Annotated in this window: 42 protein-coding genes and 1 riboswitch (1 of these 43 cut by a window edge); of the genes, 24 read left to right on the top strand and 18 right to left on the bottom strand. The window is 51.6% G+C overall.

The window, feature by feature from the left end; genetic code table 11:
* Window positions 1–172: 172 nt before the first annotated feature.
* From mtfA to A6301_RS17720, 3 genes are all read right to left on the bottom strand, one after another.
* On the bottom strand, window positions 173–970 hold the full coding sequence (mtfA, locus tag A6301_RS17730) for a DgsA anti-repressor MtfA (protein ID WP_234258385.1): 798 nt from the start codon (window positions 968–970) through the stop codon (window positions 173–175).
* A 253-nt stretch (window positions 971–1,223) separates the two neighbouring features.
* The gene (locus tag A6301_RS17725; protein ID WP_234258384.1) at window positions 1,224–1,589 is read right to left on the bottom strand and encodes a lysozyme inhibitor LprI family protein; all 366 of its coding nucleotides are present in this window, start codon (window positions 1,587–1,589) and stop codon (window positions 1,224–1,226) included.
* Window positions 1,590–1,991: 402 nt separating this feature from the next.
* Window positions 1,992–3,413, bottom strand: a complete 1,422-nt coding sequence (locus A6301_RS17720) for a hypothetical protein (RefSeq protein WP_234258383.1) — start codon at window positions 3,411–3,413, stop codon at window positions 1,992–1,994.
* 358 nt (window positions 3,414–3,771) lie between these two features.
* Between A6301_RS17720 and A6301_RS17715 the strand changes: the two genes are divergently transcribed.
* The 4 genes from A6301_RS17715 to A6301_RS17700 all read left to right on the top strand — a co-directional run bounded on the left by A6301_RS17715 (window position 3,772) and on the right by A6301_RS17700 (window position 7,313).
* Complete coding sequence (locus tag A6301_RS17715) at window positions 3,772–4,251, top strand: hypothetical protein (protein ID WP_205541931.1); 480 nt, start codon at window positions 3,772–3,774, stop codon at window positions 4,249–4,251.
* A gap of 135 nt (window positions 4,252–4,386) precedes the next feature.
* Window positions 4,387–4,833 (top strand): DUF2946 domain-containing protein, encoded by a 447-nt coding sequence (locus tag A6301_RS17710; protein ID WP_205543312.1) that lies wholly within the window; start codon window positions 4,387–4,389, stop codon window positions 4,831–4,833.
* A 108-nt stretch (window positions 4,834–4,941) separates the two neighbouring features.
* A complete protein-coding gene (locus tag A6301_RS17705) occupies window positions 4,942–6,951 on the top strand; it encodes a TonB-dependent copper receptor (RefSeq protein ID WP_234258382.1) in 2,010 nt (669 codons plus the stop codon).
* Window positions 6,952–7,145: 194 nt separating this feature from the next.
* Complete coding sequence (locus A6301_RS17700) at window positions 7,146–7,313, top strand: YqaE/Pmp3 family membrane protein (protein WP_010280855.1); 168 nt, start codon at window positions 7,146–7,148, stop codon at window positions 7,311–7,313.
* A gap of 97 nt (window positions 7,314–7,410) precedes the next feature.
* Here A6301_RS17700 and A6301_RS17695 read toward each other — a convergent pair whose 3' ends face one another.
* The 4 genes from A6301_RS17695 to moeA all read right to left on the bottom strand — a co-directional run bounded on the left by A6301_RS17695 (window position 7,411) and on the right by moeA (window position 11,891).
* Window positions 7,411–8,883 (bottom strand): sensor domain-containing diguanylate cyclase, encoded by a 1,473-nt coding sequence (locus tag A6301_RS17695; protein ID WP_234258381.1) that lies wholly within the window; start codon window positions 8,881–8,883, stop codon window positions 7,411–7,413.
* A gap of 311 nt (window positions 8,884–9,194) precedes the next feature.
* Window positions 9,195–9,794 (bottom strand): nitroreductase family protein, encoded by a 600-nt coding sequence (locus A6301_RS17690; RefSeq protein WP_107167893.1) that lies wholly within the window; start codon window positions 9,792–9,794, stop codon window positions 9,195–9,197.
* 106 nt (window positions 9,795–9,900) lie between these two features.
* Window positions 9,901–10,653: a molybdopterin-synthase adenylyltransferase MoeB gene (gene moeB / locus A6301_RS17685; protein WP_234258380.1), complete on the bottom strand. Its 753-nt coding sequence runs from the start codon at window positions 10,651–10,653 to the stop codon at window positions 9,901–9,903.
* A gap of 2 nt (window positions 10,654–10,655) precedes the next feature.
* A complete protein-coding gene (moeA, locus tag A6301_RS17680; protein WP_234258379.1) occupies window positions 10,656–11,891 on the bottom strand; it encodes a molybdopterin molybdotransferase MoeA in 1,236 nt (411 codons plus the stop codon).
* A 473-nt stretch (window positions 11,892–12,364) separates the two neighbouring features.
* On the opposite strand from moeA, the gene A6301_RS17675 reads away from it, so the two are divergent.
* From A6301_RS17675 to gsiD, 4 genes are all read left to right on the top strand, one after another.
* Window positions 12,365–14,266, top strand: coding sequence for a dipeptide ABC transporter ATP-binding protein (locus A6301_RS17675; RefSeq protein ID WP_234258378.1), 1,902 nt, complete (start codon window positions 12,365–12,367; stop codon window positions 14,264–14,266).
* A 25-nt stretch (window positions 14,267–14,291) separates the two neighbouring features.
* Window positions 14,292–15,836, top strand: a complete 1,545-nt coding sequence (gene gsiB / locus A6301_RS17670) for a glutathione ABC transporter substrate-binding protein GsiB (protein ID WP_234258377.1) — start codon at window positions 14,292–14,294, stop codon at window positions 15,834–15,836.
* A 109-nt stretch (window positions 15,837–15,945) separates the two neighbouring features.
* The gene (gene gsiC / locus A6301_RS17665) at window positions 15,946–16,866 is read left to right on the top strand and encodes a glutathione ABC transporter permease GsiC (protein ID WP_234258376.1); all 921 of its coding nucleotides are present in this window, start codon (window positions 15,946–15,948) and stop codon (window positions 16,864–16,866) included.
* Between the two features lie 9 nt (window positions 16,867–16,875).
* The gene (gsiD, locus tag A6301_RS17660; RefSeq protein ID WP_234258375.1) at window positions 16,876–17,781 is read left to right on the top strand and encodes a glutathione ABC transporter permease GsiD; all 906 of its coding nucleotides are present in this window, start codon (window positions 16,876–16,878) and stop codon (window positions 17,779–17,781) included.
* Window positions 17,782–17,836: 55 nt separating this feature from the next.
* On the opposite strand, the gene A6301_RS17655 is transcribed toward gsiD, so the two are convergent.
* The 6 genes from A6301_RS17655 to bioA all read right to left on the bottom strand — a co-directional run bounded on the left by A6301_RS17655 (window position 17,837) and on the right by bioA (window position 24,842).
* Complete coding sequence (locus tag A6301_RS17655) at window positions 17,837–19,534, bottom strand: NAD-dependent malic enzyme (RefSeq protein WP_107167899.1); 1,698 nt, start codon at window positions 19,532–19,534, stop codon at window positions 17,837–17,839.
* A gap of 209 nt (window positions 19,535–19,743) precedes the next feature.
* Window positions 19,744–20,634 (bottom strand): cytidine deaminase, encoded by an 891-nt coding sequence (gene cdd, locus A6301_RS17650; protein ID WP_234258374.1) that lies wholly within the window; start codon window positions 20,632–20,634, stop codon window positions 19,744–19,746.
* A 173-nt stretch (window positions 20,635–20,807) separates the two neighbouring features.
* A complete protein-coding gene (locus A6301_RS17645) occupies window positions 20,808–21,503 on the bottom strand; it encodes a CidB/LrgB family autolysis modulator (RefSeq protein WP_107167901.1) in 696 nt (231 codons plus the stop codon).
* Window positions 21,503–21,910: a CidA/LrgA family protein gene (locus A6301_RS17640; protein WP_107167902.1), complete on the bottom strand. Its 408-nt coding sequence runs from the start codon at window positions 21,908–21,910 to the stop codon at window positions 21,503–21,505. The genes A6301_RS17645 and A6301_RS17640 overlap by 1 nt, the downstream gene beginning before the upstream one ends.
* Before the next feature lie 223 nt (window positions 21,911–22,133).
* Complete coding sequence (locus tag A6301_RS17635) at window positions 22,134–22,928, bottom strand: glycoside hydrolase (protein WP_205541959.1); 795 nt, start codon at window positions 22,926–22,928, stop codon at window positions 22,134–22,136.
* Window positions 22,929–23,537: 609 nt separating this feature from the next.
* On the bottom strand, window positions 23,538–24,842 hold the full coding sequence (gene bioA, locus A6301_RS17630) for an adenosylmethionine--8-amino-7-oxononanoate transaminase (protein ID WP_234258373.1): 1,305 nt from the start codon (window positions 24,840–24,842) through the stop codon (window positions 23,538–23,540).
* Window positions 24,843–24,937: 95 nt separating this feature from the next.
* Between bioA and bioB the strand changes: the two genes are divergently transcribed.
* From bioB to A6301_RS17595, 7 genes are all read left to right on the top strand, one after another.
* Complete coding sequence (gene bioB / locus A6301_RS17625; RefSeq protein ID WP_205541963.1) at window positions 24,938–25,975, top strand: biotin synthase BioB; 1,038 nt, start codon at window positions 24,938–24,940, stop codon at window positions 25,973–25,975.
* Between the two features lie 39 nt (window positions 25,976–26,014).
* On the top strand, window positions 26,015–27,172 hold the full coding sequence (gene bioF / locus A6301_RS17620; RefSeq protein ID WP_234258372.1) for an 8-amino-7-oxononanoate synthase: 1,158 nt from the start codon (window positions 26,015–26,017) through the stop codon (window positions 27,170–27,172).
* The gene (gene bioC, locus A6301_RS17615; protein ID WP_234258371.1) at window positions 27,153–27,914 is read left to right on the top strand and encodes a malonyl-ACP O-methyltransferase BioC; all 762 of its coding nucleotides are present in this window, start codon (window positions 27,153–27,155) and stop codon (window positions 27,912–27,914) included. Before bioF ends, bioC begins: the two co-directional genes overlap by 20 nt.
* A complete protein-coding gene (gene bioD / locus A6301_RS17610; protein WP_234258370.1) occupies window positions 27,907–28,605 on the top strand; it encodes a dethiobiotin synthase in 699 nt (232 codons plus the stop codon). The genes bioC and bioD overlap by 8 nt, the downstream gene beginning before the upstream one ends.
* A 2,107-nt stretch (window positions 28,606–30,712) precedes the next feature.
* Window positions 30,713–32,725 carry an excinuclease ABC subunit UvrB gene (gene uvrB, locus A6301_RS17605; protein ID WP_107167910.1) on the top strand — a complete coding sequence of 671 codons (2,013 nt, stop codon included), beginning with the start codon at window positions 30,713–30,715 and terminating at the stop codon, window positions 32,723–32,725.
* 62 nt (window positions 32,726–32,787) lie between these two features.
* Window positions 32,788–33,219: a VOC family protein gene (locus A6301_RS17600; protein WP_107167911.1), complete on the top strand. Its 432-nt coding sequence runs from the start codon at window positions 32,788–32,790 to the stop codon at window positions 33,217–33,219.
* Window positions 33,220–33,299: 80 nt separating this feature from the next.
* Window positions 33,300–33,875, top strand: a complete 576-nt coding sequence (locus tag A6301_RS17595) for a hypothetical protein (RefSeq protein ID WP_234258369.1) — start codon at window positions 33,300–33,302, stop codon at window positions 33,873–33,875.
* A gap of 5 nt (window positions 33,876–33,880) precedes the next feature.
* On the opposite strand, the gene yvcK is transcribed toward A6301_RS17595, so the two are convergent.
* A complete protein-coding gene (gene yvcK, locus A6301_RS17590; protein ID WP_215484039.1) occupies window positions 33,881–34,789 on the bottom strand; it encodes a uridine diphosphate-N-acetylglucosamine-binding protein YvcK in 909 nt (302 codons plus the stop codon).
* Window positions 34,790–35,199: 410 nt separating this feature from the next.
* Window positions 35,200–35,348, top strand: a riboswitch (molybdenum cofactor riboswitch).
* Here yvcK and moaA point away from each other — a divergent pair.
* From moaA to A6301_RS17560, 6 genes are all read left to right on the top strand, one after another.
* Window positions 35,336–36,325 carry a GTP 3',8-cyclase MoaA gene (gene moaA / locus A6301_RS17585; RefSeq protein ID WP_234258368.1) on the top strand — a complete coding sequence of 330 codons (990 nt, stop codon included), beginning with the start codon at window positions 35,336–35,338 and terminating at the stop codon, window positions 36,323–36,325. (Overlaps the previous riboswitch by 13 nt.)
* 34 nt (window positions 36,326–36,359) lie before the next feature.
* Window positions 36,360–36,878 carry a molybdenum cofactor biosynthesis protein B gene (gene moaB, locus A6301_RS17580; RefSeq protein WP_107167915.1) on the top strand — a complete coding sequence of 173 codons (519 nt, stop codon included), beginning with the start codon at window positions 36,360–36,362 and terminating at the stop codon, window positions 36,876–36,878.
* A gap of 18 nt (window positions 36,879–36,896) precedes the next feature.
* The gene (moaC, locus tag A6301_RS17575; RefSeq protein WP_215484040.1) at window positions 36,897–37,391 is read left to right on the top strand and encodes a cyclic pyranopterin monophosphate synthase MoaC; all 495 of its coding nucleotides are present in this window, start codon (window positions 36,897–36,899) and stop codon (window positions 37,389–37,391) included.
* On the top strand, window positions 37,388–37,633 hold the full coding sequence (gene moaD / locus A6301_RS17570; RefSeq protein ID WP_095699093.1) for a molybdopterin synthase sulfur carrier subunit: 246 nt from the start codon (window positions 37,388–37,390) through the stop codon (window positions 37,631–37,633). The genes moaC and moaD overlap by 4 nt, the downstream gene beginning before the upstream one ends.
* 2 nt (window positions 37,634–37,635) lie before the next feature.
* Window positions 37,636–38,088: a molybdopterin synthase catalytic subunit MoaE gene (moaE, locus tag A6301_RS17565; protein ID WP_039287286.1), complete on the top strand. Its 453-nt coding sequence runs from the start codon at window positions 37,636–37,638 to the stop codon at window positions 38,086–38,088.
* A gap of 111 nt (window positions 38,089–38,199) precedes the next feature.
* A complete protein-coding gene (locus tag A6301_RS17560) occupies window positions 38,200–38,907 on the top strand; it encodes a Bax inhibitor-1/YccA family protein (RefSeq protein WP_107167916.1) in 708 nt (235 codons plus the stop codon).
* A gap of 67 nt (window positions 38,908–38,974) precedes the next feature.
* On the opposite strand, the gene A6301_RS17555 is transcribed toward A6301_RS17560, so the two are convergent.
* The 4 genes from A6301_RS17555 to hlyD are packed head-to-tail and all read right to left on the bottom strand — an operon-like array spanning window position 38,975 to window position 44,055.
* Complete coding sequence (locus A6301_RS17555) at window positions 38,975–40,111, bottom strand: ABC transporter permease (RefSeq protein WP_234258367.1); 1,137 nt, start codon at window positions 40,109–40,111, stop codon at window positions 38,975–38,977.
* A gap of 9 nt (window positions 40,112–40,120) precedes the next feature.
* Complete coding sequence (locus tag A6301_RS17550; RefSeq protein ID WP_215484041.1) at window positions 40,121–41,299, bottom strand: ABC transporter permease; 1,179 nt, start codon at window positions 41,297–41,299, stop codon at window positions 40,121–40,123.
* The gene (locus A6301_RS17545) at window positions 41,292–43,034 is read right to left on the bottom strand and encodes an ATP-binding cassette domain-containing protein (protein ID WP_234258396.1); all 1,743 of its coding nucleotides are present in this window, start codon (window positions 43,032–43,034) and stop codon (window positions 41,292–41,294) included. Before A6301_RS17545 ends, A6301_RS17550 begins: the two co-directional genes overlap by 8 nt.
* The gene (gene hlyD / locus A6301_RS17540) at window positions 43,027–44,055 is read right to left on the bottom strand and encodes a secretion protein HlyD (RefSeq protein WP_234258366.1); all 1,029 of its coding nucleotides are present in this window, start codon (window positions 44,053–44,055) and stop codon (window positions 43,027–43,029) included. The genes A6301_RS17545 and hlyD overlap by 8 nt, the downstream gene beginning before the upstream one ends.
* Window positions 44,056–44,575: 520 nt before the next feature.
* Between hlyD and A6301_RS17535 the strand changes: the two genes are divergently transcribed.
* The 3 genes in view from A6301_RS17535 to A6301_RS17525 are tightly spaced (at most 10 nt apart) and all read left to right on the top strand, a layout consistent with a single transcriptional unit that may run on beyond the window.
* On the top strand, window positions 44,576–46,699 hold the full coding sequence (locus A6301_RS17535; RefSeq protein ID WP_234258365.1) for a TonB-dependent receptor: 2,124 nt from the start codon (window positions 44,576–44,578) through the stop codon (window positions 46,697–46,699).
* Entirely contained in the window at window positions 46,689–47,699 is a 1,011-nt protein-coding gene (locus tag A6301_RS17530; protein WP_255764688.1) for an ABC transporter substrate-binding protein, read from the top strand. The genes A6301_RS17535 and A6301_RS17530 overlap by 11 nt, the downstream gene beginning before the upstream one ends.
* A gap of 10 nt (window positions 47,700–47,709) precedes the next feature.
* Window positions 47,710–48,231 carry the 5' portion of an iron ABC transporter permease gene (locus A6301_RS17525; protein ID WP_234258364.1) on the top strand. The gene runs 468 nt beyond the window's last position, so only the first 522 of its 990 coding nucleotides appear in the window; its start codon is at window positions 47,710–47,712; its stop codon lies beyond the right edge, outside the window.

The following is a 48,231-nucleotide window of genomic DNA, read 5'->3' as shown; positions in this document are numbered from 1 at the left end:
GGACTCGAACCAGTGACATACGGATTAACAGTCCGCCGTTCTACCGACTGAACTACAGAGGAATCGTGTGAACGGGGCGCATGATATCCGCCACCTGCGGTGCTGTCAACGGCAAAATCAGCTTTATCGTTTGACTGTTTAGGCTATGTACAATTCGCCGTTTTTTTATGAGTTAGTAAATCGATGGGGCATGATAATTGGTGCTGTTTTGCCAGTTTTTTAGCCGAACGAGTGGATCTTGGCGATAGAATTTTTGGAAGCAGCGGTACAGATCCGGGAAGCGTTCTTCAAGAAGTTCGGGAGCGCTGAAGAAATATTCTGATAGTACGGCAAAACACTCTGCCGGATCGTGGACGGCGTAGGGGGCCATGCTGGCGGCGTCTTCCCCAACCAGATCGATTTCTTCCTGTAAGGCATCCATTGCGCCGTGCAGATGTTGTTCCCAGGCAGCAATATCGCGCAGTGGAATCAGGGGAACGCCCGTTGCTTCACCGCTACTGCGAATATCCAGCTTGTGGGCTACTTCATGAATGATGAGATTGAAACCGGAAAGATCGAAAGAGTCTTGTACTTCCTGCCAGTTGAGGACAATCGGTCCCTGATCCCAGCTTTGCCCAGACTGTACCATTTTCCCCGTATGCACGAGTCCGATGTCGTCTTGCCACTCTTCTTCGACAATAAATGGGCCGGGGTAAACCAGAACTTCGTGGAAGCCATCCAACGCATCCATTCCCAGTGACAACACCGGTAGGGAAAATAACAGGGCGATACGCTGCTGCATGATTTCCGTTAACGCCAGTTCCTGCAACGGAATCAAGCGCTTTTGCTTCAGAAACTGCTCGGCAAGAGTAACCAGTTGCTGAAGTTCTTCATCGCTTAAGGGCGCGAGAAGTGGGATGGAAATCGCAGCTTGCCAGTGTTCAAGCGTCTGCACCTGAGGTTGAGTATTTTTCCACGGCCATTTAATCATTGTTATTGCTCGTTAAGTCGTCACTTGAATTTAAAGGCGAGGGCGTGTGTTGTTAAAATAACATGGCTGTAAAATGCCGCAAAAGCGGGCATCATGGCAACTATTTAAACGGAGAGATGCTGGAGCGGCTGAACGAACCCGTCTCGAAAACTGGAGTAGGGCAACGCTACCGGGGAGAATCCCCCTCTCTCCACCACTATTCAAACACTTAGCACGCGTTTAGTCTGTGACGCTTTCCACACTTGGTAGCGACTTAAAGCGGGCAGCTCAAATCCCCTTCTTTACAACGTAGCATGCTTTCGAATTCTTTTACGCGTGCGGCGGTTTTCTGCGTCAGGCACTGGGAATACAGCATGCCATGCACCGATCCCCCTGTTGTCGGGAAAGTCTGAAACTCACAGTCAGCATCGCGATAGGTAATCCATTTTCTCTGGGCTGACTTGAGCAGTGTCTTGTGTTCTTCAATAATTGTCCGTTTTACGACATCTTGATAAAGCTTATTAAGCTCATCATCCACTTTTTTATACGCCCGATCCGCGCATTGATTCATATCGAGCTGCGTGTTGGCGCTATTACAGTCTAAAGCCGCAGCTTGCACCGTGGGCAGTAAAAAAAACATACAATGGCTAATTTTTTCATTATTTATCCTCTGTAAGCAGATGCTGCGTAGTTTTTTTAGACAAACGCGCTTATCGAAAGAGCGCCTCTCTGCTCATGTGTATTCTTTCCGGCATACCGCGTCGTCATTTTTTCTGGGAGCGTACCCTCGTCAGGGCCTTGCAACCTGATCATCGTAGTCCCGTAGCATCACTGAACCACCGAATAACTGTTTCATCCTGTACATCGCTGCGTATTATACGATCCATCTGCTGCCGTAGCGTATAAGCACAAATATCATGGCGATTTTGAAGGAGAACGGTGGCTTAAATTGAGTTTTTTTGATTTGTTAAAGTCAGATTCACATTGTTAAATCTGACTTTAGTCATCCTTATCAGGAGGCAAATACTCTCACTTTTGAGCGTTATTTCACAATAACATCGCGGAAAGTAAAGCGCTGTTTCTTACCTGATTCTTGGTAACCGATACGCACGAATATGCCTAAATCTTCGATATAGGCATAATCACTGCTCATTGGTACGCCATCTCCACGGTTATCTGTACAAATGATTTCAAGATAGCGTCCTGTGAACGCTGAACTAATATCTTTAGCATCGGACCATTTTTTATCAGCTCGACACTGCTGACTAGTGATTTTTTTGTCACTACCCATGCTTTCCCATTGATATTCAGCCCCTTCTTTTGGGGGGATGGAAAATGTATTTTTGAGCGTTTTACTGATAGTCGGTGATGTAGAAATGGAGTCCCATTTTTTAAATTCTACTATATTAAATAAACGCTGATGCTGTGAATAAAATTGAACATCACCAAGCGTTAATTTATCCAGAGTCAATGTTGTCCCATCAGGTTGACGATCGATCACCGTTACTGAATGCATGCTGACACTCATTTCTTTTTCATTGGGTGATTCCTGACTATAAACCAACTGCTGGAAAGTAGGGAGCTGGTGCGTGTTGACTAACGCTTCCTCAACCACATTCGCTACTTCTTTGGTAAGGGGGGAGCTTTGCAGGTATGAAGGGTCATTCTGTTCAAAATTGGGTAAAATTAGCTGATCATCGGCAGGTTTTTTTTCGCGAAGTAGTAAGGTTTCAGAGCTTTTAAATTGATTAATATCGCGAATGGCACAAAGTTTTTTTGCTATTTCAACCTTTTCTGGAACGAGGTCGGTGAAATTAGCATCTGCCGTAGCCGTGTGAGCTGTAATATTTCCTTGGTTATCTATGGAATAACTACTTATCTCTTTACCTTGATTGTTTTTACAGTTCAGAATCATATCCTGAATCTTTATAGAATATGGCGCGGCATATTCTTTGTCTTTATAGGTTAAGGCATAATCGGTTGCCAAACGTACTTTAAGTATTTCACCTTCGCGCTTACTCTTATTAACGTCAAAAAAATATTGATCTTTTTGGTCATTTTTAAGGGGAAGCGCGGCCCATTTCGGGGCTGAAATAGCTTGCTGGCAGGCATCCAATTCGGGCTTTGTCTTGAGCAAACTGTCTTCATCGGGTTCAAAAGGTACGCCTGGAATGTAACGGAGGATTGAGCTTGCGCCATAGACTCGAATATCAGATCTGGTAGATGCTTTAATTGTAGAGAATAACAGCGTCTTTTTATCCGTCGCGCAGTCCACATTTAACCATAATTCGTTCACTTCCCCCGTGTACATTGCCATGCGGTAAAGCACATTAATGCTCTTTCCTACCTGAACAGTGCTATCGGGAATCCAGTCTATGCTTTTGAACATCTCTTGTGGTGAGGGGAGGGAGAAAGCTGAGGAAGATAGCATCAGCCCTACTGAAAATAGGGTTAACTTATTCATTTTCAATTCCTTTTCAATAGTACATAAACGCAAAGATGTTACCTGAAGAGTAAATTTAAAAGCCAGTTATTCATCTACTTCACAGTAATATGTCCAATTTCAGGGGGACATACGTTGAGTAAGGAAGGCACTTTTGCGAAGGCTCGTTTCATTTCCCCAAACAAGTACAATAAAGGTACGAGCAGGGTCCATTTCCTTTTTTTTATCGCTTAAAACTTGAGCAAATTGAGGTTTGCCGCACTATTCCACCAATCGGATAGGGATATCTTTATCGAAAGTCTTATACTGGGCGTGTTGATATACCGTTTGCTCGGATGAATTGAATATTTACAACGACTGAAAGGGAATAAGGAAAAAGATGAAAATTGGAACGGGAGAACACGGCCTTTTGGCTCATCGTGCTTCGAGCGCTAACTTGGCAGCTCAGGCGGGTAATCAAACCTCGTTTGCAGCCATTTTAGCGGGAAAAACGCAGGAAGCGAGTGTAAACCGCACTTCTGGCTCTATTTCTGAGGTTAAGAAATACGATTTTACGAATATGACGCCACAAGAGTTGAATGAAACTGTAAACAGCCTGATTCAAAACGGGCAAATGGACCTCGATGAATCGTCATCACTGTTGGGTTTCATGGCTCCTACCGCGTTGTCTAAAGTCGTTTATGACGGCACCGCACCCGCTTCACCACGTCAGCCTATGAACGTGTTCTCCAAAATTCAGGAAGGTATTGATGGGGCATTATCGCGTAATGAAAAGGCGAGTGCAGAAGGTTTGCAACGAGCTGCCGATGCCTTGCTTCGTTTTCAGGATAAAGTTGTAAAGGTGACTAGCTTCGCGTAATGAAAAGGCCAAGCGTATCCTGTTGATTCTGTTTGCTATACGGAATGCCGTGTTGCTGCGTGAACGGCCTCGCGCAATTTTCAGCCACATGTAACAATTCGGCGGTGAGTGCGATACACTTCGACCATCTTATCAATGGGGTACGGTAGCGAATTGTCTGGCGTGAGCGTTAAACGAGTTACAGCCTGGCTGGCCATTTTTTCTATGATGATGCTATTTATTGCCCCTTTGATTTCAAAATCACGGGTGCAGTTATCAGCCTGTCAGGCACCAACTCACGCTATGCCTACGTCGCAGCATCATCACGGCGCGCATGAACATGCGGGATGCCATCACGGCAGTACGCCGCATAATCTGATGATGTCTAGCGTCGGACTTTCGCCGATGGAGGATATTGCCTGCGGATACTGTCAGTTGTTGGTGCATTTACCGCTTATTCTATCGATCGTATTGCCGTTGCTCTGGCTGTTATTGTCCGCTCACAGACCGACATATTTCCTTGATTTTGTTTGTCCTACGTTATTCCGATCTTATTCTCCGCGGCGCGCTCGAGCACCTCCTGAACCGGTTTCTTCGTTTTGAATCTTTTTAATTAACGACATTCGTCGGCGTACTCCCTATGGTTGAGTGATCCTTCCATAGGTGTTTTGCCGTGCGTCGTTATGGCATAAGAAACCGTAAGGCAACACGATGAAAAAAATTGAATTGGCATATACGCCCGCCGCTTCTTTGGTGTTGGTGGCGTTATCTTCTTTACCTGTGATGGCTCTGGGCGATCGCGATCATTCCGCTTCTCACGCCACGCTCAATGATGATGCTGTGATGGTGGTGACGGCCCCCGAAATTTCCCCGCTCACGCTGGTGACTTCGCCAAAAACGCCGCGTCAGCCTGTACCAGCCAGCGATGGCTCGGATTATCTGAAAACCATTCCGGGGTTCTCGCAAATACGTAATGGTGGAACAAATGGCGATCCCGTCTTCCGTGGCATGTTTGGATCGAGACTGCGCATTCTTTCCAATAATGGTGAGATGTTGGGCGCTTGTCCGTCACGCATGGATGCACCGAGTTCGTACATCTCCCCCGAAAGTTATGACCTGTTAACTTTTACCAAAGGGCCGCAGACCGTGCTCTGGGGCGCAGGAAATTCAGCAGGAACTGTGCGATTTGAGCGGACACCGCCGCGTTTCGAGAAATCAGGGATACAGGGCAGCGCCAGCGTGTTGGCGGCGTCAAACGATCGTCATGATGAAAATGCTGATGTCAGCTTCGGGAATGAAGGGGGATATGTTCGGCTTATTGGTAACAAATCACAGTCAGGCGATTACAAAGAGGGCGATGGGAAACGTGTGGCATCAAAATGGGATAAATGGAATGCGGATGTGGCGCTCGGTTGGACGCCAGACAGCGACACCTTGTTGGAACTGACCGCTGGCAAAGGCGATGGGGAGGCGCGCTACGCTGGGCGTGGCATGGATGGTTCGCAATTTAAGCGTGAGAGTTTGGGCATACGCGCGGAAAAATCAAATATAGGGAATGTACTCGATAAGATTGAGGCGAGTGCGTACTACAACTATGCCGATCACGTTATGGATAATTACACGCTGCGCTCACCGAGTGGCATGGGGATGATGGGGATGCCGATGGCCAGCCAACTGGATAGAAAAACGGTTGGCGGACGAATGATGGCAACGTGGATATGGGCAGATTATGAGCTGAAAAGCGGCGCGGACATGCAGACAAATACGCATCGTCGCTGGCGAAATGATGGCTGGAAGAAAGATGCGCAATTTAACACCTATGGTGTTTTCAGCGAACTTACCTGGCAGGCCTCTGGGCAGAGTAAAGTCATCGGGGGAACGCGTATTGATCAAACCAAGGTCGAGAATAATGCGGGCACCAGCGCGAGCGAGCGGCATGATACATTGCCAGCAGGTTTTATCCGTGTCGAACATACGCTGGCGGATACTCCAGTAATGCTGTATGCGGGCATTGGTTACACCGAGCGCTTTCCTGACTATTGGGAGCTTTTCTCGCCAACTTACGGGCCGGGCAGAACGCAGAGTGCATTCGATCAGGTTAAAACCGAGAAAACGACTCAGCTCGATATCGGTGCACAGTACAGCGGCCAGCGTCTGAACAGTTGGGTTTCTGCCTATGTGGGACGGGTGAATGATTTTATCCTGTTCCGCTATGATCCGATGAATGCCAGAGTCAGCGAGGCGGATAATGTTAATGCGACCATTATGGGGGGCGAAACGGGATTCAGCTATAAATTAACGGATAGCTGGAAAACGGACGCCAGTCTGGCGTATTCCTGGGCGAAGAATACTGATGACCATAGGCCTCTGCCGCAAATTCCACCGCTGGAAGCACGCCTGGGATTATCGTGGGAAAAAGGGAATTGGAGCAGCGCGGGTTTACTGCGTCTGGTGAGTCAGCAAAATAGGGTAGCGGTTAACGAAGGTAACGTTGTCGGGAAAGATTTTGATAATAGCTCTGGCTTTGCGATCTTCTCAGCCAATGCGGCATATCGCGTTAACCAACACGTCAAACTGAGTACGGGTGTCGATAACGTGTTTAACACGACCTACAGTGAACATCTCAACCTTGCTGGCAATAGCAGTTTCGGTTATTCGGCCAACACGTCCGTAAATGAACCGGGCCGAACCTACTGGGCGAAGGTCAATATTACCTTCTGATGACGTTGTCATGAATAAACGGCACCGTAGCCATTCTTTGATGGATTACGGTGCCGTTTGGGGAGCGATCGTTTGCGTGAAATACGCCCTTTCATTTTCTCTGCGAAGATTAGTCTCAATTATTTCGACAAGTGCTGACAAATCCCAAATGCTGAACTATTTTCATAAGTAATTATCACGTTACGGAGGTTGATATGGGATTTTGGCGCATTGTTCTGACTATTCTTCTACCACCGTTGGGCGTGTTATTGGGGAAAGGGATTGGTGGGGCGTTCATTCTGAATATTATTCTGACGTTGCTGGGCTATTTTCCTGGCTTGGTGCATGCGTTTTGGGTGCAGACAAAAGACGATGGAATTTAATGGCTAAAAAAGCCTAACGACGATCGTAATGAAATAATGGGGAGGCAAGGTGCCTCCCCATTATTTTTTAAAACAGTAAATCGATAATCGAGTCATGTTACTCTGCGCGCACTACCTGATTACGCCCTTGCTGTTTGGCTTGATAAAGCGCGATATCGGCGCGGTTTATCAGCATACTGAGCGTCTCGCCTGCCCGATATTCCGCGACACCGCAGCTGACCGTCACCTGAATGGCTCCTTCACGGTAGGGAAGGTGCGTTATTTCTATATTCTGGCGTAGTGCCTCGGCGCGTTGTTGTGCGGCGTTGATATCGCAATCGTCGAGTAGAATGACGAACTCTTCACCTCCCCAACGGCAGGGCTGATCGCTGGAGCGGGTATTCGCTGACAAGAGTGCAGAAATTTCTTGTAAAACCAGATCCCCAACGTTGTGGCCGTACTTGTCATTGATTTTCTTGAAGTGGTCAATATCAATGAGAAGAATGGAAAGTGATTTGTGTTGTAAGGCATTTTTCGTTCCGAGACGACGGAATAAATAATCAAATGCCTGACGGTTCATGAGGCCCGTTAATTTATCCGTGGTCGCCATTTGTTCCAGACGACGTTGATAGCCACCAATGGTCAGCCACAGCAGAAATAAGAAAAGGACGCTGACGAACGTACTGATACCCAGGTTTTTTAGCAGCGTGGCGAATAGTCGCTTTTCACTGGGGTGGCTAGTTTGTTCTACCATCAAATACCAACCGAATTCAGGGATGAGCCGGGTATTAAGGAAAATATGCTCCCCGTCTGATTGATACTCATAAGCGCCACCGGGAGCCGTTAGGATCGTGGTAGCAATATTGCCTAGCCCCGGCTGCTGCTGAATCTTGAGCGGTCGACTGTAGCTTTCTCCATGTAAGGTAATGTTGCCTTCCTTATCAATGAAATAGATTGTGCGGTTATAGCGTTGCTCATATTTTTCAAGGAGGTGTTTAACGCGTTCAACGGGAATACCTACGCCGGTAATACCGATGAAATTGCCGTCATAGTCCACGACTTTGTGATTAATAAGAATATCCAGACGTGTGTGATTCTCAGGATCGAATGAGATATCGATGGCATAAGGCATCTCGTCCGATAGCGTTCGGTGCTGGAAATACCATTGATCGTCTGGCGAATTCTCTGAAACGGTTTTCAGGATGCGCTGCTGATCGTAGTAACGTTTGGTTTTATCCGAAATGAAGAACGAAAATACGGTATCGAAGCGACGATCGATTTCTCGCAGGTAGCGAAACATGGCCTGCGGATCGCTTTCATCCTTCAGCACCCAGTCGCGTAAAAAGGTATCGTGTGCCATCAGCGACGAAATAAAGATAGGTTTTAGCAAATCTTGTTGGATTTCCGAATAGACGTTATCACTGGTTAGCGGCAGGGTATTTTCTTCGATTTCTTCTTCCAGCGATTCCTTAGCCACTTCATAACTGGTCCAACTGATAACGAGAAAGGCGGCGAGCAGCATGGAGCCGAGTATTATGATTGCGCGTGTTTTGTCCAGCCAGCGTGCATTATTAATGAATCCAGTCTGCAAAATAATCTCCCCAGAGAATCATTTATGAGGTAGGTGAATAAACCTCTATTTTCACCTAAAAATTGTGGTGCAACATTTTACTGGAATGACGGTGTAGCACAATTGGACGAGAGAATCGCTGATGCATAGCGTTCAGTATAGTGGTTACATTATGGAAGTATTAGAGCGGATTGCTGGAACGCAATTTTTTGTATTCAGAACGTGTGAACGTCTTCCTGTCGGCTTACTTATTCTTTTCGCGTTTTCAAAACGCGTAAACAAACAGGACACCATGCGGTGCCCTGTTTGTTTATAAGCGGTGATTCAGCGGATTACTTAAATACGCGAAAACGCTCTTCAAAGGCGATATAGGTTTTCTCACCAGCGGGTTGCTCAACGGAACCGAATGGCATTTGGGCACGTAGCTTCCAACTGGCGGGCAGGCTCCACTGCGCTTTGACGTCATTGTCGATCAACGGGTTGTAGTGTTGGAGTGAGGCACCGATTTTTTCCTGCGCCAGCGTGGACCACACGGCGAACTGAGCGATACCGGTTGAATGTTCAGACCAGACCGGGAAGTTGTCGGCATAAAGCGCAAATTTTTCCTGTAGCGCTTCAATCACTGCGGTGTCTTCAAAGAACAGGACGGTTCCCGCACCGGCAGCAAAGGAAGCTAGTTTGCTTTCTGTTGGGGCAAACGCATCCGCAGGCACAATTTTTTTCAGTTGCTGTTTAACAATATCCCACAGCTTGTGGTGTTGCTCACCAAACAGAATGACAACGCGAGAGCTTTGTGAATTAAAAGAGGAGGGGCTTTCATTAACGGCTTCGGTAATGAGCGCGGTAACCTGATCTTCTGATATCGGTAGTTTATTGCCGATGGCATAGATTGAACGACGGGCCTTGATTGACTGCAAAAAAGCATTACTCATGGTGTGTTCCTCAGTTTACGTGATGACTAACCTTTACACTGTGTCACTGATCTTTCCTGTGTTCAATGGCTTATCGTGCCGGATAGGCATCTTTTCCGGCTTCGCGTTAGCCGCCGCAGACTTCACAGTGTGGGTTTTTCGGCAGTGTTATTTCACGAAATTGCAGCGTCATTGCGTCGAACATCAGCAAACGCCCGGTAGTCAGCTTGCCATAGCCGGTGAGCAACTTAATGGCCTCCAGCGCCTGCAAACTTCCGATAGTGCCCACCAGCGGCGACATCACACCGGCTTCGACACACGTTAGCGCATTGGCACCGAACAGACGACTGAGGCAATGGTAGCAAGGTTCATCGGGCTGGTAGGTAAAGACGCTGATTTGGCCTTCCATCCGAATCGCGGCACCGGAGATCAGCGGTTTTTTGAGCTGAAAGCCAATGCGGTTTAGGCGATCGCGGATGGTGACATTGTCGGTACAGTCCAACACGGCATCATGCTTGTTGATCAGTTCTTTCAAGGCCTCGTCATTGAGATCGCCATCAACGGCATCCAGTGAAAGATGCGGATTCATGTCGGATAACGTCAGACGCGCTGATTCGACTTTTGCCATCCCGATACGGGTATCGCGATGCAGAACCTGACGTTGCAGGTTAGACAGTGAGACGGTATCAAAATCCAGCAGCGTCAAATGACCGACGCCCGCCGCAGCCAGGTACTGCGCGGCGGCACAGCCCAATCCACCCAAACCGACAATCAACAGGCGTGAAGCCTTGAGCTTTTCCTGTCCGTCAAAATCAAAGCCGCGCAGTACAATCTGTCGATTGTAGCGCAGCATTTCTTCATCGCTCAGTTCCGGCAACATACTCAATGCCCCAGCAGGGCGTTGAAGGGCTCGATTTCTACCCATTCGCCAGCAGCGACGTGACCACGATCCTGCTCAAGCACGATGAAACAGTTACCGAGGCTGAACGAGCTGAAAACGTGTGAACCCTGATGCCCGGTGGTTCTCACTTCCAGTTCACCCTGCGCGTTGCGACTAAAAATGCCGCGCTGGAAATCGGTGCGCCCCGGCGTCTTTTTCAGCGCGCTGGTGGTTTTGACGCGCACTCGCGGCGGCTGGTGCCACTGTGTATAGCCAGACAGGCGAGCCAGCAGCGGTTGCACCAACTGATAGAATGTCAGCGCGGCGGACACCGGATTCCCCGGCAGACCGCAGAACCAGGCGTGTTGTAACTTGCCGAAGGCGAAGGGTTTACCGGGTTTGATCGCCAGCTTCCAGAAATGGATATCGCCCAGTTCATCCAGCATTTGCTTGGTATAATCCGCTTCGCCAACGGAAACGCCGCCGCTGCTAATCACCAGATCGGCACGCTGGTCTGCCTCATGGAATGCGGCACGCAGCGCGTCTGGATCATCGCGGATGATGCCCAGATCTTGCACGTCGCAGCCTAGCTGTTCAAGCATCAAACGGACGGCAAAACGGTTGGTGTCATAAATCTGGCCGTCTTCCAGTGGTTTACCGACGGGTTGCAGTTCATCACCGGTTGAAAACACCGCGACTTTCAGGCGACGTACTACGTCAATCTGCGCAATCCCCAACGAAGCCAGCAGCGGCAATTCCGCCACGCCCAGTTTGCAGCCCGCAGGTAGCACGCTGGCACCCGCCTGAATATCTTCTCCTGCCAGACGAATATTTTGACCGGGTTTGACTTCATGTGGGAAACGGATGCCGTCTTCACTCACGTCAGCCTGTTCCTGCATGATCACGGCGTCGGCTCCTGCGGGAATTGGCGCACCGGTCATGATACGAATGCAGGTTCCGGCAGGCCATTCACCGGTGAAAGGCGCGCCAGCGAAGGCTTTTCCTGCCAGCGGCAGCAGTGTGGCAATCGACACATCGGCGCAGCGCACTGCATAGCCATCCATCGCGGAATTAGCAAAAGGCGGGACGTTAATCGGGGAAGCAATGGCACGGGCGGTGATCCGTCCTGCGGCGTCGAACAGGGATACGCGCTCTGTTTCGGTAAGTGAAGGAACCTGAGAAAACATGTTTTCCAGAGCTTGTTCAAGAGTCAGTAAACCTGCGTTAACGCTTTCCATCTTTACTCCACCGTTTTTCATCAATACAGTCTGTTTCATTCATATGGCTTTTTTCAGTAGCACGGAATGTTCCGCCAGCATGCCGTTCATGAGCGAAAACCCGTTTCTTATGCCACTATTAATTATGTCAGAGTTCGTAACGTGGGTGAATGTATGCAGGTCAAGGAATCCGGCTTTTGGCGTGTGAATCCTCGTTAGAGGTTAGGCAACATAGGCAGGATTCAGCGCAGATGTTTTTTCTTCAATTCGCACTATTTCGGGAAAAAATGAGTGCATCTGCCGGAGATATCGTGCTTTATTACGTCGCTTTATGATAATTAACTTAATGTTATAAAAAGAAATTTCTCACTGTCCTGATTTCAGTTTCCGCTTTACATCATACCTTGCGCTAAATATAGTCGAAAACCGCTGATAATTTGTTCCTGACCGCGTTGCGCTGATTCCAGCCGCATTTATAGGGAGATTCGCCGTTCATGTCGCTCACACAGGATCATTATGCCTCGCTGTCTTCCCCTGTTCCAGGGCTGATTTTGCCTGAAAAACGGGTGGTGGACGTGCGCAATCTGAGTGTCTATTTCGAACAACAGGGACAGCGGACGGATGCGGTACGCAATTTGACGTTCTCTGTCGATCGCGGCGAAACGCTGGCTATCGTCGGGGAGTCGGGTTCGGGTAAATCGGTGACGTCTCTGGCGCTGATGCGTTTGGTCGAACACGCAGGTGGGGTGATTCACCAGGGGGATATGCTCTTTCGTCGTCGCGATGGTGATGTGCTGGATCTCCGTGGCGCTCGTCAGCGGGTGATGCGAACGTTACGCGGGGCGGATTTAGCGATGATTTTCCAGGAACCGATGACGTCGCTCAATCCCGTCTTCCCGGTCGGCGAACAGATAGCCGAGTCGATTCGTTTGCATCAAGGTATGAACCGGCAGGCTGCGCGTGCAGAAACCTTGCGCATGCTGGATCTGGTCAGAATACCGGAAGCGCGTAATGTGCTGGATCGCTACCCTCACCAACTCTCTGGCGGAATGCGTCAGCGCGTCATGATTGCGATGGCGCTCTCCTGTAAGCCGTCGCTGCTCATTGCCGATGAACCGACGACCGCGCTGGATGTCACCATTCAGGCGCAAATCCTGCAACTTATCCGTGTGCTACAGCGTGAAATGGACATGGCCGTGATTTTTATCACCCACGACATGGGGGTGGTGGCGGAAGTCGCGGAGCGCGTATTGGTGATGCACCGTGGGGAAAGCGTTGAAGCGGGAAGCGTAGGGCAGATTTTTACCGCGCCGCAGCACCCGTATACGCAGGGATTGTTGGCGGCAGTACCCGCATTAGGGTCAATGCGCGGGCAACCCTTCCCAGCAAAATTTCCGCTACTGGATCGACGCGCGATGCCTATCACAGACAGCGTGCCGCAGGATACGGTTCCTGCGCATGCGGAGCCGATCTTACAGGTGAGCCATCTGGTGACGCGTTTTCCAATTCGCAGCGGGTTATTAAACCGTGTGACGCGTCAGGTGCATGCGGTGGAAAACGTCAGCTTCGATCTCTGGCCGGGGGAAACGCTTTCGCTGGTTGGCGAATCGGGGTGCGGCAAGTCCACAACCGGCCGGGCGTTGCTCCAACTGGTTGAAAGCCAGAAGGGCGAGATTACCTTTAATGGCCAGCGCATCCATCAGTTAAAAGGTGCCGCATTACAGCGTTTGCGGCGTGATATTCAACTGATTTTTCAGGACCCCTATGCGTCTCTGGACCCTCGTCTAACCGTCGGGTTCTCGATTATGGAACCGCTGCTGGTACACAACATTTGCCGTCGGCAGGAGGCGGAGAAACGCGTTGAATGGCTATTGTCGCGCGTAGGGTTGGAGCCGGAACACGCCCGACGCTATCCGCATGAATTTTCCGGTGGTCAGCGTCAGCGCGTTTGTATCGCCAGAGCGTTGGCGCTGAACCCTAAAGTGGTGATTGCGGATGAGGCCGTATCTGCGCTGGACGTGTCGATTCAGGCGCAAATCATCAATCTGATGCTGGAGTTGCAACGTGAGTTTGGCATCGCATTTTTGTTTATTTCACATGATATGGCGGTGGTTGAACGCATTAGCCATCGTGTAGCGGTGATGTACATGGGGCAAATTGTCGAGATCGGTCCACGGCAAGACGTGTTTGAACGTCCTCGGCATCCTTATACCCGCAAACTGATGTCGGCAGTGCCGATTGCCGATCCCTCACGCCGTAAGCGTGAGCAGGTGTTGCTGGTTGATGAAATACCCAGTCCGATCCGAGGGATGGGTGATGAACCGATCACGGCGCCTTTGGTTCAGGTTGGTGAGCGACACTTTGTTGCGCACCATCCGATTGCCGGTGCTTATTAACAGGGATTCACAAGGAGAACGTAGCATGAGCGTAATGACGATAAAACGGCGCTGGTTAGTCGCCGCAGGGGTAACCGCAGCGATGGCAGCCTCACCCGTCTGGGCAGCTAAAGATGCGGTTATCGCCGTGGGTTCCACGTTTACCAGCCTGGACCCCTATGATGCCAACGATTCGCTATCGCAGACGGTGGCGAAGTCATTCTATCAGGGACTTTTTGGCTTCGATAAAGAGATGAAGCTGGTAAACGTCCTGGCGGACAGCTACGACGTCAGCCCGGATGGCCTGGCGTATACCGTCAAGCTGCACCCTGGCGTCAAATTTCACGATGGGTCAGCGTTTAATGCCGCGGCTGTCAAAGTGAATCTGGATCGTGCCAGTAACCCAGAGAGTCGTCTGAAGCGGTATAACCTGTTCAAAATGATCGACAAAACCGAGGTGGTGGACGATCTGACAGTGAAAATTATGCTGAAGACGCCGTTCTCGGCGTTTGTTAACAATCTGGCGCACCCGGCGGCAGTCATGATCTCTCCAGCGGCATTAAAGCAGTACGGCAAGGAGATCGGTTTTCACCCGGTTGGCACCGGCCCATATCGCTTTGTGGCCTGGAATCAGACCGATTTTGTCAAAGTGGAGAAATTCAGCGGCTACTGGAAAGCCGGGTTGCCTAAGCTGGACAGCATTACCTGGCGTCCGGTAGTGGATAACAACACGCGTGCTGCACTGCTGCAAACGGGCGAAGCGCAGTTTGCTTATCCGATACCGTTCGAGCAGGCCAAGGTGTTGGAGAAAAATGACAAGCTGGCGCTGGTGGCGTCACCGTCGATCCTGCATCGCTACATCAGCATGAATGTCACGCAGAAACCGTTTGATAACCCGAAAGTACGACAGGCGCTGAACTACGCAATTAACAAAGAGGCACTGATTAAAGTGGCGTTCTCCGGCTACGCGACGCCAGCCGAAGGGCCACTGCCGGGCAGCATTGATTATTCAGTAAAATATCAGCCGTGGCCTTACGATCCAGCGAAGGCACGCGAGCTACTAAAAGAAGCAGGCTACCCGGACGGTTTTACCACCACGCTATGGTCGTCGCATAACCACAGTACGGCGCAGAAAGTCTTGCAGTTCACGCAACAACAGCTGGCACAGGTTGGCGTGAAAGTGCAGGTGACCGCGATGGATGCGGGGCAACGCGCCGCGGAAGTCGAAGGCAAGGGCGTGAAAGAAACGGGCGTTCGCCTGTTCTATACCGGCTGGTCGGCATCGACGGGAGAAGCGGACTGGGCGCTGTCGCCACTGTTTGCGACCGCTTCCTGGCCACCCGCGCAGTTCAACACGGCTTTTTACAGCAACCCGCAGGTTGACGCAGATCTGGCCAATGCGCTGAAAACGACGGATCGAGCGGAAAAACAGAAACTGTATAAGGATGCGCAGGACAAAATCTGGGCGGATGCACCGTGGATTTTTCTGGCGACAGAGCGCTTAGTGTCGGCTAATAGCAAGAAGCTGACCGGATTCTATGTGATGCCGGATACCTTGTTTAGCTTTGATGATGCCGATCTGACGGAGTAATCCAGCACGAAAATATGACCAGGGAGTCGGGTGGCCATGGAGCTACCCGCAGTGGTCAACACTCGTCCACTCATAGGAGAGTCTGACGCATGTCTGTGGAAAACTGTTCATGCTGAATTATTTTATTAAACGGCTACTAGGGCTGATCCCCACGCTCCTGATTGTGATGGTGCTGGTGTTCCTGTTCGTTCATCTGTTACCCGGCGATCCGGCGCGTTTAGCCGCCGGGCGGGAAGCGGATGCCGTCGTTATCGAGATGGTGCGGCAGGATTTGGGCTTGGATAAACCGCTGCCGCACCAGTTCTGGCACTTCTTCACTAATATCCTGCAAGGGGATCTGGGTACGTCGATCGTGTCGAAGCGGCCTGTGACGGAAGAGATCGCCATGCGCTTTATGCCGACCTTTTGGTTGACGGTGTGTAGCATGGCGTGGGCGGTGATTTTTGGCATGGCGATTGGCATCGTCTCTGCCGTATGGCGCAATGGCTGGCCAGATAGGATTGGCATGACGTTGGCGGTATCAGGTCTCTCTTTCCCTGCGTTTGCACTTGGCATGCTGTTAATGCAGATTTTTTCCGTCGAATTAGGCTGGCTACCAACGGTGGGGGCGGATACCTGGCTGCACTACATCTTGCCTTCCCTGACGTTAGGTGCGGCAGTCGCGGCGGTGATGGCGCGTTTTACCCGAGCGTCATTTGTTGATGTGTTGCAGGAAGATTACATGCGCACGGCGCGGGCAAAAGGCGTGCGAGAATCGCTGGTGGTCGTGAAGCACGGGCTGCGTAATGCGCTGATTCCGGTGGTCACCATGATGGGGTTGCAATTTGGCTTTTTGCTCGGTGGCTCCATAGTCGTCGAAAAAGTGTTCAACTGGCCCGGTTTGGGACGGTTGTTGGTGGATGCGGTGGAGATGCGCGACTATCCGGTGATTCAGGCTGAAGTGTTGCTGTTTTCACTGGAGTTTATTCTGATCAATCTGCTGGTTGACATGCTGTATGCCGCGATTAATCCAGCCATTCGTTATAAATAAGGAAAGGGAATGAGACACTGGCGACGTAAAGCTATGCTGGCGACGCTCCCTGTCATTAGGGATAAACCGGTTCGTACGCCATGGCGTGAATTCTGGCGGCGCTTTCTTCGGCAACGCGTAGCGGTTGCCGCTGGTCTGTTTGTGCTGCTGCTGGTTGTGGGTGCGTTTCTGGCTCCGTATCTGGTGCCCTATGATGCCGAGAACTATTTTGATTATGAACGCCTGAACGAAGGCCCCTCTGCGGCACATTGGTTGGGGGTCGATTCATTAGGGCGTGATATTTTCAGCCGAATCCTGATGGGGACGCGTATTTCGCTGGCGGCGGGTATTCTCTCGGTGTTGGTGGGGATGATTATCGGCACGACACTGGGGCTGTTGGCGGGCTACTACGAAGGATGGACGGACAGAATCATCATGCGCATAGGCGATGTGCTGTTTGCCTTCCCTGGAATATTGCTGGCGATTGCCGTAGTGGCGATTATGGGCAGTGGGATGGCGAATGTGATTGTCGCTGTGGCGATTTTCAGCATTCCAGCCTTCGCCCGTCTGGTGCGAGGCAACACGCTGGTGCTGAAACAGCTCACCTATATCGAATCGGCTCGCAGTATTGGTGCCAGCGACGGGACGATCCTCTTCCGGCATATCTTGCCCGGTTCGGTGTCTTCCATCGTGGTGTTTTTCTCGATGCGGATTGGGATGTCGATCATCACTGCGGCTAGCCTGTCATTTCTGGGGCTTGGTGCCCAGCCGCCGATGCCTGAGTGGGGGGCGATGCTGAATGAAGCGCGGTCGGATATGGTGATTGCACCACATGTCGCCATCTTCCCGAGTCTGGCGATATTTCTGACGGTCTTGGCGTTTAATTTATTAGGCGACGGTCTGCGCGACGCGCTCGACCCGAAATTGAAAAGCTGAATAAAAAAAGCGCGACAATGAGTGCCGCGCTTTTCAGCAGTAAAACCGTCAGCGCTTAGAACGACGTGCGTTTATAGCTGCGGTACTGTGGTTGCCAGAAGTTATGGTCAATCGCTTTCTGTAAGGCATCAGCAGAGGTGACGACGGCCACGCCTTGCAACTGTGCGGCTTTACCCACTTCCAGTGCGATGCGCTTGGACACCTGCTGGATATCGGACAGATCCGGCAGCAGAGCGCCTTCGCCGTTATTCGCCAGCGGCGAGCAGTCAGCTAACGCGCGGCTGGCAGCCATCAACATACCGTCAGTGATACGCTTGGCACCCGATGCCAGTACACCTAATCCGATACCTGGGAAAATATAGGAGTTGTTGCACTGCGCGATAGGGAAGACTTTATCCTGATAGTTAACCGGAGAGAACGGGCTACCGGTTGCGACCAGCGCTGAGCCTTCTGTCCAGCGAATGATATCTTCTGGACGCGCTTCCACGCGAGATGTTGGGTTAGACAGCGGCATCACGATAGGGCGAGCGCAGTGCTTGTACATCTCACGAATGATTTCTTCCGTGAACAGGCCAGGCTGACCGGATACACCGATCAGGATGGTTGGTTTGGCATTGCGTACCACTTCCAGTAGTGAAATCGCGTCGCTGTTGCAATCCCAATCAGCCAGCAGTTCACTTTTCTGCACCAGCTTGCTCTGGAAATCGAGCAGGTTTGGCAGTTTGTCCGTCAGCAGACCGAAGCGGTCAACCATAAAGACGCGTGCACGTGCTTCTTCTTCGCTCAGCCCTTCGGATTTCATCTGTGCGACGATTTGCTCAGCGATACCACAGCCCGCGGAGCCTGCACCCAGGAAGGTGACCGTTTGATCGCGCAACTGCGTACCTGCCGCGCGGCTAGCGGCAATCAGGCTGCCGATAGCGACGGCGGCGGTGCCCTGAATGTCATCGTTAAAGCTACAGATCTCATCACGATAGCGGTTCAGCAACGGTGTGGCATTTTTCTGTGCGAAGTCTTCAAACTGCAACAGCACGTTCGGCCAGCGGCGTTTCACGGCCTGAATGAACTCGTCAACGAAGGCATAGTATTCGTCGTCGGTAATGCGCGGATGGCGCCAGCCCATATACAGCGGATCGTTCAAGCGCTGTGGGTTGTTGGTGCCGACATCCAGAACGACTGGCAGGGTATAGGCTGGGCTGATACCACCACAGGCGGTGTACAGCGACAGCTTACCGATTGGAATCCCCATCCCGCCGATACCCTGATCGCCCAGACCAAGAATACGTTCACCGTCGGTGACAACGATGACTTTTACGTTCTGCTTGGTGGCGTTTTGCAGCATATCGTCGATATGTGCGCGGTTAGGGTAGGAGATAAACAGGCCGCGGGCGCGACGATAGATATCAGAGAAGTGCTCACAGGCTTCACCAACGGTCGGGGTGTAGATGATAGGCATCATCTCACTGAGGTGACCGTCCAACAGACGGTAGAACAGCGTTTCGTTGGTGTCCTGAATGTTGCGCAGGTAAACGTGTTTTTCAATATCGTGTTTAAATTCCTGATACTGGCGCCAGGCGCGTTCTGCCTGTTCTTCGATAGTTTCAACGGCTTCTGGCAATAGACCTGCAAGGTTAAAATCAGCACGCTCTTCTTCGGTAAACGCGCTGCCTTTATTCAGCAAGGGGAATTCAAGCAAGATTGGACCAGCGTAGGGGATATAGAGAGGGCGTTTGCTTTCGTATTCTAATTCCATGGCTTTTTACTCTTCGGATAGCAAAAAAGAAACTCAGGTGGTGTCGATGCGAAACTGCTGCGAATCTTAAATTACCCAGAAAATATGTACAGGAAATGTTAATTAAAATAGTTACAGATGGCTTGCATATTAGTCAAAATACAGGCTTTATCGATTCACCTCTCTTTTTTCACCTTTGCGTCGCTGATTTTTTGCGCTTCTCGCAACCCTTATTCCTCAATAAAGTGGTGCTCAACGTCGGTGCAACCCAGTTCGGCTAGCATGATTTGTGAGATCGCCCAGTGGCTGACAGCAGCATTACGGCGTTCAACGACGGCGGCATGTGCAATGGTGCAAGGCGCTTCGCCTGCCAGATTCATCAGATTTAACGCGGCCTGTAAGGGCGGCAGGCTGGGGTTGAACGCCGCATTTTCTGCATAGCGACCGGTATAGAGGTTGCCATTCGTCGTTTCTAGCGCAATGCCGCTGATCGCTTTGCTGTAAGGTGCGTGGCTACGGTTAGCGGCATCCAGTGCATGACGCGCCAGCGCATTCACATTCTGCAATGTCGCGCCGTGGTTGATGTCATCCATCAGTAGGGTATCGATGTTCAGATCGACGGGGCCAAAGGCATCGGGCAGATAATGGCTAAGCACCGCAGGCTGGCGACCCGGCAGTTGAATACGCAGCGACGCCGCATTGCGCAATTCATTCATAAACTGGCGGCAGTGGCCACATGGCGTGTAGTTCACCGTCACGGCTCGCAATCCACGCTCATTGCGTAGCCAGGCGTGGCTGATGGCACTTTGTTCGGCGTGAACCGTTTGTTGAAGCTGAACGGCGGTGAACTCCATGTTCGCGCCAAAGTAGAAATTCCCGCTGAGTCCTTGTGCAATCGCACCAACCTGAAAATGCGAGATGGAGGCTTGTGCGCAGGCGGCCGCCAGAGGTAATAGCACAAAGGCTAACGCATCGGTGTCTAACTGACTGGCCTTGCAGACCGCCTCTACGTCATCAGCGGTTAGCATCGCGGCGAAATCCGGTTTATCGATCAATGGGCGGATCGCAGCTTGCAGGTTGGCAGGTAATTGCTGGAAGGCGTTTTCGAATCGTGGATGCATATCGGCTTACTCTTTTTACCCGTCAATGACGTCATGTTAGAAAGCAGAGTAGCAATAAATTGTGATCAAAATCTCTTTATTGAATGAAATGACTGCAACTTAATCCTTAAATGCGAGATGTATCTCAATTTTATAGTGAGGACGCTGCGTGATAGGCACCGTCCCCGCTAAATTCAGCCAATGAGGTTCAAGAGTACGGGGAATACCAGCGGTGCAATCAGCGAGGTAATGATCCCACATATAACCAGTGCCAGTGAACTGAATGCCCCTTCCTGATAATCCACTTCGGCGCAGCGCGCCGTACCGAGTGCGTGCGAGGCGGTGCCCATCGACAACCCGCGTGCCGCTTTGGTTTTGATACCCACACGCTCGAACAGGCTGTGGCCTAAGACCGCACCAAGGATGCCGACAAAAATTACGCAGACGGCGCTGATAGCGGGAATGCCACCGATGGAGCTGGCTACCGCCATCGCAATAGGTGTAGTGACGGATTTTGGCAGTATTGAGGCGGCTATTTCCGGCGATGCGCCCATCCACAGCGCCACCAGCGTACCAGAGATAATTGCTGTCAGGCTACCGATGAAGCATACGCTGATGATCGACTTCCAGCGGGCGCGAATTTGGTGCAACTGTTCATAAAGTGGAAACGCCAGCGCGACTACGGCAGGTTGCAGCAAATCGTTAAGCACTTTGCTGCCTTGAAAGTAATGCTCGTAGGGGATCTTCAACACCAGCAGTAGCGGAATAATAATCGCCATTGACACTAACAGCGGGTTTAACAGAGAAAGCTTGGTCAGCACGGCCAGCTTACGTGCGGCGAAAAAAACCAGCAGAGTAAGCGGCAATGACCACCATAAGTAGCTGAACATTATTCGTTATCCTTCGGGGGCGTGCGATCGCTGGCTAGGGCTCGTTCACGCTGCATAATCTGGGTACTAAAACCGACAACCAACATCACTATAAAGGTACTGATCAGACAGGAAACGACGATGGGGCCAAACTGTTGGCTGACCAGATCGTAATAATTCATAACGCCGACCCCAATGGGGACGAATAACAATGCCATATGGCGAATAAGAAGATGGCAGCCCGGTTTCACCCACTGTGCGGGTAGGATCTGCGAACAGAGCAGGGTGAACAAAACCAGCATACCGATGATACTGCCGGGGATAGTGAACGGAAGTAACGCGGATACCGCATTGCCTGCCAACAGGCAGAGATAAATCAATGCGAAAGCGCGTAAATACTGCCAGCAAATGATGAACGTATTACGCATGGGAAATTCCTGATTAGCCGAGGGGATTATCATAACGCTAATGAAATTTACGTGCCACAGCTCACGAATTTTGTTGTGGGGGACGGCGTTCCCAGCCTAAAGAACGAGCAACATCGGTCTGTACTGAAAACGAAAAGCGAACGTTGCTGAGATCGAGCCGGTTCTGTCTTACATTAATGTGATTATTGCAACTGAATTGGGAGGAATAGAAACGCCTGAAGCCTTATTTTACGTCTACGCGCCATTCGGTGATGTCGATCTGCCCATCACCGCCAAAGATCTCAGTGCCAAACTCAACGCTGCTGATATATTTTTCAGCGCTCATCCATTGCTTTGTTTCTACCAAATAGTCGGTGAAGTGACGAATATTGAGTGATGCACTGTTGGTACCGGAAGTATGGACAAAGGAAAAAACATTCCAGCCTCCCCCATTATCCGCGTTGATCCAACCTTTGAATACGTTCCAACTGTTTCCACCGAGGAAAACCGTTTCAATATAATCCCCCGCAGGGCCTGCATTGGTATCATTGAGCCAGATCATCAACTCGTCGGTAGGCGATGAGTCCCAGTTAGCTTTATCGGTAGTATGGAACCAGATGTCGTAAGCGGCGTTGTAAGTACCCGTAGCCTTGAGAGAATAAGTGACGTTGCTGGTGATACTTTTATTGCTGGATAATTGTATCGGTAGTCCACTATCTTCCGTATAGCCTGCCGTCCAGTGCCAACCACTCACCAGTGAAGGGTAGGCTTTAACACTGTGGGTGCTGCTTGGCCAGTGCCAGTTCCAGCCCATGCTGGTTGGGTTGTTATAGAAAATCGTTTGCTGCCATCCTTTTATTTCATCTTTTCCCCATACGTTATTGAATAGGTAATATTTATTATTCTCAAAATAGAGTTTATCCGCATCGTTTGATGAACTGGCGGCACAAACTGCTAATGATGAGAGTAACAGGGAAGAGAAGGCTACGGGCAAGAATACGCGGGAAATAGGACGTGGCTGTGTATTCACAGTCGGCATAATCAATCTCTTCTTATATAGCATTGAGATATTTTAGTCTGAAATGGAACACGTATTTATCTCGTATTTTTGATTAAATATGAGGTGTAGTGAGCTTAACAGTTTATGCTATTTCCACTATGTCGGAATAATCCCGTTTATACTCGTCATACTTCAAGTTGCATGTGCGTTGGCTACGTTACTCGGCACACTGGCGTGAGCCTCGCCCCGTTGGGGCCGCTGCAAGCAGCGTTCAAATCTGCTTTTAGCAGATTTTTCAGTCACCCGAATCACTTACTTGAGTAAGCTCATCGGGATGAAATGAGAGACATCCTGTCTCTCACCGGAGGCCAGCCGTTGGCTGGTCAAATTCGTTCCCGACGAATTTGTCCTTCTCTTGCCGCGTTATTCGGCCTTAGGCCTCATCCCTTCGGGATCGGCGCAAGCGCTGTTCAAAAACGCCTCGTCGTTTTTGTCCTGAAACTCGAATTATTTGGAGTATAGACCCATGAAGGAAATGAATATTTCATTTTTGGGGAAACGATTAACGTTTTAATAAATAGCGATTATATTAAATAAAATCATAATGTTATTTTAAGGCGCACGTCAGTGTGCGCCTTGGTTGGCTGATTACTCAAATAACTGTGCATTATGGACCGCCGCGTAAACGGCATCAGTCAGTTTACGCAGTTCATCAGGCTGAATGATAAACGGCGGCATCAGATAAATGAGTCGACCAAACGGTCGAATCCAGACACCTTGCTCGACGAAGAAGCGCTGTAATCGCGCCATATTGACCGGGCGCTGTGTTTCCACCACGCCGATAGCACCCAGTACGCGAACGTTCGCTACCTGCGGAGATTCCGCACAGGGATGCAGTGCTTCTCGCAGTTGCCGCTCAATATATTGTACCTGACTTTGCCAATGATTTTCCGCCAGCAGCGATAAACTGGCGCTGGCTGCTGCGCAGGCTAGCGGATTGCCCATAAATGTAGGGCCGTGCATAAAACAGCCTGCCGCACCATTGCTGATAGTTTCGGCCACGCTCCGGGTAGTCAGCGTGGCTGAGAGGGTCATGTAGCCGCCAGTCAGCGCTTTTCCCAGACACATAATGTCGGGTGAAATTCCCGCGTGTTCGCAGGCAAACAGTTTGCCGGTACGGCCAAATCCGGTAGCGATTTCATCGGCAATCAGCAGCACGCCGAAACGATCGCATAGCTCCCGAACCCGACGCAGATAGGCCGGGTGGTAAAAACGCATTCCACCTGCGCCCTGCACGATGGGCTCCAGAATGACGGCTGCGATCTCAAGAGCGTGCGTCGACAGCATCGCCTGTAATGGCGCGATATCGGCTTCCTGCCAGTCATCGGCAAAACCGCTTTCGTTGATAGAGGCACAGGGTGGCGCATCAACAAACAGGTGAGCAGGCAAATAGCCCTGATACAGGCTGTGCATCGAGTTCTGTGGATCGCATACGGACATCGCCCCGAAAGTGTCACCGTGATAGCCATGACGCAGGGTGAGGAAGCGTTGGCGAGTTTCACCGCGTGCTTGCCAATACTGTAGCGCCATTTTCATCGCCACTTCGACTGCCACCGAACCGGAGTCCGCCAGAAAAACACATTCCAACGCATCCGGCGTGATGTCCACCAGTTGACGGCACAGCGCCACCGCTGCCGGATGGGTGATCCCGCCAAACATCACATGCGACATCTGACTGAGCTGAGCCTGTACCGCTTGGTTGATTACCGGATGGTTGTAACCGTGAATGGCTGCCCACCACGATGACATGCCATCAATCAGGCGACGTCCGTCATCCAGTTGCAGCTCGACGCCGCTGGCCGATACCACCGGATAGCACGGCAGAGGCGTAGTCATCGACGTGTAGGGATGCCAAATGTGGCGCTGGTCAAAAGCAATGTCGTCCGGGCTCATGATGATCTTTCGTAAACTAAAATGAATTCTATTTGGTTGACAGTATATCGGGTTAATTTACACTGGCGAAACGTTTTTAGTTTGGAGATGCCGAAGTGGCTGACCGCATGTACTGGACGCTTGAGCAAGCGCAAGACTTATTTAATAAACCTTTTCTGGAACTGATGTTTGAAGCGCAGCAGATCCACCGTCAGCATTTTGATCCCCGCCAGGTGCAGGTTAGTACGCTGCTGTCGATCAAAACCGGTTCCTGTCCTGAGGACTGTAAGTATTGTCCGCAAAGTTCCCGCTACCGTACCGGGATTGATACTGAACGCCTGATGCAGGTTGAACAGGTGCTGGAGTCGGCTCGTCAGGCGAAAGCCGCAGGATCGACGCGCTTTTGTATGGGAGCCGCGTGGAAAAATCCGCACGAGCGTGACATGCCGTATCTGGAACAGATGGTGCAAGGCGTGAAAGCGATGGGGATGGAAACCTGCATGACGCTGGGGACACTGCACAACGATCAGGCCGAGCGTTTGGCTTCTGCCGGGCTGGATTTCTATAATCATAACCTTGATACCTCGCCGGAGTTTTACGGCAGCATCATCACGACCCGCACGTATCAGGAACGTCTGGATACGCTGGATAAAGTGCGCGGTGCGGGCATTAAAGTCTGCTCGGGCGGCATTGTTGGGTTGGGGGAAACCGTGCGCGACCGCGCCGGGCTGCTGGTGCAACTGGCTAACCTGCCGACGCCGCCGGAAAGCGTGCCGATCAACATGTTGGTGAAGGTGAAAGGCACGCCGCTGGCGGATAACGAGGATGTCGATCCGTTTGATTTTATTCGGACTATTGCCGTCGCGCGCATCATGATGCCGGCCTCCTATGTGCGCCTGTCTGCCGGACGCGAGCAGATGAGTGAGCAAACGCAGGCAATGTGCTTTATGGCGGGAGCGAACTCCATTTTCTACGGCTGCAAACTGCTTACCACGCCAAACCCGAAAGAAGACAAAGATCTGGCGCTGTTCCTCAAATTAGGTCTGAATCCGCAGCAGACGGGTACCGAGTACGGGGATAACCAACAGCAGCAGCGCTTGACGGAGCAGCTGATTAACGCGGATAGCGAGCAATTTTATAATGCTGCGGTATAACGCGTGGGACGCAAACCGCAGAATAAGGCGTGCTGAATCATGAGCTGGCAGCAACGTATTGAAGCCGCGTTGGTACAGCGTCAGCAGGATGATGCTTACCGCGTGCGGCTGGCTAATCAAGGCGGTAGTGGACGCTGGCTGATGCAGGGCGATCGCTGCTATCTGAATTTTTCCAGCAACGATTATCTGGGGTTGAGCCATCATCCCGAGATTGTGCGTGCCTGGCAGCAGGGCGCAGAGCAATACGGTATTGGCAGCGGCGGCTCCGGGCATGTGACGGGGTATACCGATGCGCATGCCGCGCTGGAAAACCAACTGGCCGACTGGTTGGGTTACCCGCGTGCGCTGCTGTTTATTTCAGGTTATGCCGCGAATCAGGCCGTGGTGGCCGCGCTGGCACAGGCGGAAGATAGGATTTTTGCCGATAAACTTAGCCATGCTTCATTGCTGGAGGCTGCCGCACAGTCACCGGCGACGCTGCGGCGCTTTAAACATAATCAGGCCGATAGCCTGCAAGCGCTGCTGGAAAAGCCTACGGATGGCCAGACGCTGGTGGTGACCGAAGGCGTGTTCAGTATGGATGGCGACACTGCACCGCTGTCGGCATTGCAAACCCAATGCCGGGCGCATCATGCCTGGCTAATGGTGGACGATGCACATGGGATTGGCGTGCTGGGCGATGAAGGTCGCGGGAGCTGCTGGCAGCAAGGCGTTAAACCAGAGCTGCTCATCGTCACGTTCGGTAAGGCATTTGGCGTCAGCGGTGCGGCGGTGCTGTGTGCAGAACCATTGGCTGAGTACTTCCTGCAATTTGCCCGTCATTTGATTTACAGCACGTCGATGCCAGCGGCACAGGCCTGTGCGCTGAGCGCGGCAGTCAATTGTGTCCGGCAGGGCGATGCGCGGCGTGATGCGCTACAGCGTAATATCGCGCAGTTTCGCGCGGGTTTTTCCAACTCGTCATACCAACTGATGGATTCACAGAGTGCGATTCAACCGCTGATTGTCGGTGAGAATGCGCGGGCGCTGGCACTGATGAGCCATCTGCGTGAACAGGGCGTGTGGGTTAGCGCGATGCGGCCGCCGACGGTGCCGCCTGGCAGTGCGCGTCTGCGGATTACGCTGACGGCGGAACACCAGCCGGAAGATATCAGCCGCTTGCTTACGGTATTGCACCATGCTGACAGAAAACTATAACAAACAGGCAATTGCGCTGGCGTTTGGGCGTGCAGCGGGGGGCTATGACCAGTTTGCCGAACTGCAACGCACCAGCGGAGAACGCCTGCTGGCGCTGATGCCGCCGCACAGCGGTTTACAGGTATTGGATGCAGGGTGTGGAACAGGACACTTCAGCCGTTACTGGCGTCAGGCTGGTAAAAATGTGACTGCGCTGGATTTGTCGGCGGCGATGCTCGCACAGGCGCGCGAGCGGCACGCTGCGGATTGTTACCAGGAAGGGGATATCGAAAACTTGCCGCTGGCGGATCGCTGTGTGGATATCAGTTACAGCAATCTGGCTGTGCAGTGGTGCAACTCGTTACCGCGTGCGTTGGCAGAACTGTACCGAGTGACGCGGCCGGGAGGCATTATTGCGTTTGCCACGCTGGTAGACGGTTCCTTAAGCGAGCTGTCGCAGGCGTGGCAGCGGCTGGACGGTACGCGGCGGACGAATCGCTTTCTGCCGCTCTCCACGATTGACGCGGCCTGTCAGCCTTATCGACATTATTTGGTGCAGGAGCGTGAGGTGTGCCTTTTTCCCGATGTGCTAGCGCTGATGAAATCGCTCAAGGGAATTGGTGCAACCTGGCTGCATGAAGGGCGCACGCCGGGGCTATTGAGCCGGGCACGTTTGGCTTCGCTGGCGGCTTGCTATCCGCAAGAACGGGGCGGTTATCCGCTCAGCTATCAACTGGTTTATGGAGTGATTTATCGTGATTGAACGCTGGTTTGTGACGGGCACAGATACTGAAGTGGGGAAAACCGTTGCAAGTACGGCGCTGCTTCAGGCGGCGGGGCGCGCCGGATACCGCACCGCTGGCTATAAGCCTGTGGCGTCCGGCTGTGAGATGACGGCGGATGGTATTCGCAACAGCGACGCGCTGGCGCTTCAGGCCAATAGCCGTATCCATCTTGATTACCCGATGGTGAACCCGCTGGCGTTTATGGAACCGACGTCACCGCATATTATCAGTGCGGCGGAGCAGCGGCCGATTCATCTTTCGGCGTTGTCGGCAGGGTTACGTGCATTAGAAGCTCAGGCTGATTGGGTGCTGGTCGAAGGCGCTGGTGGGTGGTTTACGCCGCTGTCGGAGCAGGACACGTTTGCCGACTGGGTGGTACAGGAACAACTTCCTGTGATTTTGGTCGTTGGTATCAAATTGGGCTGCATTAACCATGCGATGCTTACCGCCCATGCTATTCAACATGCAGGTTTGCACCTTGGTGGCTGGATCGCTAACGACATCATGCCGCCTGGGAAATGGCACCAGCCGTATCTACAAACGTTGCAACAGCGCTTGCCTGCACCGATGCTGGGTGAAATTCCTTATTTATCGACTCTCCATCAACATGATCTGGGGCAGTATATTGATATTGGGTTATTAAAAAATAGACCGGACTTTGGAGAGTGAAAAAACTCGTCATGCTTCGAGCCACCCGAGTTATGTAAATATATACGGTAAATCATTCGGGTGGTGTTATTTATTAGCGATGGCTTTGACAAAAAGATTAAAGGCATTCACTTTAGCGAGCCTGTTATTACAATGTATAGCCTTGATACTTGATAGGTAATGTATTCTTGACATAATCACCAGATCTCCGACGCCTTCATATCCATCATTCAGTAATCGGCTAATAACATTTGCTGTGAGTGACAATATCGACTCATAGTTTTTATGTAGTGAGAGTAATACGTAATTGTCGATAATGTTGATAGGTGTTGAGATGAGTTTGAGTTGAAAACAACAGCAAGGTTTTCATCTATATCATGAATATTCGATATCTTATGTAAGGTATCAGCCAATTTTTTTCTTTCGGCTGACAAACTTATGTAGGGAATGATATTCAATCCGCTGAATTGACTGTCGGGAGTCGCATAGGTGAAACAATAACTAATGTAATATATGTTTTTTTCTTTTACATATTTAGACAGTGAAATGTATAAATGATAGTCCAATACAATGTACTTTGCTGTTGCCATGTGATAAAGACCCATTAAAACTCACTGGGCATATATTACACTAAAATGAGTTGGCGTATTTAAATACATGCCGGAGGCCAATAGCCATAAGTATTACAATAGCCTAAACAATCTGCACATTGACTTGTTCCATATACACGCCCCGGAACTTGTCCTTGACCCTGAATACATTCGACGTATTTGCCTGTGCAATATGGGTTGGCTGCGATATTTTTTATATTCTTATCTGGCCATTTCTTATCCATTAAAAGATTCTGGATATAATTCTTTTTCGTGGTAGGAGATTTTATCTCATCGATGACAGTGTAATGAGTGCTGTTGTTAGCATAAGAATTTGATAGCACTAATAGATTTAAAAAAAATAATCCGATTATGATATGAAGACAACGTCGCATATGTAAATTCTCCTTTGCTTATTTTACGCTTTAATCCTATCCATTTATTTATAGATAAAATAATTAGGTGGTTAAGTAAAGTGCGATATTTTCATATGGTTATTGAGTTTCAGCATAAAAGAATAATCAATCGCTCTAAACGTTTTTAGAAATCCTACTGCCGAAGATTGCTAAAAACAGCGCTCGTTCAGAAATAAAGCGGGTGTTTTTGCGTGGACCGTACTAGGGTGAAACAGGTTTTCCTCTTCATAGTTAATGGTGCTGTGGAAGAGCGGGAAAGCGGAAGTTAAGCAAAAAAGGTTGATGGATTTTCTTGGTTTTAGGAATAACAACGAATTTGGCTGTTTTTTACCTTAACTTATCCTATGAATGTAAATTCTGGGTTTTTATTAAAATCAATAGGTAAAACCTTCATTTTTTGCCTCTCCTTCCCCGCTATGTCTGAATGGTGACATGTGAATCCTCGACTATTTTTAGTCTTTTTCCGTCTAATACTTATGCGATAAATCACAGAAAGAGTGTGAAGAAAATCCATATCAGGAGGGATCGCGAATGAAGCGGGTGTTTCTCTAACTCAGGGCTGATGCGGGGTTGTGGGAGTTATCCACCATTTCTGTGGATAACTATGTGTATTATGGATAGACAACGCGTCCTAAGCGAGAGCTGGCGCGGGTTCTCGCTAGGTTGACGCTATTCTCCACGGTTTTGTTAATCTATTTATTATCATATGGTTAAGTAAAATCAAGCGTCTTGAACATCAACGACGTGTAGTTGCATAAATTAACGTCACTGGTCATCCCAGTATGTTACATCTTTACCTAATCTGGGGATAAATCATGATGATTTTATCTGGTAGATTAAAGATGAATGTGCTAGCAAATTAATTTGTCGATTAATCATCCAATCCAGCGATAATTTTCTTGATGCTGTTTTTATATCCAGTATCATGGCAGTGGCAAATTTCATCATTGGCATTCAGAATAAAGCATCGTGCGTCACAGGTAGTGAGCGTGTCGCTGCACTTCTGACGACATCATTGCCGTGCGTGAAAGCGTCAGTCCGTGTCTTTTACCTGCCTTTGTGCGTCCATCCACGAACATCGTATTTAGCGATGAGCAATAACGATAAGTAGCGTGCTTAACGATGAGTAAAGTATTTACACTGAATTCCGACTTTAAACCGGCAGGCGATCAGCCCGAAGCCATTCGTCGTTTAAAGGAGGGCCTGGAAGACGGCCTGGCGCACCAAACGCTGCTCGGGGTAACGGGTTCAGGTAAGACGTTCACAATAGCGAATGTGATTGCCGACCTTAATCGACCAACGATGATGCTGGCGCCGAATAAAACGCTGGCAGCGCAGCTGTACGGCGAAATGAAAGAATTCTTCCCTGATAATGCCGTCGAGTATTTCGTTTCTTACTATGACTACTATCAGCCCGAGGCCTACGTCCCAAGCTCAGACACCTTTATTGAGAAAGATGCGTCGGTTAACGAACATATCGAACAGATGCGCCTTTCCGCGACAAAAGCGCTGCTGGAACGGCGTGATGTGATCGTCGTAGCCTCGGTCTCCGCGATCTATGGTCTGGGCGATCCTGACTTATATCTGAAAATGATGCTGCATTTGACGCAGGGGATGCTGATTGATCAGCGCGCTATTTTGCGGCGTCTGGCTGAGTTGCAGTATTCCCGCAACGATCAGGCGTTTCAGCGCGGTACGTTTCGCGTACGTGGCGAAGTGATCGATATCTTCCCTGCGGAGTCTGATGAAATCGCGCTGCGCGTTGAATTATTCGATGAAGAGGTGGAACGACTGTCGCTGTTTGATCCGCTGACAGGGCATGTCCTTCAAACGGTGCCGCGCTATACCATCTACCCCAAAACGCACTATGTCACGCCGCGTGAGCGTATTTTGCAGGCGATGGAAGACATCAAAGTTGAACTTGCCGATCGCAGAAAGGTGCTACTGGCGAACGATAAGCTGGTGGAAGAACAGCGACTGAGCCAGCGCACGCAGTTTGATCTGGAGATGATGAACGAACTGGGATACTGCTCCGGTATCGAAAACTACTCACGTTATCTTTCAGGTCGTGGCCCCGGTGAGCCGCCACCGACGCTGTTTGACTACCTTCCTGCGGATGGGTTGCTGGTTATTGATGAATCCCACGTTACCGTACCCCAGATCGGCGGTATGTATCGCGGTGACCGTGCGCGTAAAGAGACGTTGGTCGAATATGGTTTCCGGCTGCCTTCGGCGCTGGATAACCGACCGATGAAGTTTGAAGAATTTGAAGCGCTGGCACCGCAGACGATCTATGTGTCTGCGACGCCGGGTAACTATGAGCTGGAAAAATCGGGCGGTGAAGTGATCGATCAGGTCGTTCGCCCCACAGGATTGCTCGATCCGCTCATCGAGGTACGGCCTGTTGCAACACAGGTGGACGACCTGCTTTCCGAGATTCGCCTGCGCGCGGCGATTAACGAACGCGTGCTGGTGACGACGCTGACCAAGCGGATGGCGGAAGACCTGACGGAATATCTGGAAGAGCACGGCGAGCGGGTGCGTTATCTGCACTCGGATATTGATACCGTCGAACGTGTGGAAATCATCCGTGATTTACGCCTTGGCGAGTTTGACGTACTGGTCGGTATCAACCTGTTGCGTGAAGGGCTAGACATGCCAGAAGTGTCGCTGGTGGCGATTCTGGATGCTGATAAAGAGGGTTTCTTGCGCTCTGAACGCTCTCTGATCCAGACGATTGGCCGCGCGGCGCGTAATCTGCGTGGCAAGGCGATTCTTTACGGCGACAGAATTACAGCGTCAATGGCGAAAGCGATTGGCGAAACGGAGCGGCGGCGTGAGAAGCAGGAAGCGTACAACACAGAACACGGTATTGTACCGCAGGGAATTAATAAGAAAATTTCCGATATTCTGCAACTGGGCCAGTCGGCGAGCAAAGGCAAAGGACGAGGCAATCGTAAAGCCGCAGAACCCGCAGCGCGTTATGAACTCATGACGCCGAAGGCGCTGGAGCTGAAAATCCGCGAGTTGGAAAGTAAGATGTTAACGCACGCGCAGAACCTTGAATTTGAAGAGGCTGCCGCCCTGCGCGATGAAGTGCAGGCATTACGTGCACAATTTATTGCCGTCTCTTAGTGCTCGCTGCCTCCTCGCGATCGCAGCATGATAACGACGTAGCACACTGCTAAGGAATCATGATGACCCCTATTATACCGGGCGTAGAGGTATTGTTTGTGGCAGGTTTCGGGCCGATTGTGAAATCACTATCGGCCAGCCACGCACTCTATGTCGATACGCTGAAGTTACCGCTGAAACCCGTCGCGGAAGGAAGCGACTATCTGGTGAGCGATGTGCTGGATGGCGTGAAGCATTTTGCCCTGTGGCCGCTGTCACAGGCCAGTGAATCCTGTTTCGGGCAGGAGAGTTGGCCTGCAAATCTTCCTGAGCCGCAAAGCTGGCTGGAGTTTGAAGTCGCGGATATGGCGGAGGCGACGGCGGCATTGAAAGTGCAGGGTTATGCGCTGCTGGTAGATAACCGTCTTGAACCTTGGGGACAGCAGGTTACTCGCTTTCTGAGCCCCGAGGGAATGCTGATTGGCGTGACTTATACGCCGTGGTTGCGGGATTGAAGGGGGGCGTGAGAAAACACGGCGGTCGCTAACGACATCTGGGAACGGCTGACTCCTGAAACAAGGCGAGGTTTTAAGGGATGATTGATAGGGAATTAATCAAAAATAACGCCAAAACATTTCTGATTGTTGTTGCGGCGCTGTCTGGTTGGACGATATACAACTATCAGCAAAAAATGCTGTTTGAGGATTATCGCAATGAGCAACTTAATCAAATTCGCGAAAGGGAACTCGCGTTGGTGAAGCAAACCTCGGTTGTGGATTTTCGTGAACAGCAGTTAGCAATGCGCGAAGAGGCGCTTAATGGCCAGATTCGACAACTTGCTGAGCGTGAAGGGCAGCTTGACTTGCGTGAGCAGAACGTCGCACTTTCGGTTAAGTCTCTGGAGCCTGAATTAAGAATCAACAAGGTACGCGATGAGCTTTCTGCTTTGATGAGCAAGTTCTCCGATTTAGGCGTAAACCTTGCCCATCTTCCACCGTGCAATGACGCTGATATGTTGAAACGCTATTTTCAGGCTGAGGCAATTCTGCATGAGATTGGCAGCCGCGCTCAGGCTGCGAAAATATACGAGGAATACCGCCCGTTCATCAGTATGAATACTCCAACGTGGGTGAACATGGAACGCTGTGAAAGCCCCAAAATCCTGAAGTAGTCAGCCTATCCCAGTCTTTGCAGCACGACATCTATGGCTTGACGCAGCAGCTCGCGGTCGTGATGGTGTGGCACATCATCTGCGGCCAGTGCCTGCTGTATAACCAGACGGTCATGAATCTGGCTGACATCGACTTTCGGACCGACGATGACGGCATCCACCATCGGTTTTCCCACTTTGAGTTCGATCCAGGACAACTTCTCCGCCAGCGTCAAGCGGGCTGCTGGGTTGCTTTGTTCACTACCTAGGTTGCCAATGTACACCATGGGCGCAGGTGTGCGGCGGAGCGCTTGTGTCAGATCCTCCAACAACAGTAGCGGCATGAGGCTAGTCAGGAAACTGCCGGGGCCGATCAAAATGAGATCGGCTTGTGCGATGGCATCAATGGCTTCACGCGTTGCCGGTACGGTCGGGTAGAGTTGCAAATCTTGCGGTAAGGCTGACAGCTGATCGATCTCAACTTCGCCATAAACAGGGTTGCCCTGTTCATCAATCGCCATTAAATCGACAGGATGCTCGGACATCGGAATTAAAAAAGCATCCACCTTGAGCAGATTACGAATCAGGTTGATGGCTTCCAGCGGACGTACGCTCAGGTGATCGAGCGCTTTTAGCATCAGGTTACCCAGATTATGCCCGGCCAGTTCGCCGTTGCCATTAAACCGATACTCGAACATCGCAGAGGCTACGCTGGGCGTAGTGATCAGTTGGTTGAGACAATTGCGAGTATCGCCCCAGGCAATGCCGCCTTCAGAGCGGCGGATGCGGCCAGTCGAACCACCGTTATCCGTGGTCGTGACAATACCGGTCAGCCGTGAACCCAGAGGAGAGAGCGAAGACATAACACGACCTAAACCGTGTCCGCCTCCTAGTGCAACAACCCTATCAAGGTCGGCCAACGTGCGATTGCGCATAGAAACCTTATGAATAAGCCAGAGGAATATGAATAACGTGTATACCCGTCATACTTCAAGTTGCATGTGCGTTGGCTGCGCTAAGTGACCCGAATCACTTACCTGAGTAAGCTCATCGGGATGACTTCTCTTGCCGCCTGCCTGAAACTTGAATTATTTAGGGTATAAGAATTGTCGCTAAGGTAGCTGATTTCACCTTAAAACGCGAAAAATCCTCACTCAGGCATGACCTAAGACAATTTCTGTCGTGTATTTTTCCGTATGCTGTGCAACATAAGATATTGAAAATACGTTATATATTTATTTATATACCGATTTTGAGAGTGGTTAGCTGTGCTTTTTCGCAGTAGACTGCTCAATGAAATCACGGTTCTTTGTCGGTTATTTCGCTGCGGTTTAACGGATAAACGATGAGAATCAAACTCCTAGCCTTGGTGCCTAAGTGATGCGCGTAGTGCGCGTGATACGGTGCTTTGGCCGTGGCCTTCGCGGTCACCAGGGTGCGAGGTAGAAATGCCTGCATCTCCCGTATTTGGAAAGGTGTTTATGGTGAGTCAACTGACTGATGCGTTTGCGCGCAAGTTTTACTATTTGCGTCTGTCTATCACAGACGTCTGCAATTTTCGCTGTACCTACTGTCTGCCGGATGGTTATCAGGCCAATGGCACTAATCCACATCGCTTTTTATCACTCGATGAGATTCGTCGCGTCAGCCGTGCTTTTGCCGAATTAGGGACGGAAAAAGTCCGTCTTACTGGCGGTGAACCGTCTCTGCGTCGCGATTTCGTCGATATCATTGCTGCGATCCGTGAAAATCCTGCAATTCGTACGCTTGCGGTGACGACTAACGGTTACCGTTTGGCTCGTGACGTTGCTCAATGGCGTGATGCCGGGCTAACGGCGCTGAACGTGAGCGTCGACAGCCTTGATGCACGCCAGTTTCATGCGATTACCGGGCAGGATAAATTCCGGCAGGTGATGGACGGCATCGACGCGGCATTTGATTGCGGTTTTGCCAAGGTAAAGGTCAATACTGTGTTGATGCGCGATGTGAACGCGGGCAGCCTGCAAACTTTTCTCGACTGGATTAAACACCGTCCGATTCAACTCCGCTTTATTGAGCTGATGGAAACCGGAGAAGGAGGCGATCTGTTTCGCCGCCACCATGTTTCCGGCGAGGTAATTCGCCAGCAACTGTTGCAGCAAGGCTGGCAGCAGCAGCAACGTGCACGCAGCGACGGCCCAGCGCAGGTATTCAGCCATCCTGACTATCAGGGCGAAATCGGGCTGATTATGCCGTATGAGAAAGATTTCTGCCTGAGCTGTAACCGTCTTCGAGTCTCGGCCATCGGGAATCTTCACCTGTGTCTCTTTGGCGAACAGGGTATCCCACTACGCGATTTGCTGGCTGACGATCGTCATCTTGATGATTTGAAAATGCGCATTTCGGGCGGGTTGTCGACGAAGAAGCAGACCCACTTCCTGCATGAAGGCAATAGTGGCATGACGCAAAATCTGTCATTTATCGGCGGTTAATCCGCGACATCACTGATTCTTAAAGGAACCTGACATGAGCAAAGTCAGCAGCGAATTCGTTTCTCTCAATCTTGCGGTACTGACCGTCTCCGAACGTCGTACGGCAGAAGACGATACCTCCGGCGACTATCTGCGCGAAGCGGCACAGTCTACAGGGCACCGCATTGTCGCCAGCGCCATCGTGAAAGAGAATCTGTACCAGATTCGAGCACAGATCTCGGCGTGGATTGCCAGCGATGAGGTGCAGGGCATTCTGATTAATGGCGGGACAGGCTTTACGGCGGGGGATGTGGTGCCGGAAGCCATTAGCGTCTTGTTCGATCGGGAAATTGAAGGTTTCGGCGAACTGTTTCGCATGGTGTCGTATGAAGATATTGGTACGGCAACACTGCAATCCCGTGCGCTTGCCGGTCTGGCTAACCAGACGGTGATTTTTGCGATGCCGGGTTCGACACGCGCCTGTCGCACAGCATGGGAACGCATCATTCAGGAACAGCTGGATGCGCGCCAGAAGCCGTGTAATTTCTACCCACACGTGAAAAAATTCTCTTAACGGTAAGCCTTATTCACTATGTCATCATCTAAGCCACAATTGACCCACATTAACGCCGCTGGCGAAGCCGCAATGGTGGATGTTTCCGCCAAAGTTGAAACCGTGCGCGAAGCGCGTGCGGAAGCCTTCGTTGAAATGGCGCCGCAGACGCTGGCAATGATTATTGCCGGCAGCCACCATAAAGGGGATGTGTTCGCTACCGCACGCATCGCCGGGATTCAGGCCGCAAAACGCACATGGGAACTGATTCCACTCTGCCACCCGCTGCTGTTGAGCAAAGTTGCTGTCGAGTTGGAAGCGCAGCCGGAGCACAACCGGGTTCGCATTGAATCTGTGTGTCGCCTGACGGGGAAAACCGGCGTGGAGATGGAAGCGCTGACGGCGGCCTCTGTGGCCGCATTGACCATCTATGACATGTGCAAGGCCGTACAGAAGGATATGGTGATTGGTCCGGTGCGCCTGTTGACGAAAAGTGGCGGCAAATCCGGCGACTTTACGGCGGAGGGAGCATGATTACGATTCTGTTTTTTGCTCAAGTCCGTGAACTGATCGAGACAGACAGCCTGTCGCTGCCTGCTGAGTATGCCACTGTAGAAGATGTGCGACAGGCGTTATGCCAACGCGGCGCGCGCTGGGCGCTGGCGCTGGAATCCGGCAAGCTACTGGCTGCGGTGAATCAATCACTGGTTGAACTGTCACACCCGCTACAGGATGGCGATGAAGTGGCGTTTTTCCCTCCGGTAACAGGAGGTTGATCGTGGCAGAGACGCGTATTTTGGTCGGTGAAGAGAACTTCAACGTAGGTGATGAATATCAGTGGCTGGCGCAGTGTGATGAAGACGGCGCGGTGGTGACGTTCACCGGTAAGGTGCGTAACCACAATCTGGCGAAAGATGTCAGTGCGTTGACGCTGGAACATTACCCCGGTATGACGGAAAAGGCGCTGGCGGAAATTGTCGAGCTGGCACGCGAACGTTGGGAACTGCCGCGTGTGAGCGTGATTCATCGGGTAGGCGCACTCTATCCGGGTGATGAAATTGTATTTGTTGGCGTCAGCGCCGCCCACCGCAGCGCGGCGTTCGATGCAGCCCAGTTCATCATGGATTATCTGAAAACCCGAGCGCCGTTCTGGAAGCGGGAAGCGACGCCGGAAGGTGAACGCTGGGTGGAATCACGCGACAGTGATAAGCAGGCTGCGCAGCGCTGGTAGTCGGTTTCTGTGTTAGGATAAAAGGATGGCGGGGAGAGTATTTTTATCCTCAATCCCCCAACAGGCGGTTCGCGCCGCGTTAATCAGATAACTTTATGCAAAGGTAACATCATGGACAGATATCCACGCTCGGGTTCAATCGTTGAACGCTCGCAGTCTGGTCTCCAGGCCTATATGGCTCAGGTTTATGGCTGGATGGGTTGCGGCCTGCTGCTGACGGCGTTCGTATCCTGGTATGCGGCGAATACGCCCGCCGTGTTTAATTTTATTTTCTCCAGCCAGATCACGTTCTTCGGGCTGATCATTGTTCAACTGGGGCTGGTTTTCGTCATTTCCGGCATGGTACAGCGTCTGAGCGGTGGGGTTGCCACGTCACTGTTTATGCTCTATTCCGCGCTGACGGGGCTAACGCTCTCCAGCATTTTCGCCGTTTATTCGACTGAATCTATTGCCAGCACCTTTGTGATTACGGCGGGGATGTTCGGCGCGATGAGTCTGTACGGCTACACCACGAAGCGTGATTTAAGTGGCTTTGGCAGCATGCTGTTCATGGCGTTGATCGGGATTATTCTGGCCTCGCTGGTGAACCTGTGGCTGAAAAGCGAAGCGCTGATGTGGGCAGTAACCTATATCGGCGTGGTGGTGTTTGTCGGTCTGACCGCGTATGACACCCAGAAGCTGAAAAACATCGGCGAACAGTTGTCGGTCGATGACAAAGACAGCTTCCGCAAATACGCCATCGTCGGCGCGTTGACCTTGTATCTCGACTTCATCAACCTGTTCCTGATGCTGCTGCGTATTTTCGGTAACCGTCGTTAATTCTTGCCTACCTCTCTGGCGCGGTTCCCCGCGCCAGAGATTTTCCTATCGAGTATTCCCCTCACATCTAAGCAATATTCCGTCGAAAAATCGCGTAGGCTGCCGAGCCTGTGGTCAGCGTGATGATAAACAGCGGCCATAGACTGCCCCAGATAATGCTGAAATCCGCATCCTTCAGGTAAATTTGCTTCGTGATATCCGTGAAGTGACGGATAGGGTTAATCCAGGTGATGTGCTGCAACCAGATTGGCATGTTCTCAACCGGTGAGACATAGCCGGAAAGCAGGATCGCCGGCATCAGGAAGACGAACACGCCGATAAATGCCTGCTGCTGTGTGGCACAGAGTGAGGATATCAGCAGGCCAAAGCCCACCAGCGATAGGCCGTAGATCAGCATCGTGGTGTAAAACAGCAGTAGCGATCCGGCGAAGGGAATATGGAAAATCAGGATGCCCGCCAGCAGCACGATCGTGGCCTGAAACGTGGCGACGATCAGCGCAGGCACAGCTTTGCCAATGAATATCTGGCTAGTAGAGAGCGGTGAAACCAGCAGCTGTTCCAGCGTACCTTGTTCCCGCTCGCGTGCTACAGAAAGCGCCGTAACAATCAACACGCCGATAGTGGCGATCATGGCAATCAGCGACGGCACCACAAACCATTTGTAGTCCAGATTTGGGTTATACCAGTGGCGTACCACCAGTTCACTGTTGTTATGAAATGCATTGTTCTGATTGGTAGCGCTTTGAGCTGGTCTGGCTGCCAGCAATGCCAACTGATAATCACGCACGATGTGCTGCACGTCATTGGCGGCGATCTGGGCGCTGTTGGAACGTCTGCCGTCGAGAATCAGTTGAAGCGGTGCGCTGTTCCCGTTGGTGATGTCACGCGAGAACTGCGGCGGGAAACGTAGAATCAGTAGCGCTCGCTGATTATCCAGCGTCGGCGCAACGTCCTGTGGGCTATGCAACATCAGCACGTGAGAAAAGGATTTTGCCTTGGCAAAGCGTTGCGTCAACTCTACTGCGTGAGGGCCGCTATCTTCGCTGTAAATTGCAATGGTTGCATTGGTTACGTCGAGCGTCGCGGCGAACGGAAACAGAGAAACCTGAAGGATAACGGGCAGCACCAGAATGGAGCGCGTTTGTGGATCGCGCAGCAGTGATTGCAGTTCCTTGATAATCAACGTCCACAGACGATGCAGCATAGTCGCTCCCTAATCCAGCCTGCGCCGGGTTTGCCAGGCCGTCAGACCAATAAAGACGATTGCGGAGAGGATGAGAAACAGCAGGTTAGTCATCAGTACCGTACCGATATTTCCCGCGAGAAACAGCGTTTGCAGCGTGCTGACAAAATAGCGCGCTGGGATGATGTACGACACGCCGCGGACAAACTCTGGCATGCTGTCGATTTCAAAAATAAAGCCGGACAGCATGATGGCAGGCAGAAATGCGGCATTCAGTGCGACCATGGCGGCATTGAACTGATTGCGGGTAAGGGTAGAAATCAGCAACCCCATGCCCAGCGTGCTGGCAAGAAACAGGCTGCTAATAACAAACAGCAAAATCAGCGAGCCACGATAAGGCACCTGCATGACGAAGGTGGAAACCAGAATGCACAGCGTCATGGCGATCATCCCAAGAAAGTAATACGGGATGAGTTTGGACAGCAGCAGCTCGGCACGGGTGACCTGCGTAGAGAGTAGCGCTTCCATCGTCCCGCGCTCCCATTCGCGGGCGATCACCAGCGAGGTGAGAATGGCGCCAATCACCGTCATGATGATGGTAATCGCACCGGGAATGATGAAATGCTGGCTGATGGCGGCTGGATTAAACCAATAGCGTGATTGCACCTCAATGAGCTGCTCGAACGTGTAGCCGCGATCTTCCGCCCGCTGCTGTTGCCACAGTAGCCAGATCCCTTCCGCGTATCCCTGAACGAAGTTTGCCGTGTTGGGTTCGCTGCCGTCGGTAATGACCTGAATTGGCGCACGATCGCCCGGCCGTGCCAGCCGTTCGGCAAAATCGGTGGGGATCACGATCAGACCGCGAATACGGCCAGCCTGCATGTGTTGAATCAACTGCTGGCGGTTATTACTGATGGTCGGTGTGATAAACGGTGAGGCTGCAAAGGTATTCGCCAGATCGCGCGCGTCTTCGCTCTGTTGTTCCAGTAGAATACCAACGTGCAGGCGGCTGGAATCGAGATTGATGCCGTAGCCAAAAATAAAGAGCAACAGCAATGGGATCACGAACGCAATCAATCCGCTGCTGGGGTCGCGCAAGATTTGGCGTGTCTCTTTCAGACACAGCGCCCGCAGGCGACGCCCGGAAAAATGCGTGCTGCCGTGCTGGCTTGCGTTGTCCTGTTCAACGCTATTCTTCTGTTCAACCATATGCAGCCTCCCCGTCGTACGCCTGAATCAGCGCAATAAACGCCTCTTCCATCGTCGGCGATGGCGTTTGTTGACTGGCGGCCTGATGCTTCAGCTCGTCCGGCGTACCGCTGGCGATCAGTTTGCCACGATACACCAGCCCGATGCGGTCACAGTATTCGGCTTCGTCCATGAAATGGGTGGTGACCATGACGGTGACGCCGCGATTGACCATGCCGTTGATGTGTATCCAGAATTCGCGTCGGGTTAGCGGATCGACGCCGGAGGTTGGTTCGTCGAGAAACAGAATATCGGGTTCATGCATCAGCGCACAGGCCAGTGCCAGCCGCTGTTTGAACCCTAACGGCAGGGCATCCGGCGTTTGACGGTAAATGGGGTGGAAATTGAAGGCCTCGGTCATTCCGGCCATTTTATCGCGCTGCGCTTTGCCCTTGAGTCCATAGACGCCGGAGAAAAACCGTAGATTCTGTTCGACGGTCAGATTGCCGTAGAGTGAGAATTTTTGCGCCATGTAACCCAAATGCTGGCGCGCTTTGCCGGAGCTGGTTTTCAAATCCATATCGAGCACCAGCGCTTTGCCGTCAGTTGGCACCAGCAGGCCGCACATCATCTTAAAGGTGGTTGATTTACCTGCGCCGTTCGGGCCGAGCAGACCAAAAATCTCACCTCGTTTTACTTGAAAGCTGACGTGATCGGTTGCGGCGAAATCGCCAAATTTCTTCGTCAGCGCCTGGGCTTCGATCACAGTTTCACCGCCGCTGATGTCAATTTGCGGCATGATACTTGCCAGCGATGAATCGCTGGCTGGGCCACCGCCCAGCAAATCAATAAATGCATCTTCAAAGCGCGGATCGGTATCGTGCAGGCTGTTGGTTTCCAGATGTAAGGCGGAGAGCAACGCTGCCCGATCGGCGTTGGGTTTTAGCATCAGCCTGACGTATTGCCCCTGGATCACGCCATCGCTGACTTGTGGAAGACGCAGTGCCTCTTGTAACACATCCCGATGTCGGCGAGTTCCGGTATCAACCAGAATACAGCGTCCTGCCATGCGAGCGGTCAGATCGCGCGGCGCACCGCGATACAGCAGTTCGCCTTCGTTCAGCAGTAGTACATCCCGACACTGTTCCGCCTCATCAAGGTAAGACGTACTCCACAAGATCAACATGCCATCGTCAGCCAGCTCATGCACCATGTGCCACAGCTCACGGCGAGAGATGGGGTCGACGCCGACACCAGGTTCATCCAGCAGAAGTACCTTGGGTTGTCCCAACAACGTACAGGCCAGCCCCAACTTTTGTTTCATACCGCCGGACAGTTTGCCTGCCAGTCTGTCGGTAAAGCGGGTTAAGTCGGTAAATGACAGCAGGCGGTCAAAAGTGCCTTTGCGCACATCACCGGTGATGCCGCGCAAATCGGCATATAGCGTCAGATTTTCCATCACCGTCAGATCTTCATATAGACCGAATTTCTGCGGCATGTAGCCCAAAATGGCATGGAGCTGACGATCCTCGTTGATGGGATCAAGGTTGGCGACGCGTAACGTGCCGTGACTGGGGGTCAATAATCCCGCCAGCATACGCAACAGGGTGGTTTTCCCCGCGCCGTCGGGGCCAACCAGCCCGGTCACGGCACCGCTGTATATTTCAGCGGTGAGGCTGGCAAGGGCGGGCTTTTCCTGTCCGGCAAAGCGTTTTTCCAGTCCGTTCAACGAGATATGTGTGGCAGCGTCAGTCATGGCGAACGGACTCGGTAGCACGATTGGCCTCTTCATCGCGTACGCTTTCAAAACGCAGCGTGACTGGCATACCTTGTCGTAAACCGTCATCGGGATCGTTAACCACAATACGCAGGCGATAAACCAGATCGGTGCGAAGATCTTCGGTTTCGACGCTCTTTGGTGTGAATTCGGCGCTTGGTGAGACAAAACCGATTTTGCCATGGTAAGGCTGGTTTGGACGGCTATCGGTGTAAATCAGCATGTGGCTACCGGGCACAACGCGACCGAGATCTTTCTCGCTCACATAGGCGCGTACCCAAACGGGACGAGTCAGGGAAAGGGTGAAAACGGTGCTGCCCGTCGCCAGCATACTGCCTTTTTCGGCGGCACGGGTGAGGATCACACCGGGAGAAGGGGCAAGCAGTTCAGTATCCTGCCTATCCAATTCCGCTTGTGCCAGCCCGGCTTCGGCCTGCGCTACCGTCGCCTGTGCCGCGGCGATTTCCTGTGGCCGATTACCGCGCTCAAACTGGGTTAATTTGTCTTTCGCTGCTTGTAGTGTTGCAAGCGCCTGATTACGTGCTGTTTTGGCATCGTCCAGCATGTTGGCGGAAATGGCGCGTTTGTCCCACAGTCCCTGCTGGCGCTGGTAGAAACTATTAGCATAGTCATAGGCAGCCTGACTTTGGACAACCTGAGATCGCACCTGCGCGATCTCTTCCTGACGGTAGCCTTCCTGTGCCAGTTGAAGCTGCGCCTGCGCACTGGCGAGATTCGCCTGTGCCTGATGTTGTGCATTCACGTAAGGCGCGGCGTCGAGCGTTGCCAGCGGCTGGCCTGCTTGTACGGTATCGCCCTCGTCAACGTTCAATTCAGCGATTCTGCCGCCGACGCGGAAGGCCAGATTGACGATACGGATATCTACATTGCCGTAGAGCGTGAGCGGTTTTTCCTGCTGCTGGTGGTGGTGATAAAAACCGTAACCTGCACCGAGCAGGACAAGAATGAGGACGGCGAACGCCAGTTTTCTCTTGTTCATCACGCATAATTCCTTGTTTATCAGCGGTGGGCTTGTCAACGGTAGCGATCCCGCAGGCCGTTCAGAGAACGAGTCGTCTCTTATTTCTGTAAGTTCTTAATCATATGACGGGTTACAGAGGTTTATGGCGATTTATAGCGATCTGCCTCACAAAAATACATGTCCCCTAATCGATGGTGCCCACGTATTACCGTTCATATCCGATATAACACCGTGTTTTTGTTAATGAATTGAAAGTTAACTGTAGCTATTGTAATTAATCTGATTGAATGATAATAATTGTTATTAGCAATTACATTTTTTATTGGTCCTGACATAAGGGTTTGGCTGTCTTGAGGTTATGCCCCAGGGGATACCTCCGGCGTTCACTGTCAGAACCGATAGCAATCCGCCAAAGTGTTTCGCGTAAGGCGAAGCATTTTGGCATTTTTTTGTCTGTGCTGCGGTGAGTGGTCTGCCACAGGCGATGGCTTTTATTGACGGTTGGATACTTAACCAAAGGGGAAGGACAGTGAACCAGATGCGCACTTTACTCGCATTGATGCCATGCGTGCTGATTGCTCCGACGTATGCACAGGATGACACGACGAAAAAGGGTGAGGCGAATGGCGATGAGATGGTGATAACCGCCTCGCGCTCGAATATCCAGCAGCAGAAAGCGCCGCAGGTAGTCACCGTCATTACTAAGGAGCAAATCGAGCAGCAGATGCAGGTCACCTCTGACTCGTCGCAAATTCTGAGCAATCTGTTGCCTTCGTTTTCCCCCAGCCGTCAGAAGATGAGTGGCAGCGGTGAAACTTTCCGCGGTCGTGCCGCTTTGGTGATGATTGACGGTATCCCTCAATCCAATCCTTTGCGCCCCACCGGACGTGAGATGCATACCGTCGACTACTCGATGGTTGAACGTATTGAAGTGATTCATGGTGCCAATGCGACTAACGGGATGGGGGCAACGGGTGGGGTGATCAATATCATCACCCGTCGACCGGAAAATGGTTCGTTTAATCAGCACGTCAACGTACAGACTACGATCCCGACAGAGAAGATTCGCGGTGAAACCGCCAGCTATAAAACCACCTATCGGGTTGATGGGCGTGAAGACTATCTCGATTACCTGTTCTCGATTGGCTATGAGAATCAGGGGCTGTATCTGGACGGCAACAATCGTCCCGTCGGCGTCGATAATACGCAGGGCGATACCATGGACTCCCGCGCTTACGATCTGCTAGCGAAAGTTGGCTACTGGCTGGATGACTATCAGCGTATTCAACTAAGCGTGAACCGCTATAACATCAAAGGCGAAAATAACTACCTGAGCGTGGATGGCGTGCGCAGGCTTGGCATTCCTACCACGTCGGTACGCGGCACGCCGCAGGGTGAAGCGCCGAATAACAGTATCTGGACGACGGGCTTAACCTATGAACACCACGATCTGGCAGGAATGAAGCTGTCCGCATTGATGTTTAATCAGCGCTATGAGGCGCTGTTTGGTGCAACCCTGTCGGAAACCTTTCAGGATACCTCCATTGCACCTCTAAATACGCTATACGATCAGTCCCGTTCGGTTGCCAATAAGTACGGTACCAAGCTGGCGCTGACGAAAGACGACTTGCTGGATGACACGCTAAAAGTCACGGTGGGTTTCGATACGCTGTACGATAAGGGTAAACAGGATCTCTACCTGACCAAACGTACCTATGTGCCGGAGATGGAATACACCAACTATTCGCCGTTTATTCAGGCCGAATATCAACTGCTGGATAACGTCACGCTGCACGCGGGCGTACGCCACGAAATCGCGAAGCTCCAGGTCGGTGACTATCGAACGCTGGCCTCTAGTACGGTCTCCCAAGCAAATAATAGCGTAAGCGTCGAAGGCGGCAGCCCGAAATTTAATGAGACGCTGTATAACGCCGGTATCGTTTATGCGGTAACGGATTCGCTGAGCCTGTTTGCCAACTACTCAGAAGGATTTGGTATGCCGGACGTGGGTCGTGCGCTGCGTGCAATTGATCAACCCGGCATTAGCCTGAAAAATTTCGATGGCTTTAAGCCGATTGTCACGGATAACGTAGAGACGGGATTTCGGTTCAAGAAAGATCGTTTCGATTTCGAAGCTAGCTACTATGAGTCCCAGTCTAAACTGGGTGAGCGCGTCAGACAGCAGGGAGATTTCTTTGTGTCCGATCGTCAGCGTACTCAGATCCGTGGTGTAGAAGTCAGTGCAGGCTACCAGATTAACGACCAGCATAAGATTAACGCTTCTTACGCCCACAGCGAAGGGAGGTATGACAGTAACGGCGATGGCAAAGTGGATAAAAAATTCAACGGCCTGAATATCGCACCGGATCGTCTCATCACCAGTTGGTCGGCAAACTGGAATGACCAATGGAGCTCATTCGTGCAGGCGAATTATGCCTTTGGCCGCAGTTTTGACGATGCAGGTATGGCCTTTGATGGCTACCTGCTAATGGATGCGGCGGTGGGTTACAAGTTGCCATATGGCCGCGTCAATGTCGCAGTGGCGAACCTGCTGGATAAGCAGTACATCACCTACTATTCGCAAGCGGCGCTCAATAACAACACGCGCTATTTCTCTGGACGTGGACGGACGGTAACGCTGGGTTATTCGATTGATTTCTAAGATTACCTTGCTTAGGTCTGTCCAAAGATCGGCAACACGGCCGCGTTTTACGCTGGCCGTGTTGTTGTCTTTTCTGCTGGTGGCGTTGGCGCAGGCGGCAGAACCGCCGCGTCAGATTCGGCATGCGTTGGGTGTGACCACCGTGGCTGGGACGCCACTGCGTATCGTGACGCTGTTTCAGGGCGCGACCGACTCCGCTGTCGCGCTGGGAGTCAAACCGATTGGCGTGGTGGAGTCGTGGACGGAGAAGCCGATTTACCGCTACTTGCGCCCCGCCTTGCAGGGTGTGACGCTGGTCGGGTTGGAAACGCAGCCCAGTCTGGAAACCATCGCGTTACTCAAGCCCGATCTCATCGTAGCGTCTACGTTTCGGCATGAAAAAATCTACGGTCTGCTGTCGCAGATCGCACCAACGATTGCGCTGGATAGGGTGTCGGAATTTAAGGATACGATCCAGATGATGGGCATCGCGCTAAACAGGGAAGATAAGGCGAACGAAATTTTATCCCACTGGGATCGGCGTGTGGATTCGCTGCGCGATCGGTTGAAAGCCCGATTCGGCGCGCGCTGGCCGCTCAGCGTGTCCATTCTCGAATTCCGTGAAGATCACATGCGCACTTATCTGTCCGCCAGCTTTGCCGGGTCGGTACTGGCGGAAATCGGCTTTGTCTGGTCGCGACCGGAAAGTTACACGTCAGGCGTGATGCAAAAACTCACCAGCAAGGAGAGCATTCCGGTGGTGGATGCCGATCTGTTCTTTGTTTTGCTCCGTTCAGACAAGCCAGCAGTGGCGCAGAACTATCGCGATTGGCAGACTCATCCGCTCTGGCAGCGGCTTCGTGCGCCTCAGAACCAGCAGGTCTATCCGGTGGATAATGTAGCCTGGAGCCTGTCTGGCGGTATTGTGGGGGCGAATCATATGCTGGACGATATTGAACGACAGTTTGCCGATCCTGCGGGTAAAAAAAGCAATATTGCAAGGGAGAGCACTACACGATGAGTACTACACGATGAGACAGAGCATCGTGACGGCAGTAGGTATCACATTGCTCCTGTTAAGTATCGTAGCCAGCCTGATGTTGGGGCAGACCACGATTTCGTTTGGTGCGGTGTTCAACGCGCTATTCCATTACGATCCGCAGCAGATCGATCAGATACTGGTGTTGACGACACGTCTGTCGCGGACGGTAATTGCTATCGTTGTCGGTGCCAGTCTTGCCGTTGCCGGAGCCTTAATGCAGGCGCTGACGCGTAACCCGCTGGCTTCGCCGGGGATATTCGGCATTAACGCGGGGGCTATGTTTGCCATCGTGCTGCTGTCTTCGCTGTTGACCTTTTCCTCACAGACCGCACTGGCCTGGACGGCCTATTTGGGTGCCGCTGTTGCGGGCGTCATGGTGTATGTGCTGGGAACGCTGGGTAATGCTCGCTCAAGCCATTTACGTATTGTGCTGGCTGGTGCCGCGATTAGCGCGCTGTTTATCTCGTTTACGCAGGCGTTGCTGGTGATCAATCAGGACGGGTTGGACAGC

Origin of the sequence: Pectobacterium sp. IFB5596 (assembly GCF_021432585.1) — a bacterium.
Lineage (GTDB): Bacteria > Pseudomonadota > Gammaproteobacteria > Enterobacterales > Enterobacteriaceae > Pectobacterium > Pectobacterium punjabense.
The sequence above is the reverse complement of the archived record's forward strand: the minus strand, read 5'-3'. Positions and strand labels throughout refer to the sequence as shown.

Coding starts and splice junctions, on each gene's coding strand:
- cdd (WP_234258374.1), bottom strand. CDS start 20,634: ATGCATCCACGATTCGAAAACGCCTTCCAGCAATTACCTGCCAACCTG.
- A6301_RS17725 (WP_234258384.1), bottom strand. CDS start 1,589: ATGTTTTTTTTACTGCCCACGGTGCAAGCTGCGGCTTTAGACTGTAAT.
- A6301_RS17645 (WP_107167901.1), bottom strand. CDS start 21,503: ATGTTCAGCTACTTATGGTGGTCATTGCCGCTTACTCTGCTGGTTTTT.
- A6301_RS17555 (WP_234258367.1), bottom strand. CDS start 40,111: ATGCTGCATCGTCTGTGGACGTTGATTATCAAGGAACTGCAATCACTG.
- gsiB (WP_234258377.1), top strand. CDS start 14,292: ATGAGCGTAATGACGATAAAACGGCGCTGGTTAGTCGCCGCAGGGGTA.
- bioA (WP_234258373.1), bottom strand. CDS start 24,842: ATGAGCCCGGACGACATTGCTTTTGACCAGCGCCACATTTGGCATCCC.
- bioC (WP_234258371.1), top strand. CDS start 27,153: ATGCTGACAGAAAACTATAACAAACAGGCAATTGCGCTGGCGTTTGGG.
- A6301_RS17545 (WP_234258396.1), bottom strand. CDS start 43,034: ATGACTGACGCTGCCACACATATCTCGTTGAACGGACTGGAAAAACGC.
- hlyD (WP_234258366.1), bottom strand. CDS start 44,055: ATGAACAAGAGAAAACTGGCGTTCGCCGTCCTCATTCTTGTCCTGCTC.
- moaB (WP_107167915.1), top strand. CDS start 36,360: ATGAGCAAAGTCAGCAGCGAATTCGTTTCTCTCAATCTTGCGGTACTG.
- A6301_RS17710 (WP_205543312.1), top strand. CDS start 4,387: ATGGGGTACGGTAGCGAATTGTCTGGCGTGAGCGTTAAACGAGTTACA.
- A6301_RS17550 (WP_215484041.1), bottom strand. CDS start 41,299: ATGGTTGAACAGAAGAATAGCGTTGAACAGGACAACGCAAGCCAGCAC.
- moaA (WP_234258368.1), top strand. CDS start 35,336: ATGGTGAGTCAACTGACTGATGCGTTTGCGCGCAAGTTTTACTATTTG.
- A6301_RS17715 (WP_205541931.1), top strand. CDS start 3,772: ATGAAAATTGGAACGGGAGAACACGGCCTTTTGGCTCATCGTGCTTCG.
- A6301_RS17595 (WP_234258369.1), top strand. CDS start 33,300: ATGATTGATAGGGAATTAATCAAAAATAACGCCAAAACATTTCTGATT.
- gsiC (WP_234258376.1), top strand. CDS start 15,946: ATGCTGAATTATTTTATTAAACGGCTACTAGGGCTGATCCCCACGCTC.
- A6301_RS17690 (WP_107167893.1), bottom strand. CDS start 9,794: ATGAGTAATGCTTTTTTGCAGTCAATCAAGGCCCGTCGTTCAATCTAT.
- A6301_RS17560 (WP_107167916.1), top strand. CDS start 38,200: ATGGACAGATATCCACGCTCGGGTTCAATCGTTGAACGCTCGCAGTCT.
- mtfA (WP_234258385.1), bottom strand. CDS start 970: ATGATTAAATGGCCGTGGAAAAATACTCAACCTCAGGTGCAGACGCTT.
- A6301_RS17705 (WP_234258382.1), top strand. CDS start 4,942: ATGAAAAAAATTGAATTGGCATATACGCCCGCCGCTTCTTTGGTGTTG.
- A6301_RS17600 (WP_107167911.1), top strand. CDS start 32,788: ATGACCCCTATTATACCGGGCGTAGAGGTATTGTTTGTGGCAGGTTTC.
- moaC (WP_215484040.1), top strand. CDS start 36,897: ATGTCATCATCTAAGCCACAATTGACCCACATTAACGCCGCTGGCGAA.
- yvcK (WP_215484039.1), bottom strand. CDS start 34,789: ATGCGCAATCGCACGTTGGCCGACCTTGATAGGGTTGTTGCACTAGGA.
- A6301_RS17635 (WP_205541959.1), bottom strand. CDS start 22,928: ATGCCGACTGTGAATACACAGCCACGTCCTATTTCCCGCGTATTCTTG.
- A6301_RS17535 (WP_234258365.1), top strand. CDS start 44,576: ATGCGCACTTTACTCGCATTGATGCCATGCGTGCTGATTGCTCCGACG.
- uvrB (WP_107167910.1), top strand. CDS start 30,713: ATGAGTAAAGTATTTACACTGAATTCCGACTTTAAACCGGCAGGCGAT.
- bioF (WP_234258372.1), top strand. CDS start 26,015: ATGAGCTGGCAGCAACGTATTGAAGCCGCGTTGGTACAGCGTCAGCAG.
- A6301_RS17720 (WP_234258383.1), bottom strand. CDS start 3,413: ATGAATAAGTTAACCCTATTTTCAGTAGGGCTGATGCTATCTTCCTCA.
- A6301_RS17700 (WP_010280855.1), top strand. CDS start 7,146: ATGGGATTTTGGCGCATTGTTCTGACTATTCTTCTACCACCGTTGGGC.
- moaD (WP_095699093.1), top strand. CDS start 37,388: ATGATTACGATTCTGTTTTTTGCTCAAGTCCGTGAACTGATCGAGACA.
- A6301_RS17655 (WP_107167899.1), bottom strand. CDS start 19,534: ATGGAATTAGAATACGAAAGCAAACGCCCTCTCTATATCCCCTACGCT.
- gsiD (WP_234258375.1), top strand. CDS start 16,876: ATGAGACACTGGCGACGTAAAGCTATGCTGGCGACGCTCCCTGTCATT.
- A6301_RS17640 (WP_107167902.1), bottom strand. CDS start 21,910: ATGCGTAATACGTTCATCATTTGCTGGCAGTATTTACGCGCTTTCGCA.
- moeB (WP_234258380.1), bottom strand. CDS start 10,653: ATGTTGCCGGAACTGAGCGATGAAGAAATGCTGCGCTACAATCGACAG.
- moeA (WP_234258379.1), bottom strand. CDS start 11,891: ATGGAAAGCGTTAACGCAGGTTTACTGACTCTTGAACAAGCTCTGGAA.
- A6301_RS17675 (WP_234258378.1), top strand. CDS start 12,365: ATGTCGCTCACACAGGATCATTATGCCTCGCTGTCTTCCCCTGTTCCA.